54 protein-coding genes and 2 pseudogenes (2 of these 56 cut by a window edge) are annotated in these 56430 nt (G+C 72.4%); 29 read left to right on the forward strand and 27 right to left on the reverse strand.

Translation table 11 applies throughout. The features are described from left to right. The 8 genes in view from ABZ948_RS17265 to ABZ948_RS17300 are tightly spaced (at most 35 nt apart) and all read left to right on the forward strand, a layout consistent with a single transcriptional unit that may run on beyond the window. Positions 1-786: the 3' portion of a sugar ABC transporter substrate-binding protein gene (locus ABZ948_RS17265; RefSeq protein WP_359760359.1), read on the forward strand. Its footprint begins 288 nt before the window's first position; only the last 786 of its 1074 coding nucleotides appear in the window; its start codon lies off the left edge, out of view; its stop codon occupies positions 784-786. Next, complete coding sequence (locus tag ABZ948_RS17270; RefSeq protein ID WP_359760361.1) at positions 783-2273, forward strand: sugar ABC transporter ATP-binding protein; 1491 nt, start codon at positions 783-785, stop codon at positions 2271-2273. Before ABZ948_RS17265 ends, ABZ948_RS17270 begins: the two co-directional genes overlap by 4 nt. Further along, the gene (locus ABZ948_RS17275; RefSeq protein WP_359760363.1) at positions 2266-3291 is read left to right on the forward strand and encodes an ABC transporter permease; all 1026 of its coding nucleotides are present in this window, start codon (positions 2266-2268) and stop codon (positions 3289-3291) included. The genes ABZ948_RS17270 and ABZ948_RS17275 overlap by 8 nt, the downstream gene beginning before the upstream one ends. Positions 3292-3326: 35 nt before the next feature. After that, positions 3327-4670: an L-fuconate dehydratase gene (locus ABZ948_RS17280; RefSeq protein WP_359760365.1), complete on the forward strand. Its 1344-nt coding sequence runs from the start codon at positions 3327-3329 to the stop codon at positions 4668-4670. Beyond that, positions 4667-5422, forward strand: coding sequence for an SDR family NAD(P)-dependent oxidoreductase (locus ABZ948_RS17285; RefSeq protein ID WP_359760367.1), 756 nt, complete (start codon positions 4667-4669; stop codon positions 5420-5422). Before ABZ948_RS17280 ends, ABZ948_RS17285 begins: the two co-directional genes overlap by 4 nt. Next, the gene (locus ABZ948_RS17290; protein ID WP_359760369.1) at positions 5419-6417 is read left to right on the forward strand and encodes an aldo/keto reductase; all 999 of its coding nucleotides are present in this window, start codon (positions 5419-5421) and stop codon (positions 6415-6417) included. Before ABZ948_RS17285 ends, ABZ948_RS17290 begins: the two co-directional genes overlap by 4 nt. Continuing rightward, positions 6414-6731, forward strand: a complete 318-nt coding sequence (locus ABZ948_RS17295) for an L-rhamnose mutarotase (protein ID WP_359760371.1) — start codon at positions 6414-6416, stop codon at positions 6729-6731. The genes ABZ948_RS17290 and ABZ948_RS17295 overlap by 4 nt, the downstream gene beginning before the upstream one ends. Continuing rightward, complete coding sequence (locus ABZ948_RS17300; protein ID WP_359760373.1) at positions 6728-7561, forward strand: amidohydrolase family protein; 834 nt, start codon at positions 6728-6730, stop codon at positions 7559-7561. The genes ABZ948_RS17295 and ABZ948_RS17300 overlap by 4 nt, the downstream gene beginning before the upstream one ends. Here the strand turns inward: ABZ948_RS17300 and ABZ948_RS17305 are convergent. Continuing rightward, positions 7549-8970 (reverse strand): lipase maturation factor family protein, encoded by a 1422-nt coding sequence (locus ABZ948_RS17305; RefSeq protein ID WP_359760375.1) that lies wholly within the window; start codon positions 8968-8970, stop codon positions 7549-7551. The genes ABZ948_RS17300 and ABZ948_RS17305 overlap by 13 nt on opposite strands. Before the next feature lie 150 nt (positions 8971-9120). Between ABZ948_RS17305 and ABZ948_RS17310 the strand changes: the two genes are divergently transcribed. From ABZ948_RS17310 to ABZ948_RS17320, 3 genes are all read left to right on the forward strand, one after another. Then, positions 9121-10302 (forward strand): DUF6777 domain-containing protein, encoded by a 1182-nt coding sequence (locus ABZ948_RS17310; RefSeq protein ID WP_359760376.1) that lies wholly within the window; start codon positions 9121-9123, stop codon positions 10300-10302. A gap of 77 nt (positions 10303-10379) precedes the next feature. After that, positions 10380-12467 (forward strand): SpoIIE family protein phosphatase, encoded by a 2088-nt coding sequence (locus ABZ948_RS17315; RefSeq protein WP_359760378.1) that lies wholly within the window; start codon positions 10380-10382, stop codon positions 12465-12467. A gap of 22 nt (positions 12468-12489) precedes the next feature. Continuing rightward, positions 12490-13353: an Fpg/Nei family DNA glycosylase gene (locus ABZ948_RS17320; RefSeq protein ID WP_359760380.1), complete on the forward strand. Its 864-nt coding sequence runs from the start codon at positions 12490-12492 to the stop codon at positions 13351-13353. A 46-nt stretch (positions 13354-13399) separates the two neighbouring features. Here the strand turns inward: ABZ948_RS17320 and ABZ948_RS17325 are convergent, their stop codons facing one another. The 4 genes from ABZ948_RS17325 to ABZ948_RS17340 form a co-directional block, all read right to left on the reverse strand. Next, positions 13400-14581 carry a PP2C family protein-serine/threonine phosphatase gene (locus tag ABZ948_RS17325; RefSeq protein ID WP_359760382.1) on the reverse strand — a complete coding sequence of 394 codons (1182 nt, stop codon included), beginning with the start codon at positions 14579-14581 and terminating at the stop codon, positions 13400-13402. A 101-nt stretch (positions 14582-14682) separates the two neighbouring features. Further along, on the reverse strand, positions 14683-15336 hold the full coding sequence (locus ABZ948_RS17330; protein WP_359760383.1) for a zf-HC2 domain-containing protein: 654 nt from the start codon (positions 15334-15336) through the stop codon (positions 14683-14685). Between the two features lie 151 nt (positions 15337-15487). Then, positions 15488-16000: a hypothetical protein gene (locus ABZ948_RS17335; protein ID WP_359760385.1), complete on the reverse strand. Its 513-nt coding sequence runs from the start codon at positions 15998-16000 to the stop codon at positions 15488-15490. A 151-nt stretch (positions 16001-16151) separates the two neighbouring features. Next, positions 16152-16697 carry a sigma-70 family RNA polymerase sigma factor gene (locus ABZ948_RS17340; RefSeq protein WP_031120108.1) on the reverse strand — a complete coding sequence of 182 codons (546 nt, stop codon included), beginning with the start codon at positions 16695-16697 and terminating at the stop codon, positions 16152-16154. A 222-nt stretch (positions 16698-16919) separates the two neighbouring features. Here ABZ948_RS17340 and ABZ948_RS17345 point away from each other — a divergent pair, with 222 nt between their 5' ends. Next, the gene (locus ABZ948_RS17345) at positions 16920-18074 is read left to right on the forward strand and encodes a CapA family protein (RefSeq protein ID WP_359760388.1); all 1155 of its coding nucleotides are present in this window, start codon (positions 16920-16922) and stop codon (positions 18072-18074) included. A gap of 4 nt (positions 18075-18078) precedes the next feature. Here the strand turns inward: ABZ948_RS17345 and ABZ948_RS17350 are convergent, their stop codons facing one another. Both ABZ948_RS17350 and ABZ948_RS17355 read right to left on the reverse strand, forming a co-directional pair. Then, positions 18079-19506, reverse strand: a complete 1428-nt coding sequence (locus ABZ948_RS17350) for an amino acid permease (RefSeq protein ID WP_359760390.1) — start codon at positions 19504-19506, stop codon at positions 18079-18081. A gap of 98 nt (positions 19507-19604) precedes the next feature. Further along, positions 19605-20042, reverse strand: a complete 438-nt coding sequence (locus ABZ948_RS17355) for a pyridoxamine 5'-phosphate oxidase family protein (RefSeq protein WP_359760392.1) — start codon at positions 20040-20042, stop codon at positions 19605-19607. Positions 20043-20131: 89 nt separating this feature from the next. Here ABZ948_RS17355 and ABZ948_RS17360 point away from each other — a divergent pair. Then, positions 20132-20976: pseudogene (locus tag ABZ948_RS17360) on the forward strand (IS5 family transposase). A 24-nt stretch (positions 20977-21000) separates the two neighbouring features. On the opposite strand, the gene ABZ948_RS17365 reads toward ABZ948_RS17360, so the two are convergent. Next, positions 21001-21462 (reverse strand): universal stress protein, encoded by a 462-nt coding sequence (locus tag ABZ948_RS17365; protein ID WP_359760394.1) that lies wholly within the window; start codon positions 21460-21462, stop codon positions 21001-21003. 380 nt (positions 21463-21842) lie between these two features. On the opposite strand from ABZ948_RS17365, the gene ABZ948_RS17370 reads away from it, so the two are divergent. Beyond that, positions 21843-22667 (forward strand): polysaccharide deacetylase family protein, encoded by an 825-nt coding sequence (locus tag ABZ948_RS17370; protein ID WP_359760396.1) that lies wholly within the window; start codon positions 21843-21845, stop codon positions 22665-22667. 64 nt (positions 22668-22731) lie between these two features. On the opposite strand, the gene ABZ948_RS17375 is transcribed toward ABZ948_RS17370, so the two are convergent. Further along, entirely contained in the window at positions 22732-23400 is a 669-nt protein-coding gene (locus ABZ948_RS17375) for a class F sortase (RefSeq protein ID WP_359760398.1), read from the reverse strand. 351 nt (positions 23401-23751) lie between these two features. Between ABZ948_RS17375 and ABZ948_RS17380 the strand changes: the two genes are divergently transcribed. Continuing rightward, a complete protein-coding gene (locus ABZ948_RS17380; protein WP_359760400.1) occupies positions 23752-24240 on the forward strand; it encodes a hypothetical protein in 489 nt (162 codons plus the stop codon). Between the two features lie 107 nt (positions 24241-24347). Here ABZ948_RS17380 and ABZ948_RS17385 read toward each other — a convergent pair whose 3' ends face one another. The 3 genes from ABZ948_RS17385 to ABZ948_RS17395 all read right to left on the reverse strand — a co-directional run bounded on the left by ABZ948_RS17385 (position 24348) and on the right by ABZ948_RS17395 (position 26024). Continuing rightward, positions 24348-24881 carry a hypothetical protein gene (locus ABZ948_RS17385; protein ID WP_359760402.1) on the reverse strand — a complete coding sequence of 178 codons (534 nt, stop codon included), beginning with the start codon at positions 24879-24881 and terminating at the stop codon, positions 24348-24350. A gap of 224 nt (positions 24882-25105) precedes the next feature. Then, positions 25106-25870, reverse strand: a complete 765-nt coding sequence (locus ABZ948_RS17390; protein WP_359760404.1) for a bestrophin-like domain — start codon at positions 25868-25870, stop codon at positions 25106-25108. Positions 25871-25895: 25 nt separating this feature from the next. After that, positions 25896-26024: a hypothetical protein gene (locus ABZ948_RS17395; RefSeq protein ID WP_037764767.1), complete on the reverse strand. Its 129-nt coding sequence runs from the start codon at positions 26022-26024 to the stop codon at positions 25896-25898. 754 nt (positions 26025-26778) lie between these two features. On the opposite strand from ABZ948_RS17395, the gene ABZ948_RS17400 reads away from it, so the two are divergent. The 4 genes from ABZ948_RS17400 (at position 26779) to ABZ948_RS17415 (ending at position 31624) form a co-directional block, all read left to right on the forward strand. Continuing rightward, complete coding sequence (locus ABZ948_RS17400; protein ID WP_359760406.1) at positions 26779-27759, forward strand: SCO0930 family lipoprotein; 981 nt, start codon at positions 26779-26781, stop codon at positions 27757-27759. A gap of 333 nt (positions 27760-28092) precedes the next feature. Continuing rightward, a complete protein-coding gene (locus ABZ948_RS17405) occupies positions 28093-28905 on the forward strand; it encodes an SAM-dependent methyltransferase (protein ID WP_359760407.1) in 813 nt (270 codons plus the stop codon). Then, a complete protein-coding gene (locus ABZ948_RS17410) occupies positions 28902-31046 on the forward strand; it encodes a putative bifunctional diguanylate cyclase/phosphodiesterase (protein ID WP_359760409.1) in 2145 nt (714 codons plus the stop codon). Before ABZ948_RS17405 ends, ABZ948_RS17410 begins: the two co-directional genes overlap by 4 nt. Positions 31047-31153: 107 nt before the next feature. Next, a complete protein-coding gene (locus tag ABZ948_RS17415; RefSeq protein ID WP_359760411.1) occupies positions 31154-31624 on the forward strand; it encodes an ester cyclase in 471 nt (156 codons plus the stop codon). Positions 31625-31640: 16 nt separating this feature from the next. Here the strand turns inward: ABZ948_RS17415 and ABZ948_RS17420 are convergent, their stop codons facing one another. Both ABZ948_RS17420 and ABZ948_RS17425 read right to left on the reverse strand, forming a co-directional pair. After that, positions 31641-31961 carry a hypothetical protein gene (locus ABZ948_RS17420; RefSeq protein ID WP_359760413.1) on the reverse strand — a complete coding sequence of 107 codons (321 nt, stop codon included), beginning with the start codon at positions 31959-31961 and terminating at the stop codon, positions 31641-31643. 64 nt (positions 31962-32025) lie between these two features. Then, a complete protein-coding gene (locus tag ABZ948_RS17425; RefSeq protein ID WP_359760415.1) occupies positions 32026-32910 on the reverse strand; it encodes a LysR family transcriptional regulator in 885 nt (294 codons plus the stop codon). A gap of 119 nt (positions 32911-33029) precedes the next feature. Between ABZ948_RS17425 and ABZ948_RS17430 the strand changes: the two genes are divergently transcribed. The 5 genes from ABZ948_RS17430 to ABZ948_RS17450 all read left to right on the forward strand — a co-directional run bounded on the left by ABZ948_RS17430 (position 33030) and on the right by ABZ948_RS17450 (position 38169). Beyond that, positions 33030-33698: a succinate dehydrogenase gene (locus tag ABZ948_RS17430; RefSeq protein WP_359760417.1), complete on the forward strand. Its 669-nt coding sequence runs from the start codon at positions 33030-33032 to the stop codon at positions 33696-33698. A 1-nt stretch (position 33699) separates the two neighbouring features. Continuing rightward, positions 33700-35649, forward strand: a complete 1950-nt coding sequence (locus ABZ948_RS17435; RefSeq protein WP_359760419.1) for a fumarate reductase/succinate dehydrogenase flavoprotein subunit — start codon at positions 33700-33702, stop codon at positions 35647-35649. Further along, entirely contained in the window at positions 35646-36395 is a 750-nt protein-coding gene (locus tag ABZ948_RS17440; protein ID WP_356526553.1) for a succinate dehydrogenase/fumarate reductase iron-sulfur subunit, read from the forward strand. The genes ABZ948_RS17435 and ABZ948_RS17440 overlap by 4 nt, the downstream gene beginning before the upstream one ends. 191 nt (positions 36396-36586) lie before the next feature. Next, positions 36587-37354: a GNAT family N-acetyltransferase gene (locus tag ABZ948_RS17445; RefSeq protein ID WP_359760421.1), complete on the forward strand. Its 768-nt coding sequence runs from the start codon at positions 36587-36589 to the stop codon at positions 37352-37354. Further along, positions 37354-38169: a lysophospholipid acyltransferase family protein gene (locus ABZ948_RS17450; protein ID WP_359760423.1), complete on the forward strand. Its 816-nt coding sequence runs from the start codon at positions 37354-37356 to the stop codon at positions 38167-38169. The genes ABZ948_RS17445 and ABZ948_RS17450 overlap by 1 nt, the downstream gene beginning before the upstream one ends. A 7-nt stretch (positions 38170-38176) precedes the next feature. Here ABZ948_RS17450 and ABZ948_RS17455 read toward each other — a convergent pair. The 6 genes and pseudogenes from ABZ948_RS17455 to ABZ948_RS17480 all read right to left on the reverse strand — a co-directional run bounded on the left by ABZ948_RS17455 (position 38177) and on the right by ABZ948_RS17480 (position 45529). Further along, a pseudogene (locus ABZ948_RS17455) lies at positions 38177-40524 on the reverse strand (ATP-binding cassette domain-containing protein). 11 nt (positions 40525-40535) lie between these two features. Continuing rightward, complete coding sequence (locus ABZ948_RS17460) at positions 40536-41534, reverse strand: LLM class flavin-dependent oxidoreductase (RefSeq protein ID WP_359760425.1); 999 nt, start codon at positions 41532-41534, stop codon at positions 40536-40538. Positions 41535-41583: 49 nt separating this feature from the next. After that, positions 41584-41754, reverse strand: a complete 171-nt coding sequence (gene rpmF, locus ABZ948_RS17465) for a 50S ribosomal protein L32 (RefSeq protein ID WP_359760427.1) — start codon at positions 41752-41754, stop codon at positions 41584-41586. Positions 41755-41867: 113 nt separating this feature from the next. Further along, on the reverse strand, positions 41868-43463 hold the full coding sequence (locus tag ABZ948_RS17470; protein WP_359760429.1) for a sodium/solute symporter: 1596 nt from the start codon (positions 43461-43463) through the stop codon (positions 41868-41870). Beyond that, on the reverse strand, positions 43457-43858 hold the full coding sequence (locus tag ABZ948_RS17475; RefSeq protein WP_435857522.1) for a DUF485 domain-containing protein: 402 nt from the start codon (positions 43856-43858) through the stop codon (positions 43457-43459). The genes ABZ948_RS17470 and ABZ948_RS17475 overlap by 7 nt, the downstream gene beginning before the upstream one ends. Positions 43859-44329: 471 nt before the next feature. After that, positions 44330-45529, reverse strand: coding sequence for a right-handed parallel beta-helix repeat-containing protein (locus tag ABZ948_RS17480; protein ID WP_359760433.1), 1200 nt, complete (start codon positions 45527-45529; stop codon positions 44330-44332). 103 nt (positions 45530-45632) lie between these two features. Here ABZ948_RS17480 and ABZ948_RS17485 point away from each other — a divergent pair, with 103 nt between their 5' ends. Next, a complete protein-coding gene (locus tag ABZ948_RS17485; protein ID WP_359760435.1) occupies positions 45633-46127 on the forward strand; it encodes a phosphatase domain-containing protein in 495 nt (164 codons plus the stop codon). Positions 46128-46216: 89 nt separating this feature from the next. Next, positions 46217-46465, forward strand: a complete 249-nt coding sequence (locus ABZ948_RS17490; protein WP_359760437.1) for a hypothetical protein — start codon at positions 46217-46219, stop codon at positions 46463-46465. A gap of 13 nt (positions 46466-46478) precedes the next feature. On the opposite strand, the gene ABZ948_RS17495 is transcribed toward ABZ948_RS17490, so the two are convergent. The 7 genes from ABZ948_RS17495 to ABZ948_RS17525 all read right to left on the reverse strand — a co-directional run bounded on the left by ABZ948_RS17495 (position 46479) and on the right by ABZ948_RS17525 (position 53593). Next, positions 46479-46694, reverse strand: a complete 216-nt coding sequence (locus ABZ948_RS17495) for a dodecin (protein WP_031120079.1) — start codon at positions 46692-46694, stop codon at positions 46479-46481. A 113-nt stretch (positions 46695-46807) separates the two neighbouring features. Next, positions 46808-47770, reverse strand: a complete 963-nt coding sequence (gene egtD, locus ABZ948_RS17500) for an L-histidine N(alpha)-methyltransferase (RefSeq protein ID WP_359760439.1) — start codon at positions 47768-47770, stop codon at positions 46808-46810. Continuing rightward, positions 47767-48546, reverse strand: coding sequence for an ergothioneine biosynthesis protein EgtC (egtC, locus tag ABZ948_RS17505; protein WP_359760441.1), 780 nt, complete (start codon positions 48544-48546; stop codon positions 47767-47769). The genes egtD and egtC overlap by 4 nt, the downstream gene beginning before the upstream one ends. Next, a complete protein-coding gene (gene egtB, locus ABZ948_RS17510) occupies positions 48546-49901 on the reverse strand; it encodes an ergothioneine biosynthesis protein EgtB (protein ID WP_359760443.1) in 1356 nt (451 codons plus the stop codon). The genes egtC and egtB overlap by 1 nt, the downstream gene beginning before the upstream one ends. After that, on the reverse strand, positions 49898-51211 hold the full coding sequence (gene egtA, locus ABZ948_RS17515; protein WP_359760444.1) for an ergothioneine biosynthesis glutamate--cysteine ligase EgtA: 1314 nt from the start codon (positions 51209-51211) through the stop codon (positions 49898-49900). The genes egtB and egtA overlap by 4 nt, the downstream gene beginning before the upstream one ends. 433 nt (positions 51212-51644) lie before the next feature. Further along, a complete protein-coding gene (locus ABZ948_RS17520) occupies positions 51645-52091 on the reverse strand; it encodes a type II toxin-antitoxin system PemK/MazF family toxin (RefSeq protein ID WP_359760446.1) in 447 nt (148 codons plus the stop codon). Between the two features lie 77 nt (positions 52092-52168). Beyond that, complete coding sequence (locus ABZ948_RS17525) at positions 52169-53593, reverse strand: amidase (RefSeq protein WP_359760448.1); 1425 nt, start codon at positions 53591-53593, stop codon at positions 52169-52171. 248 nt (positions 53594-53841) lie between these two features. On the opposite strand from ABZ948_RS17525, the gene ABZ948_RS17530 reads away from it, so the two are divergent. The 3 genes from ABZ948_RS17530 to ABZ948_RS17540 all read left to right on the forward strand — a co-directional run. Continuing rightward, the gene (locus tag ABZ948_RS17530) at positions 53842-55230 is read left to right on the forward strand and encodes a glycoside hydrolase family 43 protein (RefSeq protein ID WP_359760450.1); all 1389 of its coding nucleotides are present in this window, start codon (positions 53842-53844) and stop codon (positions 55228-55230) included. Between the two features lie 423 nt (positions 55231-55653). Continuing rightward, positions 55654-56022: a hypothetical protein gene (locus ABZ948_RS17535; protein WP_359760452.1), complete on the forward strand. Its 369-nt coding sequence runs from the start codon at positions 55654-55656 to the stop codon at positions 56020-56022. Positions 56023-56167: 145 nt separating this feature from the next. Continuing rightward, positions 56168-56430, forward strand: partial view of an FdhF/YdeP family oxidoreductase gene (locus ABZ948_RS17540; RefSeq protein WP_359760454.1) — the 5' portion only. It continues 2074 nt past the right edge of the window; the window shows 263 of its 2337 coding nt (coding positions 1-263); its start codon is at positions 56168-56170; the stop codon falls past the right edge of the window.

Genomic DNA, 56430 nt, shown 5'->3' on the forward strand with positions numbered 1-56430 from the left:
GACATCAACAACCAGCTCAACCAGGGCGTCGAGGGCCTGGTCGTCGCCCCGCTGGACAGCGCCGCCATCGAGGCGGGTCTCGACCAGGCCGAGCGCAAGGGCGTGCCGGTGGTCGCCGTGGACGTGGCGCCCGACAAGGGCAAGGTGGCCATGGTCGTCCGGGCGAACAACGTGGCCTACGGCGAGAAGGCCTGCCAGTACCTCGGCGAGCACATCACCTCGGGCAAGGTCGTGCAGATCATGGGCGACCTCGCCTCGGTCAACGGCCGGGACCGCTCCGAGGCGTTCCGCGCCTGCGTGAAGAAGAACTTCCCGAAGCTGAAGGTCCTGGAGATCCCCGCCAAGTGGGAGTCCGACACCGCGGCCTCGAAACTGGACACGCTCCTCAACGCCAACCCCGACATCAAGGGCATCTACCTGCAGGCGGGCGGCGTCTACCTGGCGCCCACCCTCCAGACACTCAAGTCCAAGGGCATGCTGAAGAAGGCCGGACAGCCGGGCCACATCACGATCGTCTCCAACGACGGCATCCCGCAGGAGTTCGACGCGATCCGCAAGGGCGAGATCGACGCGACCGTCTCCCAGCCCGCCGACGCCTACGCCAAGTACGGCATGTACTACATCAAGGCGGCGATGCAGGGGAAGACGTTCAAGCCCGGCCCGACCGACCACGACTCCACGATCGTCAAGCTGCCCAGCGGCATCCTGGAGGACCAGCTGCCCGCGCCGCTGGTGACCAAGGACAACGTCGACGACCCCAAGCTCTGGGGCAACACGGTCGAATGAGTACCGCACTGGTTGAAGCGCGGGGCATCGTCAAGCGATACGGCCCCACCACCGCTCTCGCCGACGGGCGGCTCACCGTCCTGCCGGGCGAGTCCCACGCCCTCGTCGGCCGCAACGGCGCCGGCAAGTCGACGCTGGTCAGGATCCTCACCGGACTCCAGGCACCCGACGAGGGCACCGTCCGCTTCGACGGCGACCCCGCGCCCCCGCTCACCGACCGCGACGCCTGGCGCCGCAAGGTCGCCTGCGTCTACCAGCACCCCACGGTCGTCCCCGAACTGACCGTCGCCGAGAACCTGTTCATCAACCGGCAGCCTCTTCAACGGGGCTTCATCAGCTGGCGCCGGCTGAAGGCGGAGGCCGCCGCGCTCCTCGACACCTGGGACGTGCGCGTCGACCCCGACGCCCGCACCGCCGAACTCAAGGTCGAGGACCGGCAGATGGTGGAGATCGCCCGGGCCCTGAGCTTCGGTGCCCGCTTCATCGTCCTGGACGAACCCACCGCCCAGCTCGACAACCGCGAGATCGAGCGCCTGTTCACCCGCATGCGGGCGCTGCAGGACTCCGGCGTCACCTTCCTGTTCATCTCCCACCACCTCCAGGAGGTCTACGAGGTCTGCCAGACCGTCACGGTCCTGCGCGACGCCCGCTGGATCACCACCGCCCCGGTCGCCGACCTGCCGCGCCAGGCCCTGGTGGAGGCCATGGCCGGGGAGACCGTCGCCGAACAGGCCGAGCGGCGACGGACCGCCGAGGCGGCGGGCCCCGTCCTCCTCGACGTCCGGGGACTCGGCTCGACGGCGTACGAGAACGTCGACCTCACCGTCCGCAGGGGAGAGGTCGTCGGACTCGCCGGATCCAGCGCCAGCGGCAAGATCGAGCTGGCCGAGACGTTCACCGGACTGCACACCCCGACGAGCGGGACGGCCCTGCTCGACGGCGCGCCGCTGCCCTTCGGCGACGTCCGCGAGGCCCTCGCGGCCGGTGTCGGCTTCGTGCCCCGCGACCGGCACGAACAGGGCCTGGTCTTCGGCATGTCCATCGGCGACAACGCCACGCTGAGCGTCCTGGAACGCCTCGGCCGCTTCGGTTTCGTCGGCGCCGACCGCAAGCGCACGGTGGCCACCGCCCTCATCGAACGGCTCGACATCCACACCGAGGGCCCCGAGCAGCCCGTCTCCGACCTGTCCGGCGGCAACGCGCAGAAGGTCGTCATGGCCCGCGCCCTCGCCTCCGACCCGCGGCTGCTGGTCCTCGTCAACCCGACCGCGGGCGTCGACGTGAAGTCCAAGGAGTCCCTGCTCGCCCGCGTCGACAGCGCCCGCGAGGACGGCACCGCCGTGCTCGTCGTCTCCGACGAACTCGACGACCTCAGGCGCTGCGACCGGGTCCTCGTCCTCTTCCACGGCCGGGTCGTCGCCGAACACCGGGCGGGCTGGCGCGACCACGGGCTCATCGCCTCCATCGAAGGAGTGGACCATGGCTGACACCAAGGCCCCGCCGGTGAAGCCGGTTCGCGTGCCCGACACCGGGGCGGCGAGGACCGTACTGGTGCGCCGGGCCCGCGAACTCGCCCTCGTACCGGCCCTGTTGCTGCTTCTGGTGCTCGGCGCGTTCGTCAACGACTCGTTCCTCACCGAGCGCAACCTGATCTCCATCCTCGGCGCCTCCGCCGCCCTCGCGATGGTCGTGCTCGCCGAGTCGCTCGTCCTGATCACCGGCAAGTTCGACCTGTCCCTCGAATCGGTCGTCGGCATCGCGCCCGCCGTCGGCGCGCTGCTCGTGCTGCCCGCCGCCCAGTCCGGCTGGGGCACCGAACTCCCCGCCGCCCTGGCCCTCCTGGCCGTCCTGGTCGCAGGCGCCGCCGTCGGCGCCTTCAACGGCGTCCTCGTCGTGAAGTTCAAGCTCAACGCGTTCATCGTGACGCTCGCGATGCTGATCGTGCTGCGCGGCCTGCTGGTCGGAGCGACCAAGGGCAAGACGCTGTTCGGCATGCCCGACAGCTTCTACTCCCTGGCGACCACCACCTTCCTCACCGTGCCGCTGTCGGTGTGGCTGGCCGCGCTGGCCTTCGCCGTCGCCGGGCTGGTCCTGAAGTACCACCGGGTCGGGCGCGCCCTGTACGCCATCGGCGGCAACGCCGACGCGGCCCGGGCGGCGGGCATCCGCGTGGAGCGGGTCATGCTCGGCGTGTTCGTCGTCGCGGGCGTCCTCGCAGCGGTCGGCGGCATCATGCAGACCGGCTACGTCGGCGCGATCAGCGCCAACCAGGGCCAGAACATGATCTTCACGGTGTTCGCGGCCGCCGTGATCGGCGGCATCGCCCTCGACGGCGGCAAGGGCACCATGTTCGGCGCCCTGACCGGTGTACTCCTCCTGGGTGTCGTGCAGAACCTGCTCACCCTCGCGCAGGTGCCGTCGTTCTGGATCCAGGCCATCTACGGCGGGATCATCCTGGTCGCCCTCATGATCGCCCGGGTGACGACCGGGCGCGCCCAGGACTGACCCCGCCCCTCGCTCCGACCGACGAAAGGCCCCCCGTGTCCCCGACGCCCGCCCGCATCACCGCGGTCGACACCCACGACATCCGCTTCCCCACCTCGCGCGAGCTCGACGGCTCCGACGCGATGAACCCCGACCCCGACTACTCGGCGGCCTACGTCGTCCTGCGCACGGACGCGGCCGACGGGCACGAGGGGCACGGGTTCGCCTTCACCATCGGGCGGGGCAACGAGGTCCAGGTCGCCGCGATCGACGCGCTGCGCGGACACCTGGTCGGCCGCGACGTGGCCGACCTGTGCGCCGACCCCGCCACCCTCAACCGCGACCTGATCGGCGACAGCCAGCTGCGCTGGCTCGGGCCCGAGAAGGGCGTGATGCACATGGCGATCGGCGCCGTCGTCAACGCCGTGTGGGACCTGGCCGCCAAGCGCGCCGGCCTGCCGCTGTGGCGGCTGCTCGCCGAGGCCGAGCCCGAGTGGCTCGTGCGTCAGATCGACTTCCGCTACCTCACCGACGCCCTCACCCCCGAGGAGGCCCTGGCCCTGCTGCGCCGGGGCCGGCAGGGCGCCGAGGAGCGCACGGCCCGGCTCCTGGAACGCGGCTACCCCGCCTACACCACCTCGCCCGGCTGGCTCGGCTACGACGACGAGAAACTCACCCGGCTCGCCGCCGAGGCCGTCGCCGACGGCTTCACGCAGATCAAGCTCAAGGTGGGCGCCGACCTCGACGACGACATCCGCCGCTGCCGCGTGGCCCGCTCGGTGATCGGCCCGGACATCCGCATGGCCGTCGACGCCAACCAGCGCTGGGACGTGGCCGAGGCGGTCCGCTGGACCAAGGCCCTCGCCGAGTTCGACCCGTACTGGATCGAGGAACCCACCAGCCCCGACGACATCCTCGGCCACGCGGCGATCCGCCGGGCCGTCGCCCCCGTGAAGGTCGCCACCGGCGAGCATGTCCACAACCGGATCGTCTTCAAGCAGCTCCTCCAGGCCGGCGCGCTCGACGTCGTCCAGATCGACGCGGCCCGCGTCGGCGGCGTCCCCGAGAACCTCGCGATCCTGCTGCTCGCGGCCAAGTTCGGCGTGCCGGTCTGCCCGCACGCGGGCGGCGTCGGCCTGTGCGAACTCGTCCAGCACCTGTCGATGTTCGACTACGTGGCCCTGACCGGCACCACCGAGGACCGCGTCATCGAATACGTCGACCATCTGCACGACCACTTCCTCGACCCGGTGGTGATCCGGCAGGGTCACTACACGGCACCCACCGCGCCGGGCTTCTCGGCCGCCATGCGGCCCGAGTCGCTGGCGCGCTACACGTACCCGGGCGGCGACTTCTGGGCCGCCGACCTCGACGCGACGAAGAAGGGGCACGCTGCATGAGCGACTTCGAGGGTCTCAGGGCCCTGGTGACGGGCGGTGCCTCCGGCATCGGCCGGGCCACCGCGGACCTCCTGGCCGAGCGCGGCGCCCAGGTCGCCGTCCTCGACCTGGACCCGTCGCCGGTCGACAAACCACTCCTGGGCCACCGCGCGGACGTCACCGACGACACGTCCGTACGCGCGGCCGTCGCGACCGCGGTCGCCGACCTCGGCGGCCTCGACGTCCTGGTCAACAACGCGGGCATCGGCGCCCAGGGCACCGTCGAGGACAACCCCGACGACGAGTGGCACCGCGTCTGGGACGTCAACGTCGTCGGCATGGTCCGCACCACCCGCGCCTGCCTGCCCCACCTGCGCGCCTCCGAGCACGCGGCGATCGTCAACACCTGCTCCATCGCCGCCACCGCGGGCCTGCCGCAGCGCGCCCTGTACAGCGCCACCAAGGGGGCCGTGTACTCCCTGACCCTCGCCATGGCCGCCGACCACGTCCGCGAGGGCATCCGCGTCAACTGCGTCAACCCCGGCACGGTCGACACCCCGTGGGTCGGCCGCCTCCTGGACGCCGTCCCCGACCCGGCCGCCGAACGCGCCGCCCTGCAGGCCCGCCAGCCCACCGGCCGGCTGGTCTCCCCGGCCGAGGTCGCGGGCGCCATCGCCTACCTGGCGAGCCCCCTGTCCGGCGCCACCACGGGCACCTCGCTCGCCGTCGACGGCGGCATGCAGGGCCTGCGGCTGCGCCCGGTGGCCCGGTGAACCGGCTCGGCCGCGGCGGCGTCCAGGTCAGCGCCCTGTCCTTCGGCGCCGCCGCGATCGGCAACCTGTACACCGAGGTCGGCGAGGAGCAGGCCCGCGACGCCGTCGAGGCCGCCTGGCAGCGGGGCATCCGCTACTTCGACACCGCCCCGCACTACGGCCTCGGCCTGTCCGAACGACGCCTCGGCGCCGCCCTGCGCGACCACCCCCGCGACCGGTACACCGTCTCCACCAAGGTCGGCCGCCGCCTCGAACCCGCCCACGGCACCGGCGACGACCTCGCCCACGGATTCGCCGTGCCCGCCACCCACCGGCGGGTGTGGGACTTCAGCGCCGACGGCATCCGCCGCACCCTGGAGTCCAGCCTGGAACGCCTCGGCCTGGACCGGGTGGACATCGTGTACCTCCACGACCCGGACGAGCACGCCGAAGCGGCCTTCCGCGAGGGCTACCCGGCCCTGGAGAAGCTCCGCTCGGAGGGCGTGGTCGGCGCGATCGGCGCCGGCATGAACCAGTCGGAGATGCTCACCCGCTTCGTCCGCGACACCGACGTCGACGTGGTGCTGTGCGCCGGCCGCTACACCCTGCTCGACCAGAGCGCCCTCACCGACCTGCTGCCCGCGGCCCACGAGCGCGGCACGTCCGTCGTCATCGGCGGCGCCTTCAACTCCGGCCTGCTGGCCAACCCCGAGCCGGGCGCCCGCTACAACTACGGCATCGCCCCCTCCGGGCTGGTCCAGCGGGCCCTGCGGCTGAAGTCCGTCGCCGACCGACACGGCACCACCCTGCGCGCCGCCGCCCTGGCCTTCTGCGCCGCCCACCCGGCCGTCGCGAGCGTCCTCGTCGGAGCACGCTCCGCGCACGAGGTCCGCGACTGCGCCCACCAGTTCGCCGCCCGGGTGCCGGACGCCTTCTGGCAGGACCTGCGCGCCAAGGGACTGCTGCCCGCCGACGCCCCCGTCCCCGCCGAGACCTCCCCGAAGGAGCTCTCATGAGAGTCGCCCTGCACACCAAGGTCCGCCCCGACCGCATCGCCGCGTACGAGGCCGCCCACCGCGAGGTCCCCGGGGAACTCACCGACGCCATCCGCGCCGCCGGCGCCACCTCCTGGACGATCTGGCGCAGCGGGACCGACCTCTTCCATGTCCTGGAGTGCGAGGACTACGCCCGTCTCCTCGCCGAGCTGGAGAAACTGCCGGTGAACGTCGCCTGGCAGGCCCGCATGGCCGAGCTGCTCGACGTCGTGCACGACTACTCGGACGAGGGCGCGGACGCCGGCCTGCCCGTCGTCTGGGAGCTGCCGGCATGACCGTGACAGACGCCCACCACCACGTGTGGGACCTGTCCGTCCGGGACCAGGACTGGATCACCGGGCCCGAACTCGCGCCGCTGCGGCGTGACTTCACCCTGAAAGACCTCGAACCCGAGGCCCGGGCCGCCGGAGTGGGCCGCACGGTCCTCGTCCAGACGATCACCGTGCCCGAGGAGACCCCCGAGTTCCTGGCCCTGGCCGCCGAGCACGACCTCGTCGCGGGCGTCGTCGGCTGGACCGACCTCACCCGCCCCGACGTCGCCGACGAACTCGCCCGGCTGCGGGAACTCCCCGGCGGGCGGTACCTGAAGGGCATCCGCCACCAGGTCCAGGGCGAACCCGACCCCGAGTGGCTGCTCCGCCCGGACGTACGCCGGGGACTGACCGCCGTCGCCGACGCCGGGCTCGTCTACGACCTGGTGGTGCTCCCGCACCAGCTGCCCGCCTGCGTCCGGGCCGCCGCCGCCCTGCCCGGCCTCACCTTCGTCCTCGACCACCTCGGCAAACCGCCCATCGCCTCCGGCGCCCTCGAACCCTGGGCGTCCCGCCTGCGCGCCCTCGCCGCACTGCCCAACACGGTCGGCAAGCTCTCCGGCCTGGCCACCGAGGCCGACCACGCCTCCTGGACCGTCGAGGACCTGCGCCCGTACGCCGACGTGGCGCTTCAGGCCTTCGGGCCCGGCCGCCTCATGTACGGCTCGGACTGGCCGGTGTCCACCCTGGCGACGACGTACGGCGCCATGCTGGACGCCACACGCCGGCTGACCGACCCGCACGACCACACCCAGATCCTCGAGACCACCGCCGGCCGCGTCTACGACCTCTGAGCGACCTCCGACAGCCGCGTCGGCGGCAGGTACTCCCGTACGTACGTCCGTTCCCAACACGCGCCCGTCTCCCGCAGCTCCCGCCACGTCGTGTAGCGGTAGCGGAACAGGCGGGCGCGCACGTACCGCGGCGGCTCGTCCGGCGGGAACGGCGAGCGCCGCAGCAGCTTCAGCGTGTCCCGGTCGTTCTCCAGCAACCGCTCCACCAGCGCCCCGAACCAGGACCCGGCGTACGCGGGGGAGAGGGCCGCGAACCACATCAGCCAGTCGAGCCGCAGGTGGTAGGGCGCGAACTGGCGCGGCCAGCGCCGGGGATCGCCCGGCTTGCCCTTGAACTCGTACTCCCGCCAGTCCGAGTCCTCCCGCGGCACGTCGTCCGACGTGCCCTCGACCACCACCTCGTACCGCACGCGGCTCACACTGCCGAACGCCCCGTAGGTGTTGACCAGGTGCAGCGGGTCGAACGAGCGGTTCATCACCTGGCGGCGGGAGAGCATGTTGCGCACCGGCTGGTAGCTCAGACCCACCAGCAGCGCGGCCACCGCGAGCACCACGACGACGTACCAGAGCGGGGCGTCCGGCACGTCCGGCGCATCGATGGGGAACCGCACCGCCGACAGCGCCAGCACGATCGTGATCCAGTTCAGCCAGGAGAAGTTGCCCGACAGCACCAGCCACAGCTGCGTGACGATCATCAGCGACGCGGCGGCCGTCGCCACCGGCTGCGGGGTGAACAGCAGGAACGGCACCACGAGTTGCGTGACGTGGTTCGCGGCCACCTCGACGCGGTGCAGGGGCCGGGGGAGATTGTGGAAGAACCAGCTCAGCGGGCCCGGCATCGGCTGGGTCTCGTGATGGTGGTCCAGGCAGGTCAGCTTCCGCCAGCACTCGTCGCCGCGCATCTTGATCAGCCCCGCGCCGAACTCCACCCGGAACAGGATCCACCGCAGCAGGAACAGCACCACGAGCGGCGGCGCCACCTCGTCGTTGCCGAGGAACACGGCGAGGAAGCCGACCTCCAGCAGCAGCGACTCCCAGCCGAACGAGTACCAGGTCTGGCCGACGTTGACGATCGACAGGTACAGCACCCACGGCACCAGCCACAGCAGCATGCCGCCCCACAGCGGCAGCAGCGAGTCCAGCCCGGCCAGCAGGGCCGCCGACACCGCGCAGCCCGCCCAGGCGCAGAGCGCGAAGAAGCGGTCCGAGTAGTGCAGCTGGAACAGGCTCGGCGCCCGTTTGAACGGCACCCGCTCGACGAACCGCGGCACCGGCAGCATGCCGCGCCGCCCGATCAGCGCGCGGAACTGGAGCGCCGCCGTCAGGAACGCCACCAGGTACACGGCGGCCAGCGCCCGCTGGAAGACCAGCCGGGTCAGCCAGTAGTCGGACGCGGTGAACCAGTCCACGGCCGTGCGCTCCTTCCCCTGCGACGCCGGACCCCGGGGTCACGCTCCGTGTACCACCGCTCCGGTTGCGTGACCCGAGTGAGCGAAGCAAACAATAGTGACGGATTGCCTGAGATGCCTGAAGGGTGACGAGGCGGGCGGGAGGACGAGGTGCGGACACCGACGGGGGCCTTCGTCACATCCTGCGCGCTCACGGCGGCGCTCCTCCTCACGGGCTGCGGCGACGGCGACGGCGACCGCGCCGACGACGTCGGAACCGGCGGAGCACTCGTCCTCCTGCCGGCCGCGGACCGGGGGCCGGACCCCTTCACCGACTCCACGGCCACCACGACGGCTACCCAGCACCCCGCCCCGCGAACGCCGCGGACGGCGGACGCGGCCGTCCGGGTCTCCGCCGCGCCGGGCGGACTGCGCGCACTCTCCGGCGCGACACCCGGGCTGTACGCGGGCACCGAGCAGACCGGCAGCTGCGACATCGGCCGGCAGATCGGCCACCTCACCCGCGACCGGGCCAGGGCGCGCGCCTTCGCCGGGGTCGCGGGCGTCGCCCCGGCGGCCCTCGGCGACTACGTGCGGGCCCTGACCCCGGTCGTGCTGCGCGCCGACACCCGCGTCACCGGCCACGGCTACCGCGCCGGACGGGCCGGCGGCTACCAGTCGGTCCTCCAGGCGGGCACCGCGGTCCTGGTAGACGACCGGGGCGTGCCGCGCGTGCGCTGCGCCTGCGGCAACCCGCTGCTCCCGCCCGCGGCGATGCGCGGCACGCCGGTCACCAAGGGCACTCCCTGGCCCGGCTACCGCCCCGGCGAGGTGATCGTCGTGACCCGCGCACCACGGGCGATCACCGACTTCACGATCGTCGACGTCGCCGCCCGCCTCTGGATCGAGCGGCGTGCCGGACACGACGTGCGGCACGACCGCGTCCTGCCCCCGCCGGTGTGGGCGACGACAACCCCCGAGGCGTCCGCGCCCGCGTCCGTCGCCCCGGGCGGGCCGGACGCCCTGCCGCGTGAGCCGGGCGGGTCCCGGCGCGGGGGCCTGACCGGCGACTCCGCCGCCCTCCCGGCGGACGAGACCGACCCGCCCCCGGACGAACCGGCCCCGGAGGATCCCGGCGACCCGGACCCCGAGGATCCCGGCGATCCGGACCCCGAGGATCCCGGCGATCCGGACCCCGAGGATCCCGGAGACCCGGATCCCGAGGATCCCGGCGAGGTCGGCCCGGAAGCCGTGCCGGACAGCCCCGATCTGCCCGACGGCGGCGGACTGATTCCCGATGAACCGGCCACCGACCGCATCTTCGGCAGCCCCACGGACGTCTTCAGTAACTGAGGGCCGCCCGGGACGGGTGGCTCGTACACTCGGCACATCCGGTCGAAGAATCGGACGAATCCTGGCAAGGTGGGCCCATGGCTGATCGGGGAGCGAGCGCCCTGTCCCTCCCGGACGACTGGCCCGCCCACCCGGATCCGATCCTCGCGCTCAACCGGATGGGCAGCTTCGACTGGGATCTGGACACCGGCCTGATGCAGATGGACGCGCAGGCCCACGAGGTCTTCGACGTGCTCCCGGACGAGTACGACGACCACCCCGAGACCCTCTCCCGGCGCGTCCCGCCCGGCGAGGCCCGACGCCTGGACACCGCCGTCTCCCAGGCCCTGAAGGACGGCAGCGAGAACTACGGCGCCTACTTCCGCATCCGCCGCCGCGACGGCACCCTGCGCTGGACCCACACCCAGGGCTACATCCGGCGCGACGAGACCGGCCGGCCCCGCCGCATCATCGGCATCGTGCGGGACGCCACCCAGGAACTCGTGGAGAGGGACGCCCACCGCGACCAGGCCGCCCAGGACGAGGCCCGCCGCGAGCAGACCAGCGTCGTCGAACTCACCACGGCCGCCCTCGCCCACGCCCGGACCGTCCAGGACGTCATCGACGTCCTCAAGGACACCCACGGCCTCACCCACCTGGGCGCCACCAGCCTCGTCATGGGTTTGGTCGAGGCCGGCCGCATCCGCCTGGTCGCCGAGGGCCCTGCGGACAGCTTCGTGCCCGGCACCCGCGTCACCCGCATCGACGAGCCCTACCCGATGAGCGAGGCCGTGCGGACCCTCGGCCCGTGCTTCATCGAGTCGCCCGAGGAGTTCGCCGAGCGCTACCCGATCCTGTGGCCGCACATCACCGACCTGAACATCACCTCGGCCGCCTATCTGCCGCTCATCGTCCAGGCCCGGCCGATCGGCGCGATGGGCCTGCTCTACAGCGACCGGCGCGGCTTCACCTCCGAGGAGCGCAACATCCTCGTCGCCCTCGGCAGCAGCATCGCGCAGAGCCTGCAGCGGGCCATGTTCTACGAGCAGGAGATGGACCTCGCGCAGGGCCTCCAGCAGGCCATGCTGCCCCGGACCATCCCCAGCGTGCCCGGCGCCGACGTCGCCGTCCGATACCGCGCCGCCACCATCGGCGGCTCCGTCGGCCGGGACATCGGCGGCGACTGGTACGACCTGATCCCGCTGCCCGGCGGCCGGGTCGGCGCCGTCATCGGAGACGTCCAGGGCCACGACACCCACGCGGCCGCCGTCATGGGCCAGCTGCGCATCGTGCTGCGCGCCTACGCCGCCGAGGGGCACCCCCCGGCCACCGTCATGGCCCGTGCCTCCGTCTTCCTGCACGAACTCGACACCGACCGCTCCGCCACCTGCCTCTACGCCGAGGCCGACCTGTCCACGGGCGTGCTCCAGATGGTCCGGGCCGGCCACATCGATCCGCTCGTGCGGCGCCCCGACGGCTCCTGCCGCCGCGTCCCCGTCGCGGGCGGCCTGCCGCTCGGCCTGTCCGCCGAGTTCGGCCGCCTCGACTACCCGGTGGGCACCATGGAGCTCGACCCCGGCGACACCCTGCTGCTGTGCACCGACGGCCTCGTGGAGCAGCCCGGCGCCGACCTCGACGACGGCATGCGCACCCTCACCGCGCTCGTCGACACCGGCCCCGACGACGTGCGGGACCTCGCCGACCGGCTCATCGACGTGGCCGCCGAGCGCGGCGGCGACGACGACGTGGCGCTGCTCCTGCTGCGCCGGCGCGGCCCGGACGGCCCGCAGTCCGGCCGCCGGCTCCAGCGGCACGTGGCCCCCGGTGACCCGGTGGCCCTGGCCGAGGCCCGGCACATGATCCGCACCGCGGTCGCCGCCTGGGGAGCCGGGGACCGCGCCGACGAGATCGAACTGGTCGCCGACGAGCTGATCACCAACGCCCTGATGCACACCGAGGGCTCCGCGATCGTCACCCTGCGGGCCCTCACCGGCTCCGAGGTCCGGCTGCGCGTCGAGGTCGAGGACTCCTCCAGCGCCCTGCCGCGCCGCCGCGAGGCGGGCGACTCGGGCGTCTCGGGGAGGGGCCTGCTGCTGGTCGAGCTGCTCACCGACGTATGGGGCGTGGAGGCCCGGGGCGGGGGCAAGGCCGTGTGGTGCGAGTTCGTGGTGCCGGACCACGACTGACCGCACGTGGCACTCTGGACCCATGCCGGAACTCCCCGAGGTCGAGGCGCTCAAGGACTTCCTCACCGAGCACCTCGTCGGCCACGAGATCGTACGGGTGCTGCCCGTGGCGATCAGCGTCCTGAAGACGTACGACCCGCCGCTGTCCGCGCTGGAGGGCCGCGAGGTCACCGCCGTGCGCCGGTACGGCAAGTTCCTCGACATCGGGACCGCGGACGGGCCGCACCTCGTGACGCACCTGGCCCGCGCGGGCTGGCTGCACTGGAAGGACCGCCTCCCCGACGGCCCGCCCCGCCCCGGCAAAGGCCCCCTCGCCCTGCGCGTGGCCCTGGAGACCGGCGCCGGCTTCGACCTGACGGAGGCCGGCACGCAGAAGCGGCTCGCGGTGTACGTCGTCGGGGATCCGCAGGAGGTGCCGGGCGTGTCCCGGCTCGGCCCGGACCCGCTCGCCGACGACTTCGACGAGGCGCGCCTCGCCGGGCTGCTGTCCGGTGAACGGCGGCAGCTCAAGGGCGCGTTGCGCGACCAGAGCCTGATCGCGGGCGTGGGCAACGCCTACAGCGACGAGATTCTGCACGCCGCGAGGATGTCGCCCTTCAAGCTGGCCGCGTCCCTGACCGAGGCGGAGACCGGGCGGCTGTACACGGCTCTGCGCGACACGCTCACCGAGGCGGTCGAGCGCTCCCGGGGCGTGGCGGCCGGGCGGCTGAAGGCCGAGAAGAAGAGCGGCCTGCGCGTCCACGGCCGCACCGGCGAGCCCTGCCCGGTGTGCGGTGACACCATCCGCGAGGTGTCCTTCAGCGACTCCTCGCTCCAGTACTGCCCGACCTGCCAGACGGGCGGGAAACCGCTGGCGGACCGCAGGATGTCCCGCCTGCTGAAGTGACCCGGGCCCGCGTCACCGGGCCGGCTGCATCACCGGGTCGGTGGCGTCACCGGGCCGGTGGCGTCCACTCGAACATCAGGATGGTCGCGTCGTCCCGCAGCCGGCTGGTGGGCGAGTCCAGGATGGAGTGGATGAGCCGGCGCAGCGTCTCGGGCGCCAGCTCGCCCGCCGCCATCGCCCGGATGATGTAGTCGGCGAACTGTTCAAGACCGAACTCGCCGCCGTCGCTGCCGCGGGCCTCGGTCACCCCGTCGGTGTACATCAGCACCCGGTCGCCGGGCTTCAGTGCGATCTCGTGCGTCTGCCGCTGCCGCCCGGCGAGCAGGGACGGCAGCCCCATCGGCGGATCCGGCTCGCGCCGCATGGCGTCCACGTGCAGCCGCTGCTCGCGGATGAGCAGCGGCGGGGGATGCCCGCAGTTGCACCACCGCAGCATCCCGGAGGCCAGGTCCAGCTGGGCCAGGACGCCCGTGCAGAACTGGTCGGGGAGCCAGCGCGCCAGCGCGTCGTCGACGCACTCCACCAGCTCGGGCAGGTCCGCCCCGGTCCGCCGGGCGTTGCGGCAGGCGGCCAGCGACACGGCCGTGGTGAGCCCGGAGGCCAGGTCGTGCCCCATGGCGTCGAGGACCGCGGCGTGCAGCGTCGTCTCCGTCAGGGAGTGGTCGAAGGCGTCGCCGCCGATCTCGTAGGCGGGCTCCAGCACGGCCGTGGACACCACGTGCGCGGTGCCGATCGTGCGGGGCGGCAGGAAGGCCCGCAGCATCTCGGCGGGCAGCCGCATCGGTTCGGTGCGCGTCCGCCGGACGAAGGAGTCCTTGTACGCCCGCTTCGACGTGATCATCATGGCGAGCAGGGTGGCGAGGGCCCGGCCGCGGCGCAGCACGGCCGGTGTCAGCGCCGGGGAGAGCACGGAGAGCACCCCGAGCCGTTCCGCGCCGTCCAGGAGGGGGAACCAGGCCGTCATGCCGCCCGACTCCGACTCCTCCACGCGCAGCGACTGGGTGCGGTAGGTCCAGCCGGCGAGCGAGTCGTCCACCGACAGGGGCGAGGCCACGTCGGTGAGCGGTACGAGCCGACGCTGCTGGATGTCGGCCAGGTACACCACCGAGTGCTGGATGCCCACGGCCTTGGTGCAGCGGGCCACCGCAGCGGCCAGGTCCAGCGCCGAGCTCTCCGGATCGGCGAGGAACTCCTCCAGACGACCGTCACCGGTCTCCGCCGTCGTCACCTCGTCTCCCCTCGCCGCGCAGCCCGGGTGTGTCGTCCAGCAGTCTCACACCGGGACGCCCGGGCTGCCCGGCGACAGAGGCGGACGGACGACACACCCTCCTAGGGCGACGGGAGCTTCACCAGGACCTCGCCGGCCGACGAGCGGATCTCGTAGCGGGCGATCTCGTCCGGGTGCATGGACGAGCTGGCCATCATCGTGTTCGGGTGGGCGTCGTGACCGGGCCCGTGCCAGCTGGTCGCGGTCTCCTCGGTGCCGTCGTGGCCGATGATCACCAGGTGGCAGGCTCGGGGCCCGGCCGCGTCCTTGACCTGCAGCTCGACCTGGCTGCCCGAGGCCTCGTCCTCCGTCCTGACCTGCGCCCACACCCCCGTGCGCGCGTCGGTCGCGGCGACCGTCATGGCCTCCTCGCCGCTGCCCCGGGCCATCATCGCGACCCCGGGCACCGACACCGCGAGCGCCACCGAGGCCGCCAGGGCGAACAGCATGCGTCTGCGCCCGGCCCGGCGCCGGGTGGCCACCTCGGCCAGCAGCCGGTCCAGCATGCGCGGACCGGGCTGCGCCATCGGGTGCACGAGCCGCGGCGTCGCCCGCCGGTACAGCATCAACTGCCGTGTCGTCGGGCCGAATTCCGTCACCTCTGCAGCGCACCGAGGGCACTCCATGAGGTGGTCCTCGAAGCGGAATGCCTCCGCCTCGTCCAGCACGCCGAGCGCGTAGGCGCCGACGTCGCGATGCCTTTCCAGGGACCTCATGCCGAATCCTCGTGCCGTTGGGTGCGGGTGGGGTTACTCCTTGCTCCCACCGGTACGGACCAGGCAGCGGAATCACTCAAGCCGGTGACACAATCGCAACCAAAGGATTCGGAGCCCTCCGGCCCCCGGATTGGTCCGGTGCCGCGGAAATCTAAAAAAGATGGATCGCGAGGTGCCCGAGCGGCAGTCCGAGCTGCCAGGCGGGCGTCCACACCTTCGGCCCCTCGTCCTCCCCGACCACCGGAGCGCCGCCCGGCACGGCGTTCAGGTCGGGCGCGAGCAGCTCCGTCTCCTGCAGCCAGCGCCAGGCCTCCTCCGCCAGCTCCAGGTCGGGTGCCGGCCCGCCCGACTCCGCGGCCGCCGCCGCGACCTCGGCCAGCCGTTCGCGCACCCACTCCTGCCACGGCTGGTCGTACGCGGTCAGCGACAGCCAGGTCTCCAGCTGGGTGACGACCCGGATGCCCGACAGCTCCCCGTCGGTGTCGGAGAGGAAGATCGTCAGCGCCAGGGCGTCACGCCCGGCGCGGAACTCGAAGGACGTCGGCGGCATCAGATCGCCGGTCCGCAGCAGCTCGTCGGCGATGTACTCGGCGTACAACCACGCCATGGGGACGGTCAGTTCACCGCCGGCGCCGTCCGTGCTCTCCTGCCCTCTGTGCAGCATCCCTTCCTGCCTTCCTCCGGTACGTGCGCGTTGCCCGACACCGGGCTCCGGGGTGATGTCGGCCCCATCCGGAACACGGATGAGAACAGCCGATTACTCAACCGGGGTCCTCAGCAAGGCGCTTTACGGAGGTTTGACTCGGCCATTGGTTTCAGCGCAGGTCGGCGGCGTATCCCGGAAGCACCCGGCGCAGGGCGCGCAGCGCGTAGTACGCGCGGGACTTCACGGTACCGGGCGGGATGCCGAGGGTCGCCGCGGCTTCCGCCACACTCGCCCCCTGGAAGTACACGAGCACCAGGACTTCACGGTGCTCCGGAGTGAGTGTCTTCACAGCCCGGCGGACGTCGAGCGTCGCCGCGGCCCGCTCGGCGTGGTCGGAGATGACCCGCGCGTTCTCCAGCACCGCGTCGCCGACCTCGGCGGGACGGGCCTGCCGGGCCCGCCGGGCGTCGATCGCGAGCCGTCGCCCGACGGTCATCAGCCAGGGGCGTACGGAGTCGAAGTCGTCGGCGCGCAGGGCCTCGGGGTGCTGCCAGGCGCGCACCAGCGTTTCCTGGACCAGGTCCTCCGCGCGCTGCCGGTCGCCGTCACAGAGCCGGAGCAGCAGCGCGAAGAGGGGCCGGCCGTGCTCCCGCTGCAGTGCGGCGAGCTCGTGCTCGGCGGTCGTTCCGTTCATGAGAGTGGATCCGGCCGTCATGGCCGTATGCCACCGCAGGGCGTGGCTGTGGCACAGGCCACGTACCCGGCTGTGCGGCGGACGGTCGATCGCGTCGACGAACGGTTCGACGAACGGTCGGGGCGCTCCACCGGGCGGGTGCCGGTCGGGCTGATGAGCGTGTCGGAGCCGCGTGGGGCGGCGCGTGCCTTCTTTCCTGTTTGTGTGTAAATACGACTACAACGCCCACAGTGGGGTGAATGGATGATCGCACGCAGTCGACAGGTGGCCCTGGCCCTGACCGTCGCCCTCGCCGCAGGCGCCGCCTGCCAGGCCCGTGACCACGAACCACCCGGCCCCGGGCGCCCGGCGCCGTCCCTCGCCGAGCCCCGAGGCTTCACCCTGGTCGCCTCCGGCGACGTCCTCCCGCACGACACGGTCATCGACCGGGCCCGCTTCGACGCAGGCGGCACCGGCTACGACTTCCGGCCGATGCTCGCCGGGATCCGCTCCGTCGTCGAACGCGCCGACGTGGCCCTGTGCCACATGGAGACCGTCTACGGCGCGAACGGCCACTACACCGGCTACCCCACCTTCAAGTCCCCGCCCGAGGTGGCCCCGGCCCTCGCCGCCACCGGCTACGACGGCTGCTCCACCGCCTCCAACCACACCCTGGACGACGGCGCCGACGGCATCCGCCGCACCCTCGACGCCCTCGACCGGGCGGGCGTCCGGCACGCCGGCTCGGCCCGCAGCGAGGAGGAGGCCCGCACCGTGACGGTCCTCCAGGCGGGCCCGGCGAAGATCGCGCACCTCGCCTACACCTACGACACCAACGGCATCCCGCTCCCCGACGGACAGCCCTGGGCCGTCAACCTCATCGACGAGGGCAGGATCCTCACGGACGCCCGGGCCGCGCGGAAGGCGGGCGCGGACGTGGTCGTCGTGTCCATGCACTGGGGCACCGAGTGGCAGGACGCCCCCGACGACCGGCAGCTGACCCTGGCCCGGAACCTCACCGCCGCCCGCAGCGAGGGGCGTCCCGACATCGACCTGATCCTCGGCACCCACGCGCACGTCCCGCAGGCCTACGAGAAGGTCAACGGCACCTGGGTGATCTACGGCATGGGTGACCAGATCGCCGGCCTGATGACCAACCACCAGGGCGCCAAGGACCCGCGCGGCAACCAGTCCACCCTCGGCCGCTTCACCTTCACCCCGCCCGCACGGCCGGGCGGCCGCTGGGAGGTGACGAAGGCGGAGTTCGTCCCGCAGCTGTTCGACGTCGACGCCGGCCGGGTCGTCAACCTCAACCGGGCCCTCGCCCAGGGCGCCGGTGTCCAGGCCGTGCGCGACCGCATCCGGGACGTCGTCCTCAGCCGGGGCGCGGCCGAGGACGGACTGGTGATGGGGGAGTAGGGCCCTACGGACCGTCCGGGCGGCGCTTCGCCAGCTCCGAGCGCCGGTAGGAGTAGGCGAAGTAGAAGACCAGCCCCAGCGCGAACCAGACGGCGAACCGCGCCCACGTCTGCCACTGCAGGAAGGTGATCAGCCAGATCGAGAACACGATCCCCACCGCCGGCACCACGGGCATCCACGGCGTGCGGAAGGTGCGCGGCAGGTCCGGCTGCCGGTAGCGCAGCACGATCACCGCCGCGCACACCACCACGAACGCCAGCAGGATGCCGATGTTGGTCAGCTCGGCCGCTTCGCCGATCGGCAGGAACCCGGCGATGGCGGCCGACGCGACACCGGCGATCCAGGTGACCCGCGTGGGCACGTGCCGCGTCGGGTGCGTCTTCGCGAACCACTTCGGCAGCAGCCCGTCCCGGGACATGGCGAACCAGACACGGGTGACGCCCAGCATGAACGTGAACATGACCGTGAGGATGCCGATGATCGCGCCGACCGCGATGACGTCGGCCAGGCCGCTCAGCCCCACCGACTTGAACGCCGTGGAGAAGCCGCTCTCCTTGTCGATGTCCTTGTAGTCCTGCATGCCCGTGAGCACCAGGCAGGCCGCCACGTACAGCACCATCGAGATGACGAGCGAGTAGATGATCGCCTTCGGCATGTGCCGCTGCGCGTCCTTGGACTCCTCGGCCGCCGTCGACATCGCGTCGTAGCCGAAGACCGCGAAGAACACCGTCGCCGCGCCCGTGAACGCCCCGCCGACCCCGTAGGGGAAGAAGGGGTTGTAGTTCGCCGTGTCGATGTGGAACACGCCCACCGCGATCACCAGCAGCACCACCAGGACCTTCAGGATCACCACGACCGTCTCGAAGCGGGCCGCGTTCTTGATGCCGAGGTTCAGCAGGTAGGCGATGAGCAGGCACAGCAGCGCCGCGAACAGGTCCACCCGGTGCCCGTCGCCGGTGCCGGGCGCGCCCAGCATCCAGTTCGGCAGGTCGGCGCCCATCTCGCCGACCAGGAAGCTGAAGTAGCCGGAGATGCCGATCGCGACCACCGCCACGATCGCCGTGTACTCCAGCAGCAGGTCCCAGCCGATGAACCAGCCCGCGAGCTCCCCGAGCACGGCGTAGCCGTAGGTGTAGGCCGAACCGGCCTTCGGGATGAGCCCGGCGAACTCGGCGTACGACAGGGCGGCCGCGGCGCTCGCGACGCCCGCGATGAGGAAGGACACCAGCACGGCGGGACCCGCCGTACCGTTGGCCACGGTTCCCGCGAGCGTGAAGATGCCCGCGCCGATGATGCCGCCCACCCCGATCGCGGTCAGCTGCCACAGCCCCAGCGACCGTTCGAGCCGGGTGCCCCTGCCGACTTCCGTCTCCTCGATCTGCTCGATGGGTTTGCGGCGGAGAATCCCTTCACCCATCCGGAGTCCGGCCATACGCCTCACCTCTTCGCCATCGGCAAACGGCTGACGGCGGATCATGATGGCTCAGCGGCCCCCCGCGACGGAAGACACCGCGCAAGGCCCTTGCCGCCTCACGGGGACACGGCGTAGCTCAGGTCGTGCGCGACGAGGGACACGGGCTTCAGCCGCAGCCACACCGTTCCCCGCTGCGTGGGATCGTCGTACAGGTAGTGCACGAAGCGCTCGTCCCAGCGCTCCTCGTCCGCGCCCAGATAGCGGACGAGCTTGCGCCGTCCCCGCTCGACGTCGAACGGCAGCAGCTCGGCCCGGCCCCGCGCGATCACCTGCCGGACCAGCCCGGTCGCCAGGTCGCACTCGTCCACGACCAGCGCGACCTCGGGATCGGCCCGCACCCGGTCGAAGAGGCGGGCCCAGGGCCCGGTCAGCACCCAGAAGGCGCCGCCCTCCCAGAGGAACCAGACGGGGCGGACCGTCGGCCCGTTCGTGGCGAGGCGCGCGGTCAGGGGCCGGCGCAGGAAGGCGTCCAGGTCGAACGGGTGCGATGTCACCACCGCATGATCGGGCCCTCACCGGTCACCTGTACACCGACCGGAGACCTAGGCAGTTTCGTTTGGATCAGCCGGTCGTTGGCCCGGGTGTGCCGTTGACTGACGCGCAGTGGGCGCGAATCGAGCCGTTACTCCCGGACCGCACTCCGAAGCGGGGTGGCCGGTGGCGGGATCACCGGGAAGTGATCGACGCGATCGCCTTCAAGTTCCAGACCGGAACTCAGTGGGTCCACCTGCCGGAGAAGTACGGCAACTGGCGGGGCGTCTACAACCGGCTGCGGATGTGGGCCGTCGACGGCACCTGGGAGCGGGTGTTCACCGCGCTGATGGCCCAGGCCGACGCGGACGAGGACCTCAACTGGGCTGTCTCGGTGGACTCCACGATCGTGCGTGCCCACCAGCACGCGGCCGGAGCCCGCAAAAAGGGGCCCCTGCAGACGAACCCAGCGACCACGCCATCGGCCGCTCCCGCGGCGGACTGACCACGAAGATCCACCTCGCTGCCGACGGCCACTGCCGGCCCCTGGCGTTCGTTCTCACCGCAGGCCAGGCCGGCGACGCACCTGCTTTCACCGACGTCATGGCCCGCTTACGCGTTCCTCGTCGGCGAGGACGGCCCCGCACCAGGCCGGACCTGGTCCTGGCCGATAAGGCGTACTCCTCCCGGGCTATCCGCGCACACCTGCGCAAGCGCGGCATCCGGGCGGTGATCCCCGTACCGGCGGACCAGCGCAGCCACCGGCTGCGTCGCAGCAGTCGGGGCGGCAGACCACCGGCCTTCGACCGCGAGACCTACAAACAGCGCAACACCGTCGAGCGGTGCATCAACCGCCTCAAGCAGTGGCGCGGCATCGCCACCCGCTACGAGAAGACCGCCACCATCTACCTGGCCGGACTCCACATCGCAGGCATCTTCCTCTGGTCTGCCCGATGATCCAAACGAAACCGCCTAGGTCCGCTACGGCACCACCGTCACCGGCCAGCGCCCCGCCTTCACCAGCCGTACCGCCACCGAGCCGACGATGCGGTGGCCCGCCTGTTCCGAGGCGCCCACGACCACCGCGTCCGCCTTGAGTTCGTCGGCCGCCTTCACCAGGCCGTTGTACGGGTCGCCGCGGAACGTGTGGAACTCCCAGCGGACCTCGAATATCCCCTTGAGCCGCTCCGCCGCGTCCCGGATCTGCGCCACCAGGTCCTCGGCGATCTCGTCGGTCGTCTCGCCGACCGGCGCCCCGAGCGCCGCCCCGGCCGCCAGCACGGGCTGCACGTACACCACGGCGAGCAGCGCGTGCTGCCGCCGGGCCAGCCCGCCGGCGTAGGCCGCGGCCCGAAGGGAGGAGTCGGAGCCGTCCACCCCGACCACGATCACCTTCGGCCCGTCCGTGCCCCGTTCGAACTGCGGGGAGTGCTGTTCCGTCACGCCGCGAGGCTATCGGAGGCGACGGCTCCGGCAGCAGGGCGGGAGCCCGAGACGGTCGGGGAACCCCGTGGAGGGTGCCAACCCGCCTACCGCGACGGCGTCATGGAGTTCATGGTGGTCAAGTCGCCCGGAAAAGGGCACCCGGCACGCGGACGGCGGCCCGTCGCCACGGGAAGGGCCGCCGTCGCTGGCGGCGCTCGGCCTCGCCGGAGGGGACGGGACCGAGCCCGCCGACCCCCTCGCGGGCCTGGCCGGGCAGGGCCCGCCCGGCCCCGGTGCGGCCGTCCCTGACCCGCCTGCGTGGGCCGAACGGGTGAAATCGTGCCGCCGCACCGGTGTTGCTCAGGTGCGTCGGCCCTCCGCCGGGCGACTGATGAGTCATGAAGAAGGATCAGTTGCTCACCCGACGCGCGGCGTTGCTCGCGGGCGCCGGCGCCGTGGGAGCGGCCGCCACGGCCGGGGTGCTCACGGCGGTCACCGGGGACGCCCCCGCCCGTTCCGGCCCGGCCGCGGGCGCCCAGGCCCGCCGCCCCTCCGCGTACCGCCTCCAGCCGCTGACCGGCTACGGCCCGCCCCGCGCCGCCCCCCGCCGGACCCTGGTACGCCGCGAACCGCTGCTGCGCGTCTCCGGCCGCGGCCGCGCCATGGTGCTGACCTTCGACGACGGCCCCGACCCCCGCTACACCCCGGACATCCTGGACACCCTGGCCGAGTACGACGTCCGTGCCATGTTCTTCGTGTGCGGCGAGAAGGCCGCCGACAGCAGGGAACTGCTGGCCCGGATGGCCGACGAGGGCCATGTCGTCGGCAACCACACCTGGTCCCACCCCCTGCTCACCCGCCTCACCCGCCGGCAGATCCGCAGGGAGATGGAACGCACCAGCGACGTCGTCGAGGACGCCTGCGGGGAGCGCCCCGAGTGGTTCCGCGCGCCCTACGGCGCCTGGAACCGCGCCACGTTCCAGATCGGCGCCGAACTCGGCATGGAACCCCTCGCCTGGACGGTGGACACCCTCGACTGGACCACTCCGGGCACCCGGTCGATCGTGAAGCGGGTCGAGAACGGCGCCGCCCCCGGCGTCGTGGTGCTCTCGCACGACGCCGGGGGCGACCGCTCGCAGAGCGTGCGGGCCCTGCGGCGCTACCTTCCCGGACTGCTGGACTCCGGCTACCGCGTCACCGTGCCCCGGCGGCACTACGCCTAGGAGGGGCCCTCGGGTTCTCGCCCTGCCGGCCGGGGCAGGGCGAGAACCGCCCGAGGCGCGGCGCTCAGCGCACCTCGACCAGGCGGGCGAAGGCCACGACGTTGCCCGCGTAGCCGTCCTGCTTGGAGAATCCGCCGCCGCAGGTGATGACCCGCAGTTCGGCCGCTCCCTTGGACGCGTAGACACGGTCGCCGGGGAAGTTGTCCTTCTCGAACACCTCGACCCCGTAGATCTCGAACACGGCGGTCTTGCCGTCCTGCCGGGCGACCTCGACGCGGTTGCCCTTCTTCAGCGCCCCCAGCCCGTAGAACACGGCGGGCCCCTGCTGGTTGTCGACATGGCCGACGACGACCGCCGTGCCCTTCTCGCCGGGCGTGACGGCGCCGGTGAACCAGCCGGCCAGGTTCGGGTCCTCCGGCGGCGGCGCACCCACCCAGCCGTCCGCGTCCAGGCCCACGGGGATGATCGGCGCGTCGACCTGGATCGCCGGGATCCGGACCCGGTCCGGAAGGGCGTAGGGCAGGGGCCGTACGGTCCCGGCGAAGGTGGCGGAGGGCACCCGGCTGTCCGCCGCGGCGGCCGTGGCCGGCTGCGGCGGGCCCTCGTCGAACTCCCCCGAACCATTCCGGATGAGCGCGAGGCCGGTCAGCAGAACCAGCGCTATCACGCCCCAGGGGGCGCGCTTCTTCCGCCGCGCCTCCTCCTCCGCCTCGGCCAGCTCGGACGCAGACATTCGCCTTCCCCTCTCGACCCGGCCGTCGCCGTGTCATTCGCGCATATCAGAACGCTAAGTGCCGTGCGCGAAAGCGGCGACGGGGCGGGCGCGAACGGGTGGCCCGGGGCCGTGCGGGGCGGCCCGGGACCCTGAGGTGCGCCATCCGAGTTGCCGCCGTGAGGAAATTTCCGACCTCGCGTGACCTGCGGTGATGTCCGAATCTGCGGTTTTCCCGCGGGGCCCTCTCTCACCAGGACGGACCATTCCCGAAATGCGGGTGCGGACAAGGCAACTGACTGTCTTTCTGGGAGGCGCTTTCTCGCCGATCGACCGGGGACGGGACCCGGGGCGTCTTCCGCGGAGGTTCACATGCCTAACACTCGTGCCCTGGCGGTCGCCGGTGCGGCGGTCGCCGCCCTCGGCCTCTCCGCCCCCGCGGCCGTCGCGTGGGACACACCCAGCAACATCGTCGCCCTGCCGAGCGTCATCGCCCGTGGCGGCCAGCTGACCATCACGGTCGACGGCTGCCGCCACGGTGGCACGGCGACCTCCACCGCGTTCACGATGCCGGCGCAGCTCACGCCCGTCTCCGGCGCCAAGGAGACGGCGAGGGGCACCGCCACCATCAGGAACAACGCCCGCCCGGGGCCGTACGACATCACGGTCACGTGCAACGGCAAGAGTCTGACCAAGCCGCAGGCCTTCACCGTCATCGGCGGTGTCCGCGGCGGTCTCGGCGGCAGCAGCACCACCGGCGCGACCCCGACCGACATGGCCATCGGCGGCGGACTCGTGGCCGCGGCGGTCCTCGGCGGTGGCGTGTTCTGGATGCGCCGCCGGGCCGAACGGCGCATCTGACGCTCCCCGGCCTTCTTACGAGCGGTCGTCTCGCACGTGAACGGTGTGCGCCCCGGGTCTCCCTCACACGGGGAACCCGGGGCGAACACCTGCGGGCGGTGCGTCAGTCAGCCGGCGTCCTCGTCGGTGCGGCGGCGCGAGAAGTGGTAGGCGGCGCCGAGCGAGCCGGCGATGAGCGCGGCGCCGAGGCCGATCTCCCCGAGGTCGAAGCCGGCGAGAGTGCCGCCCTCACCGGCATGCACACCCTTCGGGTGCCGGTGGTGGTGCGTCGGATGCGGCGTGGGGTGGTGGGTCGGCCGGCCGCCGGCGATGGTCAGCCGCGCGGTGCCGCTCGACTCGTCACAGACGAACTCCACGTCGTAGACGGCACCGGGCTTGGCGTCCCAGTCGACCACGGCCGACGCCGACGACTTCCCCCGCGGGATGGTGACCACGTCGAAGACCGCCGAGGAGACGGCCGCCTCGCCCCGGCACGCCTCGTTGCGCTCCACCCGCAGCGTGACCCGGCCGCCCGCCGCGACGGTGGAGGGCTCGACGGCGAAGCCGAAGTCGGTCCGGATCGCCGCGTCGGCGGCGGGCACGCAGGAGGTGAGGGCGCCGGCGCCCAGCAGTACGGCCGAAGCGACGCATATCGCGCGCATGATGGATCCTCCGGGTCCCCGAGGAGCAGCCGCGGACCTGTTCCGCTCACGTCACACATGCACCTCGATGCCCGAAACGCTAGGAACGCGTCCGGGGTGGCGCGATCGGAGTAGCGCAAACGGGGGACGGCTGTGGTCCGCGCGGGGGACCGCCGGTTCCGCGCCGGGGGACGGCGACGATGTGCCGCACGCCCCCCGGGCCCGGATCCGCGGTGGGGGCGCCGTCAGTCGTCGACGCCCGGGAAGAGGTTCAGGAACGGGTCCGCCGACGCCGTCACGCCCCGGCTGTAGGGCGAGTCGAAGTCCCAGATGAGGAACAGCAGGAAGGCGATCAGCGCCGAGAACAGCCCGGCGAGGACCAGTTCGCGTGTCGTTCTGCGGATCTGCAGCGCGAAGATCATCCCGATGGTGACGACGGCCCCGGCGATCAGCCCGAACCACACCACGCCCGGCATGGTCTCCCCGGTCGACTCCGCCCGGGCGATCCGCGCCTGGCTCGCCGCGGTCACCTGGTCGAGGAGCGGCTGGTAGGCCTGGGCCTGGAAGTCCGTCTTCGGTTCGTAGTCGGTGACGTCCGCGCGGACCCGCTCGAAGAGCTCGCCGCCGCGCTCGGTGACCTGGCCCGTGTCGGCCATGGTGTCCCACTCGGTGGTGACCACGTGGCTGACGTAGGCGTGGATGTCGTCCCGGATGCGGTCGCGCTCCTCGGCCGGGTAGACCCGGACCCGCTCCGAGATCTCGTGCAGTGCGGTCGCCTCGGCCTGGACGTGGTCCTGGGCGGCGCTGCGCCCCTCCCAGACACCGGCGATCGCCAGGCCCAGGACGATGGCGTACACCACGCCGATCCACATCGTCATGTACTCGATGACGTCAGGGGTCTCGCTGGGGTCCTCGTCCTCGGGCGCCCTGCGGTGCCGTACGAGGGTGATGACGACCACCACGGCGCAGGCGGCCAGCATCGCGAGGGTGAGAACAAGCCATTCCGGCAAGAGATGCCTCCAGAGCTTCCAGGGATCAGCGCGCCCGCAGCGCGGCGACGGCGACCACCGCGGGCACCGTGACGAGCAGGACGAAGGTGAGCGGCGACAGCGTGTTGTTCGACGGCCGCGGCCGTGGCGCGGCCCGGTAGCGCGGGTAGTGCACGGGCTTCGCGGACGGACGCGGGGTGGGACTGGCCGACGGTTTCGGCGCCGGTGCCGGTGGAGGGGGCGGGGGAGGCGTGGGCCTCGGGGTCGGCCGGGGTGCGGGCACCGCTGGGCGTGGAGCGGGCGGAGGCGGTGGCTCCGGTTCGGCGGTGGGCGGTGGTTTCGGGGGCGGGGGCTTGGGTGAGGGCGGTGGCGGGTCCGGGCTCGGCGTCGGCGTCGGGCTCGGGGTGGGGGTCGGTTTCGGCGGAGGGGGCTTCGGTGTGGGCGTCGGGGTGGGGGTCGGTGTGGGTGTCGGGCACGGCGGCTTGGTCGGCCACGTCTTGCTCCCGGCGACCGCCACCGCCTTGATGCCGTCCGGCCCCGTCGAGGCGTACGCGCAGGAGTCGGCCATCGCCACCGAGGCCGGTGCGCCGACGAGCGCCCAGGTCAGCGTCGCCACCGCCAAGGCCCGTGCGGCGAGGGCGGGTTGGGTCGAAAGGGGTCCATACACGACGAAGATCATGAGCCCTGTGCCGCCCGGGCGGGCCGCAGCGCAAGGGGATTGCCTCGAAAGAGGGATATTCGGGGGGAGTCGGTTTGATCCGCGGTCACGCGTGGGGCTGTCGGTCCGCACGGGCGTGCGGCGCCTGTCGCAGGTTCCGGAAAGAAATTTGGCCGGACGTTGAACACACACGCCGCCCCCATGCGTACTCATGACCGTGCGGCGGCGCAGCAGGGCGCTGCAACACCCTTGGGAATATGGGGAGTTGACGATGAAGACCTCCTGGCGGAGCGCCTCACTCGTGGCGAGCGCCGCGGCGGTCCTGGCGCTGACGACGGCGTGCGGTCAGGACAGCCCACCGGCGGCCAGCCAGAACGTGGGCGCCACGGCCGCGCCCGGCGACTACGGAAGCATCGGCTCGGGCGCCAGCGGCGGCGTGGGCGGCACCGCCAGCAGCCAGCCGGCCGCGCCGAGCCCCACCGGCCTGTCCAACCCCGCGGGCAAGCTGTCCGTCTCCACCGCCGAGATCGGCAAGGTGGTCACCGACAGCCTCGGCCTCACCCTGTACCGGTTCGACCAGGACACCGAGCAGCCGCCCAAGTCGAACTGCGACGGCGACTGCGCCAAGACCTGGCCGCCCGTCCCCGCGGACGACGCCGAGGCCGGCGAGGGCATCGACAAGGCGCTGCTCGGCTCGGTCACCCGGTCCGACGGCACCAAGCAGCTCACCGTGGGCGGCTGGCCGGCCTACCGCTACGCCAAGGACGTCAACGCCGGTGACGTCAAGGGCCAAGGCGTCGGCGGCAAGTGGTACGCGCTCGCCCCCGACGGCAAGAAGGTGCAGGAGGGTGCGGGCGACGCGGGCGGTGCCGCCGAGGCCGAGGAACTCGGGCTGTCCACCCGCAACGACCCCAAGCTCGGCGAGATCGTCGTCGACAAGAACGGCATGACGGTCTACCGGTTCAAGAAGGACAAGGCGTGGCCCAAGCCCGTCTCCAACTGCACCGGAGCCTGCCTGGAGAAGTGGCCGATCGTGGAGCCCGTCGACTTCGCCGACACCAAGGGCATCCAGGAGAAGGGCTACATGATCTTCGACCGGACCGACGGCAAGGGCAAGCAGCAGACGATCAACTGCTCGCCGATCTACACCTTCGCCGGTGACAAGGCTCCCGGTGACACCAACGGCCAGGGCGTCGGCGGCACCTGGTACGCCGTGCGGCCCGACGGCAAGCTGGTCGGCGCGTCGGAATAACAGAGCGACCTCCCCAGGGTTCATCTCGTCACCCGGCGGCGTCGACCCGGTCCGCCCCCTCCGTGCCCCCACGGAGGGGGCGGACCGTTTTGCCGTGCTTCACCTGAACTCATCGAATTCTTGACACTCTTCCCCTTCCGGACCGGAACTCTCCGGAATGCCTCGGGCACTGTTCGTCATATGTTCGAAGGGCATGCGGACGGGTATCAATTCGGCACGTGCCGCAGGCAGTGACCGGGAACGGACGGTCAATTTCCGTTTCGGGTCGCTCCATTGGCGGGCGATCAGTAGCCTCTGCTCGAACACCGGATCGCCTACGCCTTGGAGAGATAGATGGAGCGTCCCGCCTGGGCCCCACGGAGCATCGACATCTCGGTGCCCAGCGTTTCCCGGATGTACGACTACTACCTGGGCGGATCGCACAACTTCGAGGTCGACCGGGAAGCGGCCCGCAGGGCCATGGAGTTCATGCCGGGACTCCCCAAGATCATGCAGGCGAACCGGGCGTTCATGCGCCGCGCCGTGCGCTACGCGGCCGACCAGGGCATCACCCAGTTCCTGGACATCGGCTCCGGCATCCCCACCTTCGGCAACGTCCACGAGGTCGCCCAGGCCGCCCGCCCCGGCGCGCGCGTGGTCTACGTCGACCACGACCCGGTGGCCGTGGCGCACAGCCAGGCGGTGCTGGAGGGCAACGAGGACGCGGCCATCGTCGCCGCGGACCTGCGCAAGCCCCAGGAGATCCTGCGCAGCCCCGAGGTGGAGCGGCTGATCGACCTGAATCAGCCAGTGGCGCTGCTCCTCGTTGCCATACTGCACTTCGTGGAAGACGAGGACGACCCGTACGGGGCGGTGACCGAACTGCGCGAGGCGCTCGCGCCCGGCAGTCTGCTCGTGCTCACCCACGCCTCCTACGAGGGGATCCCGCTGCCACCGGAGCGGGCTGGAGGCGCGGTGGACGTGTACGAGGACATCCGCAACCCGCTGATCATGCGCTCGCGCGAGGAGATCGCGCGGTTCTTCGAGGGGTACGACATGGTGGAACCCGGACTGGTGGCGATGCCGCGCTGGCGGCCCGACACCGCACCGGAGGACGAGGATCCGTACGCGTTCTCCGGTTTCGCGGGCGTGGGGCGTACGGCGTGACCGCGGAACCGGACGGGCCGGAGGACAGACTCCGCCGGTTCGCGACGATCTGGAGCCGGGCGGTCTTCCCGGTCACCTCGACGTCGTCGACCCGCCCGGAGTTCGAGGCGCACCTGCTGCCGCTGGCCCGGCGGTTGAGCCGGGCACTGCTGGCCCGGACCTTCGACGCCGACGAGGGCAAGGCCGTCGGCGCCGCCCTCGTGGACGCGCACTGCACCGACCCCGAGGCACTCAGCCGCACGCTGGACTGCGTGGACGCCTACCTCGTCCTGTACTGCGGGAACGACGGCGACCGGGAGGACCTGCGGGCCCGGTGCGCGCGCCTGCAGCACGCGATGGCCGCCGGCTTCGCACGGGCGCTGCGCGAGCGGACCCTGGCCGAGCAGGAGGCCATCGCGCAGGCCGCGCTCCAGGCGCAGGGCGTGGTCGCCCAGGCCCTGCACGCGAGCGAGGCCCGTTTCCGCGCGGTGTTCGAGGGTGCGGCCATAGGCATCGGCATGGCCGACCTGGACGGCAACATCCTCCAGGTCAACGGGGCGCTGCTGCGCATGTTCGGAGTCTCCGAGCAGACGATGCGCAGCCGCAAGGTCAGGGAGTGGACCCACCCCGACGACGCCCCCCAGACGTGGCGGCTCTACGACGAACTCGTGCGCGGCGACCGGGAGCACTACCACCTGGAGAAGGCGTTCTACCGCCCTGACGGAACGGTCCTGTGGACCAACCTGACGGTCTCCCTGCTCCGTGACGCCGACGGCAACCCGCAGTACCAGCTGGCCCTCATGGAGGACACCACCGAGCGGCGGCTGCTCAACCTGCGCCTGCGCTACGAGGCCACGCACGACGCCCTCACCGGCCTGCCGAACCGCACCTTCTTCTTCGAGCGCCTGGAGAAGGCACTGGGCGCGGGCGAGGGGCAGCGGTTCGGGCTGTGCTACCTGGACCTGGACGGCTTCAAGACCGTCAACGACAGCCTCGGCCACGCGGCCGGCGACCGGCTGCTCGTGGAGGTCGCCGACCGGCTCCAGTCCTGCGCCACCGCGCCCGGCGAGATGGTGGCCCGGCTCGGCGGCGACGAGTTCGTGGCCCTGACCACCGGCCCCGACACCCAGCGTGAGGTCGACGAACTCGCCGCCCGCATCATGAACGCGCTGCTCGCGCCGATCAGCGTCGACGGCCGGGAGCTGACCGTGCGCGGCAGCATCGGCATCGTCGAGGGCCCGGCCGGGGAGCGCAGCCCCGCCGAGGTGCTGCGCAGCGCCGACATCACCATGTACCGGGCCAAGTCGGCGGGCGGCAACCGCTTCGAGCTGGCCGACCCGGAGGCGGACGCCCGCGCCATCACCCGCCACGGCCTCACCACCGCGCTGCCGACGGCGCTGGAGCGGGGCGAGTTCTTCATCGAGTACCAGCCGCTGGTGCACCTCGGCGACGGCAGTGTCCGGGGAGCCGAGGCCCTGGTGCGCTGGCTGCACCCGCAGCACGGCGTGCTCGGCCCGGACCGGTTCATCCCGCTCGCCGAGCACACCGGGCTGATCGTGCCGCTGGGCCGCTGGGTCCTGGAGCAGTCGGTGCGCCAGGCCCGCGAGTGGCGGGAACTGCAGGGCGGTGCGGAGGCGGTGGGTCCGCTGCGGATCAACGTCAACCTCTCGCCCTGCCAGCTGACGCACCCGGGCCTGGTCCAGGACACCGTCGACATCCTGGAACGCACGGGCATCGAGCCGGACGCCCTGTGCCTGGAGGTCACGGAGTCGGCGCTGATCGGCGCGGACGACGACCTGCTGAAGCCGCTGCGCCGACTGGCGGAGATGGGCGTCGACATCGCCCTGGACGACTTCGGCACGGGTTACTCCAACCTCGCCAACCTGCGTCGCCTGCCGGTGAGCATCCTGAAGCTGGACCGCTCCTTCACGCAGAGCATGCAGCAGTTCCCGGCCGACCCCGTCGACCTCAAGATCGTCGAGGGGATCGTCTCGCTGGCCCACAGCCTGGACCTCGCGGTGACCGTGGAGGGCGTGGAGACCGGGGCACAGGCCGAGCAGCTGCGGATACTGGGGTGCGACACGGCACAGGGCTGGTACTACGCCCGCCCCGGCCCGCCGGAGCGGCTGCACGAGCTGGCGCTGGTGGACGCGACGGGCTGAGCGGACGGGCGGCGGTCCCGGTGGCCGGCCCCGGTGGTCGGCCCCGGGACCGCTTCCTACGATCGAGGAAGAGGACCCGACCGGGCCCCGGCCGAGGGAGCACGGGTATGGACACCACCGAGATGCGCCGCCTCTTCGAGGCCCACCGGGAGGCGGAGGCGGCCCGGGACATCGACGGCATCCTCGCCACGTTCGTCCCGGACTGCTTCCTCGAGACCAAGGCGCTCGGACTGCGCAGCGAGGGCGGGGACGCGGTCCGCGCCGCCTACGGGCAGCAGTACTTCACCGCGTTCCCCGACCTCAGCCCCGAGGACGAGGGCATCGCCCACGGCGACGACGTCATCACCGTGTGGGGGACGCTGCGCGGCACGAGCCGGGGGGAGTGGCTGGGCGTCCCGCCCGGCGGAGGCGCCTTCGAGGTGCCCTTCGCCAACGTCGTGCCCTTCCGGGACGGCCTGATGGCGGGCGAGGCGATCTACTTCGACCTGGCCACCCTGTGCGAACAGGCCGGCATCCCCCTGGAGCGGATCCGGTCGGCCGCCGCCGCACGCCGCGCGGGAGCGGCCAGGACCGGGTGACGGGCGGGAGCCGCTGTCACCGCGCCGCGCGGAGCGCCGCCCCCGCGGAGGCGACGTCCAGGTCCACGGTGACCTCCGCGCCCTCCCAGTGGCCGCGTTCGCTGAGCGCGAGGCCGATCAGCGCCAGCTCGGCGGCGGCGTCACGCAGCGCGTACTGCTCCGGCGTCTCCGCGCCGGGCGCGCCGTCCTCCGTGCGCTCCCAGGCGGCCACCGCCGCCTCGGCCAGTTCCCGCGGCACCCGCACCGCGACCCGGCCGGTCTGCCGGTCGACGCAGGCCCCGATGGCCGCCAGCACCTTCGTGTCGTCCCGGTAGCGGACGTACTGCTCATCACCCACGGGTCGAGGGTAGGCGCGGACGGCTGCCGGCCGCAGTCGATATCCGCAGGCGCCCGGCGGTGGCTCACCGCTCCAGCAGCATCCGCTGCAACTCCCTCGCCGCCCGCGGCGGTGCCACATCGCTGCGGTGGGCCAGGGCGATCGTGCGGTGCAGACCGGGCCGCGCCAGGGGAGTCACCCGCAGTCCGCGGCCCGACCGCGCGGCCACCATCCGCGGGACCACGGCGACGCCCAGTCCCGACCGTACGAAGCCCAGCACCGCGTCCATCTCGCCGCCCTCCACCGCGAAGTCCGGCTCGAACCCCTCCGCCCGGCACGCCGCCACGGTGAGTTCGCGCAGGTCGTAGCCGTGCCGGAACATCACGAGACGCTCGCCCTCCAGATCGGCGACGCGCACGGTCCGCCGTCCGTGCCCGGGCCTCGGCGCGTCCGGGGAGGAGACGACGACCAGGTCCTCGCGCAGCAGCTCCACCGTCGTCAGGGCGGGGGAGGGCGTCGGCAGCGGCAGCACCACCAGCGCCAGATCGAGCGCGCCCCGGGCCAGTTCGCGCACCAGGTCGTGGGACCCGCCCTCCTCGATCAGCAGCCGGACCCCGGGGTAGCGGTCGTGGAAGGCGCGCAGCACGTCCGGCAGCAGACCCGTGCACAGACTCGGCGTCGCCCCCAGCCGCACCCGTCCCCGCCGCAGCTGCACCAGCTCCAGCACCTCGTGCCGGGCCGTGTCCGCGTCGGCCAGGATGCGCCGGGCCAGGGGCAGCAGCGCCTCCCCGGCGTCCGTGAGCGTGATGTTGCCGCGCGCCCGCAGGAACAGGTCGGCACCCAACTCCCGCTCCAGCGCCTTGATCTGCTGCGACAGCGACGGCTGCGCGACATGGACCAGATCGGCGGCCCGGGTGAAGTGCCGGGTCTCGGCGACGGCCACGAAGTACTGGAGCTGCTGGAACTGCATGCTCACACGATAGCCGTCGCCTATGGAATCAAGCCGGACCATGTCTTGGACCGATCGGCCGTCGGTCCGTAGCGTGCTGTGCCATGGCTCTGGCAACGCGGACGGACCGACGGCCGTCCATGGCACGCACCGTGTGGGACTCCACCGTCGGCAAGAAGACCGTGATGGCGGTCAGCGGGCTGATCATGCTGCTGTACCTGGTCGTCCACATGATCGGGAACCTGAAGATCTTCTTCGGGGCGGGCGAGTTCAACCACTACGCCCACTGGCTGCGCACCGTCGGCGAGCCGTTCATGCACTACGAGTGGACGCTCTGGCTGGTCCGCGTGGTGCTCGTGGCCGCCGTGGTCGCCCACGCCGTGTCGGCGTTCCAGCTCAGCCGCCGCGACATCAGGGCACGGCCCAGCAAGTACGTGCACAAGAGGCCACGGGCCTCCTACGCCACCCGCACCATGCGCTGGGGCGGGATCATCCTCGGGCTGTTCATCGTCTGGCACATCCTCGACCTGACGACGGGCACCGTGCACCCCGGCTTCCAGCCGGGCCACCCGTACCAGAACGTCGTGGACACCTTCTCCACCTGGTACGGCAACGTCATCTACATCGTCGCGATGCTCGCCCTCGGCCTGCACATCCGGCACGGGTTCTGGAGCGCCGCCCAGACCCTCGGCGTCGGCAGCCGACGGCGCGACCGCGCCCTGAAGACCGTTGCGAACGTCCTCGCGCTGCTGCTCACGGCCGGTTTCATCGCCGTGCCCGTGGGCGTCATGACCGGAGTGGTGAGCTGACATGACCTCTTTCGCGGACTACACGACCGGTGAGCCGGTCGTCGACACCAAGGCACCGTCCGGGCCGGTCCACGAGCGCTGGGACAAGCGCCGCTTCGAGGCCAAGCTGGTCAACCCCGCCAACCGGCGCAAGCACACCGTGATCGTCGTCGGCACCGGCCTCGCCGGCGGCTCCGCCGGTGCCACGCTCGCCGAACAGGGCTACCACGTCGTCCAGTTCTGCTACCAGGACTCCCCGCGCCGCGCCCACTCCATCGCCGCGCAGGGCGGCATCAACGCGGCGAAGAACTACCGCAACGACGGCGACTCGATCCACCGGCTGTTCTACGACACCGTCAAGGGCGGCGACTTCCGCGCCCGCGAGTCCAACGTGCACCGCCTCGCGCAGATCTCCGTCGAGATCATCGACCAGTGCGTGGCCCAGGGCGTGCCGTTCGCCCGCGAGTACGGCGGCCTGCTCGACACCCGGTCGTTCGGCGGCGTGCAGGTGTCGCGCACCTTCTACGCTCGCGGCCAGACGGGACAGCAGCTCCTCCTCGGCGCCTACCAGGCCCTCAGCCGGCAGATCGCCGCCGGGAACATCGAGATGCACCCGCGGACCGAGATGCTCGACCTGATCGTCGTCGACGGCCGGGCGCGCGGCATCGTCGCCCGGGACCTCGTCACGGGCAAGATCGACACGTACTTCGCGGACGCCGTCGTGCTCGCCTCCGGCGGCTACGGCAACGTCTTCTATCTGTCGACGAACGCCATGAACTCCAACGCCACCGCCATCTGGCGGGCGCACCGGCGCGGCGCGTACTTCGCCAACCCCTGCTTCACGCAGATCCACCCCACCTGCATCCCGCGCACCGGCGACCACCAGTCCAAGCTGACGCTGATGAGCGAGTCGCTGCGCAACGACGGCCGGATCTGGGTGCCGAAGGCGAAGGGCGACACCCGGCCCCCGAACGAGATCCCCGAGGACGAGCGCGACTACTACCTGGAGCGCATCTACCCCTCCTTCGGCAACCTCGTGCCGCGCGACATCGCCTCCCGGGCCGCGAAGAACGTCTGCGACGAGGGCCGGGGCGTCGGCCCCGGCGGCCAGGGCGTGTACCTGGACTTCGCCGACGCGATCCGGCGGATGGGCCGGGGGGCCGTCGAGGCCAAGTACGGCAACCTCTTCGACATGTACCAGCGGATCACCGACGAGGATCCGTACGAGGTGCCGATGCGGATCTACCCGGCCGTGCACTACACGATGGGCGGCCTGTGGGTCGACTACGACCTCCAGACCACCGTCCCCGGCCTGTTCGCCGTCGGCGAGGCCAACTTCTCCGACCACGGCGCCAACCGGCTCGGCGCGTCCGCGCTGATGCAGGGCCTCGCCGACGGCTACTTCGTCCTCCCGGCCACCATCAACGACTACCTGGCGCGTCACCCGCACCACGAGGCGGTGACCGACGGACACCCCGTCGTCCAGGAGGTGCTGGCCGAGACGCAGGACCGGCTCAACCTGCTGCTGTCCGTCGACGGCGACCGCACCCCCGACTCCTTCCACCGCGAGCTCGGCGAACTCATGTGGGAGTTCTGCGGCATGGCCCGCACCGACTCGGGGCTGCGCAAGGCGCTGGAGCGCATCCCGCAGATCCGCGAGGAGTTCTGGCGGCGCATCAAGGTGCCCGGCACCGGCGAGGAGTTCAACCAGTCGCTGGAGAAGGCCAACCGCATCGTCGACTACCTGGAGCTGGCCGAGCTGATGTGCCTCGACGCGCTGCACCGCTCCGAGTCCTGCGGCGGCCACTTCCGCGAGGAGTCGCAGACGCCGGACGGCGAGGCCGCCCGCAAGGACGACGAGTTCGGCTACGCGGCCGCCTGGGAGTTCACCGGCACGGGCGAGGCTCCCGTCCTGCACAAGGAAGACCTGGTCTTCGAGTACGTCCACCCCACCCAGCGGAGCTACGCATGAAGCTCACCCTGCGCGTCTGGCGGCAGAAGAACGCCGACGCCGACGGCACGATGTCCACGTACGAGGTGGACGGGATCTCCGAGGACATGTCCTTCCTGGAGATGCTCGACACGCTCAACGAGGAGCTCATCCTCAAGGGCGAGGACCCGGTCGCCTTCGACCACGACTGCCGCGAGGGCATCTGCGGCGCCTGCTCGCTGGTGATCAACGGCGACGCGCACGGGCCGGAGCGGACGACCACGTGTCAGCTGCACATGCGGTCCTTCAAGGACGGCGACACGATCGACGTGGAGCCGTGGCGGGCGTCCGCCTTCCCGGTGATCAAGGACCTGGTCGTGGACCGGTCGGCCTTCGACCGGATCATCCAGGCCGGCGGCTACATCACCGCGCCGACGGGCGCGGCGCCGGAGGCCCACGCCACGCCGGTGCCGAAGCCCGACGCCGACTTCGCGTTCGAGCACGCCGAGTGCATCGGGTGCGGGGCGTGTGTGGCGGCCTGCCCGAACGGGGCGGCGATGCTGTTCACGTCCGCCAAGATCAACCACCTGAACGTGCTGCCGCAGGGGGCGCCCGAGCGGGAGACGCGGGTGCTGGACATGGTGGAGCAGATGGACGAGGAGGGGTTCGGGGGGTGCACGCTGACGGGGGAGTGTGCCACCGCGTGCCCGAAGGGCATCCCGCTCATGTCCATCACCAGCATGAACAAGGAGTGGTTGCGGGCTACTCGGCGGGTGGGTAAGCGGTAGTCGACCGGGTGCGGGTGCGTGGGGGGCTGGTCGCGCAGTTCCCCGCGCCCCTTTGGGGCGCGTTGCACTTCTGGCATTCAGCATTCTGGCATCCGCCCTCCTGGCACTCGTCACGCGGTGGTCAGGCGGCATGGGCACAACAGGTGGCGGCGGCACCGCTCGTCGCCACCGGCCCGTGACCAGGAGAAGCCATGACCGGCGTACTGACCGTCGACCGCCCCGCCCAGCCCACGGCCCCCACCCGCTACACCGTCACCCTCGCCCGGAACGAGGAGGACGTGCGTGCCGCCCAGCGACTGCGGCACGACGTCTTCGCCGGGGAGATGGGCGCCCTGCTGACCGGCTCCCAGCCCGGCCTGGACGTCGACCCGTTCGACGCGTACTGCGACCACCTGCTCGTGCGCGAGGAGACGACCGGCCAGGTCGTCGGCACCTACCGGCTGCTGCCGCCGGAGCGCGCGGCGGTCGCCGGGCGGCTGTACTCCGAGGGCGAGTTCGACCTGAGCTCCCTCGCCGGGATCCGGCCGGAACTCGTCGAGGTCGGCCGCTCCTGCGTGCACCCCGAGCACCGCGACGGCGCGGTCATCAGCCTCATCTGGGCCGGCATCGCCCGCTACATGGCCGACCGCGGCCATGAGTGGCTCGCCGGCTGCTGCTCCGTCCCCCTCGCCGACGGCGGCACCCTCGCCTCCGCCACCTGGGACCGGGTGAGCGCCAAGCACCTCTCGCCCGAGGAGTACCGCGTCCGGCCCCTGCTGCCGTGGGTCCCGGGCCCCGCCCCCGCCGCCCGCGTCGAACTGCCCGCCCTGCTCCGCGGCTACCTGCGCCTCGGCGCCTGGGTGTGCGGCGAACCGGCCCACGACCCGGACTTCGGCGTCGCCGACCTGTACGTGCTGCTGCCGATGAGCCGGGTCAACCCGCGCTACCTGCGGCACTTCCTCTCCCTCGTGCCGGCTTGATGAGCGCCTGGCTGCCCACCGCGCCCTGCACGCCCCGGGCCTGTGTCGACGCGCCGGCCGCGGTGCCCGCCTGGGCCGTGCCGCGTGCCCTGCTGCGGCTCACGGGAGTCGTGCTGGTGCTCCTTGCCGGGATCGCGCTGTCGCCGTTCGGCGCCCGGATACCGGCGTCCCTGGTGCGGCGGTGGTGCCGGTGGATCGTGCGCGCGGCCGGCGTCCGGGTCCGCGTCACCGGCGCCGCCGCCCCCACCGGAGGACTCCTGCTGGTCGCCAACCACATCTCCTGGCTGGACGTCCCGCTGCTCGCCGCCGTGCGTCCCGCCCGCATGCTGGCCAAGACCGAGGTACGGCGGTGGCCCGTCGCCGGGCCGCTGGCCGCGCGCGGCGGGACCCTGTTCATCGAACGGGACCGGCTGCGGGCCCTGCCGGACACCGTCGCCCGGATCGCCGGGGCCCTGCGCGAGGGCGCCGCGGTCGCCGCCTTCCCCGAGGGCAGCACCTGGTGCGGCCGCGCCCAGGGCACCTTCCGCCGCGCCGTCTTCCAGGCCGCCCTGGACGCCGGCGTGCCGGTCCAGCCGGTGCGCATCGGCTACCGGCTCGCCGGCGGAGGGCCCACCACGGCCCCCGCGTACGTCGGCGACGACACGCTGCTCGCCTCCCTGTGGCGGGTGGCGACGGCCAGCGGCCTCGTCGCGGAGGTCGAGGTACGGGACGCGATCCCACCGGGCGGCCACCCCGACCGCCGCTCCCTGGCCCGCGCCGCGCAGGCGCCGGAGACGGCCGCGCCGGCCTGGACGCACAGGGTGCTCGTGGCGTAGGGCGGGCTCAGCGGGTCCCGGACAGCGTGCGCGCGAGATAGGGCGCCGTCCGGCTCTCCGCAGAGCGCGCCACCTCCGCCGGGCGGCCCGCCGCCACGATCCGGCCGCCCGCGTCGCCGCCGCCGGGGCCGAGGTCGATCACCCAGTCGGCGCCCGCGACGACGGCCATGTCGTGCTCGACGACGATGACGGTGTGCCCGGCGTCGACGAGGCCGTGCAACTGGCGCATCAGGACGTCGACGTCGGCCGGATGGAGGCCGGTCGTCGGCTCGTCGAGGAGGTAGAGCGTGTGGCCGCGCCGGCCGCGCTGGAGCTCGCTCGCCAGCTTGATGCGCTGCGCCTCGCCGCCGGACAGTTCCGTCGCCGGCTGGCCGAGGCGCAGATAGCCCAGGCCCACGTCGAGCAGGGTGGCGAGGCTGCGGGCGACGGCCGGGGTGTCGGCGAAGAACTCCGCCGCGCTCTCCACCGTCAGGTCCAGCACCTGCGCGATGTTCCGCCCCCGGTACGTCACCTCCAGCGTGCCGGGGTTGTACCGGGCTCCGCCGCAGTCCGGGCAGGGCGCGTACGTGCTGGGCAGGAACAGCAGCTCCACGCTGACGAACCCCTCGCCCTGGCAGGTCTCGCACCGCCCTCCGGCCACGTTGAAGGAGAACCGGCCGACGCCGAAGCCCCGGGCGCGAGCCCCGTCGGTCGCCGCGAACACCTTGCGCACGACGTCGAACAGGCCGGTGTAGGTGGCGAGGTTCGAGCGCGGCGTGCGGCCGATGGGCCTCTGGTCGACGGAGACCAGCCGGCCCACCCCCGCCGTGTCCTGGGTGATCTCACCGATCAGCGTGGACTTGCCGGAGCCGGAGACGCCGGTGACCGCGGTGAACGCGCCGAGCGGGAACGCGGCGGTCACGCCCCGCAGGTTGTGCCGGGTGACCGGGCCCGTCCTCAGCCATCCGCTCGGCTCGCGGAGCTCCCGGGCGGGGGCGGGGGAGCGGTCGAACAGGTAGCGGGCCGTGGCGGACTCCTCGACGGCGGCCAGGCCGTCCACCGGGCCGCTGTGCAGCACCCGCCCGCCGTGCTCGCCCGCCCGCGGGCCGACGTCCACCAGCCAGTCGGCGCCGCGGACGACGTCCAGGTGGTGTTCCACCACGAACACCGAGTTCCCTGCCGTCTTCAGCCGCTCCAGCACCGTGAGCAGCGCCTCGGTGTCCGCCGGGTGGAGTCCGGCCGACGGCTCGTCGAGGACGTAGACGACCCCGAACAGGCCGGAGCGCAGCTGGGTGGCGAGGCGCAGGCGCTGCAGTTCGCCCGCGGAGAGGGTGGGGGTGGCCGGTCGAGGCTGAGGTAGCCGAGGCCCAGTTCCATGACGGGGGCGATCCGGGAGGTGAGGTCGTCGGTCAGGACCCGGGCGGTCTGCGACCTCGCGTCGAGGGACGCGGCCAGCTCCGCCAGCGGCAGCGCGGCCAGCTCGGCGATGGTCCGCCCGCCGAACGTCACCGCGAGCGCCTCGGGACGCAGCCGGCTGCCGCCGCACGCCGGGCAGGGCGCGCTGGTGAGGAACCGCTCGGCCTTCGCCCGCAGGGTCGCGCTCTTGGAGTCCGAGAAGGTCTTCATCACGTACCGGCGGGCGCTCATGTACGTGCCCTGGTACGGCCGTTGGATGCGGTCGGCGTCCCGGACCGGATGCACGGTGACCACCGGCTGCTCGTCCGTGAACAGGATCCACTCGCGCTGTGCGGCGGGCAGCTCCCGCCACGGCCGGTCCACGTCGTAGCCGAGCGCGTCGAGGACGTCCCGCAGGTTCTTGCCCTGCCAGGCGCCCGGCCAGGCGGCGATCGCGCCCTCGCGGATCGACAGCGACGGGTCGGGGACCAGTGACTCCTCGGTCGTGCGGTGCACCTGCCCGAGTCCGTGGCACTGCGGGCAGGCACCGGCCGCCGTGTTGGGCGAGAAGGCGTCGGAGTCGAGCCGCTGGGCGCCGGGCGGGTAGGTGCCGGCCCGGGAGAACAGCATGCGCAGGGAGTTGGAGAGGTTGGTGACGGTGCCGACGGAGGAGCGCGAGGTGGGCGCCGCGCGGCGCTGCTGGAGCGAGACGGCGGGCGGCAGACCGGTGATCTCCCCGACCTTCGGCGCGCCGACCTGGTGGATCAGGCGGCGCGCGTACGGCGCGACCGACTCGAAGTAGCGGCGTTGCGCCTCCGCGTAGATCGTGCCGAACGCCAGCGACGACTTCCCCGAGCCGGAGACGCCGGTGAACACGGCCAGCACGTCCCGGGGGATGTCGACGTCCACGCCCCGCAGGTTGTGCTCGCGGGCTCCTCTGACGCGGACGTACGGGTCGTGGGGGCTGTGGGGGTCGTGCATGGGAAACGACTCTAACCGGAGGTGATCGCCGCCAGCCGCCGGTGGGAGTCGATCAGCGCCTCGCGGTCGTGGGTGCTGGTGGTGACCAGGACCTCCTGCGCCCCCGTCTCCTTCAGCACCGTCTCCAGCTCGTCCGCGACCTGCTCCTCGGTGCCGGCGATGTGCCCGGTGAGCCCGGACTCGTAGAAGCCGCGCTCCTTCGGGGTCAGGGTGAGCGCCTCGACGCGCTCGGCGGGCGGCAGGGGCGGGAAGGTGCCGTGCGTGCGGGAGTACGCCATGGACCAGGCCTCGGGGACCAGCAGGCGCCGGGCCTCTTCGGGGGTGGCCGCCACGGCGACCGTGCCGGAGATGACGACGTACGGTTCGGGCGCCCAGGAGGAGGGCCGGAAGTGCTCGCGGTAGTGGTCGATGCCGCGGCGCATCTTCTCCCGGTTCCTGAGGTCGCCGATGACCATGGGCAGGCCGGCGCGGGCCGCGATGCCGGCGCCCTCGCCCATGGCCAGGACGAACGGCGGCACGCTCAGGCCCTCGGCGGGCCGGGCGTGCACGCCGGTGGGGGAGGTGCCGCGGAACCAGCCGAGCAGCTCCCGCAGCTGGGCCTCGAAGTCCTCGGCGTCGCCCTTGTCGCGGCCCAGGGCCCTGCGCACGCCGTCCGTGAAGCCGACGGAGCGGCCGAGGCCCATGTCGATGCGGCCGGGGAACAGCGACTCCAGCACCCCGAACTGCTCCGCCACGACCAGCGGCCGGTGATTGGGCAGCATCACGCCGCCGGTGCCGACCCGGATCGTCCGGGTCGCGGCGGCGACGGCGGCCGCGAGCACGGTCGGCGCGGAACCGGCGACCCCGGGCACCCCGTGGTGCTCCGAGACCCACAGCCGGTGGTAGCCGAGCCCCTCCAGCTCCTGCGCGAGCGACACGGTGTCGCGCAGCGCCTCGGGGTGCGTGTGGCCCTCGCGAGTGCGGGAGCGGTCGAGGACGGAGAAGCGGGTCGAGGCGATCAGGGAGCTCACACGGGGTTCAACACCTGAGGCGCAGCGGCATTCCCGGCTGCGGTGTCGCCTATCCCTCGGGGCGCAGCAGGCCGCGTTCGTAGGCCTTGACCAGGTTCTGCGGGACGAGGTGGCGGACGCCGTCGATCGTGACCGGCACCAGGGCCGGCGTGGCGGCCTTCCACTGGGCGCGGCGGTGACGGGTGTTGCTGCGGGACATCTTCCGCTTCGGGACGGCCATGGGATTCCTCCTCGGTGCACAACCACGGACGGGCACCGAGGACGCTACATGAAAATGGATCCCATTAACAATCGGCGTCCACGGTGCCTGACCGGCCGTTCCGCAGGAGTGCCTCAGTCGTCGGCGCCCACGAGCATCCGCACCTCGAACTCCTCGTGCGTGCCCGCCTCTTCGCCCGGCCCCTTGTCCAGCACAGTGCCGAGCCAGCCCAGGAAGAAGCCGACGGGGATGGAGACGATGCCCGGGTTCTGCAGCGGGAACCAGGCGAAGTCGGCCTCGGGGTAGAACGAGGCGGGGGCGGAGGAGACGACGGGGGAGAACACGGCCAGCAGGACGGAGCAGAGCAGGCCGCCGTAGAGGCTGAGCAGGGCGCCTTTCGCCGAGAAGCGCCGCCAGAAGAGGGTGTAGATGATCGTCGGCAGGATCGCGGACGCCGCGATGGCGAAGGCGAGGAAGGCGAGCGTCGCGGTGTTCGCGCCCCAGGCGACGAGGGCGAGCAGGATCCCGAGGATGCCGATGACCGCCCCGGACAGCCGAGCGACCGTCAGCTCCTCCGTCTCGCTGGCCCGGCCCTTGCGGATCACCTCGCTGTACAGGTCGTGCGCCAGGGACGAGGCCGCCGCCAGGGTGAGGCCGACCGCCACCGCGAGCAGCGTCAGATACGCCAGGCAGGTCAGCAGCGCCGTGAGGACACTGCCGCCGAGCTCGTGCGCGAGCAGCAGGACGGAGGCGTTGCCCGTGCGGTCCGTGTCCACGATGGTGTCCCGGCCCAGCAGCGCGGTGGCGCCGAGGCCGAGGATGCCGGCCCCGAAGCAGACCGCGCCGACCAGCCCGATGGCCCACAGCACCGAGGAGCGCAGCACACCGCTGCTGCGCGGGGCCAGCAGCCGCATCAGCACGTGCGGGAGGGCGGCGAGACCGAGGACGATGGCCAGTTCGAGGCTGAGGAAGTCCAGCTTGTTGCTGACGGTGCCGCCGTAGCGCAGCCCGGGTTCGAGGAAGGTCACACCGGTACCGCTGCGATCGGCCGCCCGCTCCAGGAGGGCGTTGGGGTTCCAGTCGAAGTGGTGCAGCACCCAGCCCGCGGTGAACAGCACGCCCACGATCAGCATCACGGCCTTGATGATCTGGATGACCGTCGCTCCGGGCATCCCGCCGAGGGACGCGTACAGGATCACGAAGGTGCCGATCACGACCACGCACAGGGTGCGGGTGGTACCGCTCGGCACCCCGGTGAACTGCGTCAGGAGGGCCACGCTGCCCACCAGTTGGGCCACCAGGTAGAGCGTCGCGATGGCCAGGATGCACACGGCCAGGGCGACCCGCACCGGCCGCTGCTGCCGGGGCAGGCGCAGCGCCACCGTGTCGCCGAGCGTGAACTTCCCCGTGCGGTGCAGGGGTTCGGCGATCAGCAGCAGCACCATCATCCAGGCGACGGTGGTGCCCCCGAGGTACATCAGCCCGTCGTACCCGGTCAGGGCGACCAGCCCGGTGCTGCCCAGCAGGGTGGCGGCGGACAGGTAGTCGCCGCACATGGCGAGGCCGTTGCGCAGCGGGGACATCGCGCGGTTGCCGAGGTAGAACTCGCTGATCTCGTCGCGCTGAGGGGCCGTCAGCAGGGCCGTGAACAGGGTGATCACGACGACGGTCAGGAACAGCACGAACGTCAGCTGCAGGCTGCTGTCGTCGATGGCGGCGGCGGTCACCACGTGCGGAACCCCCTCGTGCCGTGCCGGAGAGGCTGCCCGGGCTGCCCGGCCCCCTGGGGCGGGACGGCGGAGCGGGCGCGGCGGTTCTCGTTCTCGTGCAGCCGCGACCGCAGGCCGCGGGCGAGCGGATCGACCCGGGTGCGCATGTGCCGCACGTAGCACCATGCGGTCACGCCCATGACGGCGAACTGCCCGAGGCCGAGGGCGAGACCGATCGTGAGGTGGCCGAACAGCGGCTGGTTCATCACCGCGGGGACGAAACTCGACAGCAGCACATACAGCAGGAATCCGCCGACGGACAAGATCGTCGCCCGAGTGCCGAACCGGCGCTGCGCGCGACGCAGCGAGTGAAATTCGGGATGGTCGGATATACGAGACGGCGGAGTATGTTCGATGTGCGGGAGCGGGAATGTGGGAGTGTCATCGCGTTGCGGTGGAAATTCGGGCACAGGCGCACCTTCTTCGCTGCTTCGTGCCCCGCACTCGACCCCGTCGAGTCAGTGGTGTGTCCGGTTTTCGGGCAGGGTGGAGGGGTGCCGGACGCGCTGAGGGGGTGCGGGCTCTGTGGGGGGCTCGTGAAACCGAAAAACATCCTGTTCGGAATCACGCGGACGGCCTCGGGGTTCTGTGTGGAGATCCCCGACCAGCCCGGCCACGGGTGGTGGCGAGGCTGAAAGCGGAGTATGTCAGTGCCGTGCTTGAGCCATCAACTGTGAGGGTGAATTGACTTCTGTCCATGGCGCGTTCACACCTCCGGCGGCGCGCCGAAGGTGCTGCGACGGGCCTGTGGGAATGGGCCTGCCGGAGAATAGTCCGGACCATTTCTCCGGCCAGGCTGTCTCAAACGTGTCGCCCTGAGGGCCGGATCAGAAACGCGCCCCGATCGCCGTGCCGGAGCGTGGCACGAGGAACTCCGGCGCCTTCGGCAGTGAGCCGTCCGCCGCCCGGGGACCGGTGAGCGGACCCGGGTCGGTGCTCCGCACCGAGGCGGCGTCCCAGGTGCCGCCGATGTTCCAGGAGTTGCCGCTGGCGACGGTCTTCGCGCCGACGGCCGCCGCGCGCTGGTCGGCGACGGACAGATTGCCGGTGAGCCGGGCGGTCCCGCCCGAGACGTCGGCGTCGAAGCCCGTACCGCCGTTGCCGTGGGTGGAGTTGCGGCTCAGGGTGAGGCCGCCCGGGTTGCCGTTGTCGGTGAGGCCGTGCTTCGCGTTCTTGAAGGAGACGCTGTTGCGCACGGTGTGGGCCACCGCGGGGGCCGGACTGCCGCCGCCGAGCTTGAAGCCGTTGCCGTCACCCGCGAAGTCGGGGAAGTTCCAGCGGTTGAAGCCGTTGCCGTACGCCACGGTGTTCTCGATGGTCACCGGGGAGGCGAACTTCCAGGCGTCGAAGCCGTCGTCGACGTTGTTCCACAGCCGGGCGCCGCGCACCACGTTGCCCGTGCCGCTGCCCTCCTTGATGGCCAGGCCGTCGGCGCTCTCGCTGTTCTTGCGCGGGTCGCGGTTGCCGTGACTGTCCAGGTCCACGATCAGGTTGTCGCTCGAAGCGCCCTGGAGCTGGAAGCCGGACTCGTAGTTGTCGTGCGTGCGCAGGCGCGCGAAGACGTTGCCGTCGCAGCCGTCGCAGTACACCCCGTAGGGGCCGTTGACGATCTCCAGGTCCGAGATCCGCCAGTACGACGCCTCCATGTGGAGCGCCCCGCGCTCGGCGCGCGGGATGCTGCCGCCGACCGGGGTGTGACTGGCGGGCAGCTTCTCGCCGTCCACGACCACGCGCTCGCCCGGGTGGGCCGAGAGGGTGATGGGCTGCGAGGCGGTCCCCGAGGTGGCGATGGTGATGTTGTCGGTGAGGGCGTACGTCCCGCCGCGCACGGTGATGGTGTCGCCGGGCCGGGCCAGGTCCACCGCTCGCTGGATGGTCTTCAGCGGCCGGGCGAGCGTGCCGGGGGCGGCGTCGTCGCCGTTCGGCGCCACGACCAGGGTCGTCCCCGCGGCGGCCGCCGGCCCCGTCAGTGCCAGGGCCAGCGCGGCCCCCGCCATCGCCGCCGACCAGATCCGTGCGTTGCGCATACGGCCTCCTGCCTCTGTCTGCCTGCGTGTCGCACAGGAGTGGCCGCCGGGGAGACGAAGGTTGCCGGGGCGCGGCCCGCTGCCGGGCTCTAGGGTGGGCAGCGTGAGTGACGACCGTGGCAAGGCCCCGCTGGCCGTGTTCGATCTGGACAACACCCTCGCCGACACCGCGCACCGGCAGCGGTTCCTGGAGCGCAGGCCGAAGGACTGGGACGGGTTCTTCTCGGCGGCGCCGCAGGACGGGCCGCTCGCGGAGGGCATCGCGCTGGTGCGGGAGAGCGCGCGGGAGTGCGAGATCGTCTACCTCACCGGGCGCCCCGAGCGCTGCCGGCGGGACACGCTCGACTGGCTGGAGGCCCAGGGCCTGCCCGAGGGGCGCGTGTACATGCGGCGGGACGCCGACCGCCGGCCCGCCCGCTTCACCAAGCTGGAGATCCTGAAGCGCCTCGCCCGCACGCGCGAAGTCCGTGTCCTCGTGGACGACGACGAACTGGTCTGCGAGGACGCCCGGCGCGCGGGCTTCACCGTCGTACGGGCCGACTGGGCCGTACGGTCCGCCGAGATGAAGGCGGCCCAGGAGCGCGAAGGACGGACCTGAGACGCCGGGTTGGCGGAGTGTTCACCTCCGCCGGGCATCCCCGAGCCACCAGCGCCGGCGCACACGTGCGCGTACACACGGGGGATGCCATGAAGGGACGTCACAAGGGCGCGCTCGCGGGAGCGGCCCTGCTCGGTTCCGCACTGCTGCTCACCGGCTGTGCCGACCCCGACCGCAGCGAGATCGTCACCTGGACCGACGAACACGGCCGGGCCTGCACCGGCGTGGCGGTGGTCGACTCCGAGGACGGCGACCGCGAGGTCACCGGCATCGACTGCGACTACCCGCCGGAGGGCACGCGGCCGGGCCGCGCCACCTCCCGGCCGCTGCCGCGGTGAGCCACGGGGGCCGCTACTCGGACTCCTCCAGGCGGAAGCCCACCTTGAGCCCCACCTGCCAGTGCGCGATCTCCCCGTTCTCGAGCTGACCGCGCACCTGCGTCACCTCGAACCAGTCCAGGTTGCGCAGGGTCTGCGAGGCCCGGCCGATGCCGTTGCGGATGGCCTGGTCGACGCCCTCGGGCGAGGTGCCGACGATCTCCGTGACCCGGTAGGTGTGGTTCGACATGCCGCTGCTCCTGTTCTGGCGAGTGTGTCGCGCGTCACTCCACCGTGCCCCACGCGGCGGCGAAGCGCGAGACGTCACCTCCCGCCCCGCCGCCCACGAGGGGCCCGCCGGGGTCAGCGCGCCACGCTCAGCGACAGCGCGAACCGGCCCGCGCCGTCCGTCCACCAGTGGGCCAGGTCCAGGCCCGCCGCGAACAGTTCGGCGCGCACCCCCTCCTGCCGGAACTTCGCCGACACCTCCGTGCGCAGCTCCTCTCCCGCCGCGAAGTCGACCGCCAGATCGAGCGCCGGCACCTTCACCGTCTGCGCCGTACGGGAACGCAGCCGCATCTCGATCCACTCGTGCTCGGCGTCCCACAGGGCCACGTGGTCGAACGCGCCGGGCTCGAAGTCGGCGCCGAGCTCACGGTTGATCACGGTCAGCACGTTCTTGTTGAACGCGGCCGTCACCCCGGCGGCGTCGTCGTAGGCCCGGACCAGCACCCCCTCGTTCTTGACGAGGTCGGTGCCCAGCAGCAGCGCGTCGCCCGGGGCGAGCAGGGCCCGTACGGAGGCCAGGAACGCGGCGCGCTCGGCGGGCAGCAGGTTGCCGATCGTGCCGCCGAGGAACGCCACCAGCCGGGGGCCCGGCGTGTCCGGCAGGGTCAGCTCCGCGGTGAAGTCGGCGATCAGCGCGTGCACGTCGAGCCCGGGCCGCTCGGCGGCGAGGGCCTGCCCGGCCTGGGTGAGGGCGCTCCCGCTGACGTCGACGGGGACGTAGGTGTGCACGGCGGTGAGGGCGTCGAGGAGGTGCCGCGTCTTCTCGGAGGAGCCGGAGCCGAGCTCCACCAGGGTGCGGGCGCCGGTGGCGGCGGCGATCTCGCCGGAGCGGGCGACGAGGATCTCGCGCTCGGCACGCGTGGGGTAGTACTCCGGCAACTCGGTGATCCGCTCGAACAGTTCGCTGCCGTGGGCGTCGTAGAACCACTTCGGCGGCAGGGTCTTGGGCGTGTGGGTCAGGCCCCGGTGGACGTCGGCGCGCAGGGCGGCCTCCGTGGCGTCCTCGGGCAGGGTGCGGGTCAGGTGGAACGGGCTCACGTACGGGGCTCCTTGGGAGATGCGTCCGGGAGGTCCTTGAGCGGCGTGAGCAGCACGTCCGTGCGGCTCGCCGCGAGCAGGGTGCGGTCGGGGACCTCCTGCCAGTGCGGATCGTCGTCGTAGGGCTCGGAGGCCACGACGGTGCCGCCGCCGGGCCGGGTGAGGTACCAGAGGGTGTCGCCCCAGGCGGTCGCGGTGATCGTGTCGCCGTTGGTGAGGAGGAAGTTGAGCCGGGAACCGGGAGCCGCCGCGGCGACCTCCAGGACCGTGTCGGCCAGCGCCTGGCCTTCCTCGTCGCCCCCGCGCAGCCGGGCCAGCACCAGTGCCCAGACGAGCGCCGAGTCGTTGCGGGCCTCCAGCGACAGCAGGTCCTCGTGCGGCAGCGTCCGGGACACGGCGGCCAGGGAGCCGGGCCAGCCCTTGACCGCGCCGTTGTGGCTGAACAGCCAGGTCCCCGCGGCGAACGGCGCCACCGCGGCCTCGGCGTCCGCGCCCGACAGGGTCGCGTCCCGCACCGCGGCGAGCAGCGCGGTGGTCCGTACGACCCGGGCGAGGTCGGCGAACGACAGGTCCGCCCAGATGGGCCCGGCCCGTCGGTAGCGGGCCGGCACCGGATCGCCCTCCGCGTACCAGCCGACGCCGAAACCGTCCGCGTTGACCGTCCCGTACCGCTGGTGGCGGGGCGCCCACGACTGCCGGTACAGGCCGTGCGGGGGCTCCACCAGGAACCGGCCGAGCGGCTCCCCGGGCCCCACGTACGCCACATGACGGCACATCAGACGTCCTCCGAGCGGGCCGTGCGGAACCCGGAGAAGATCTGCCGCCGGATCGGGTAGTCCCAGTTGCGGAACGTGCCCCGGCAGGCCACCGCGTCCACCGCGAAGGAACCACCGCGCAGCACCTTGTGCTCGGGGCCGAAGAACACCTCCGAGTACTCCTTGTACGGGAACGCCCGGAACCCCGGGTACGGCAGGAAGTCGCTCGCCGTCCACTCCCACACGTCGCCGATCAGCTGCCGGACGCCGAGCGGGGACTCACCGGCCGGGTAGCTCCCGGCGGGCGCCGGACGCAGGTGCCGCTGACCGAGGTTGGCGTGCTCGGGGCCCGGGTCCTCGTCGCCCCACGGGTAGCGCCGCGAACGGTCGCCGGCCGGGTCGTGGCGCGCGGCCTTCTCCCACTCGGCCTCGGTCGGCAGCCGGCGGCCGTCCCACCGGGCGTAGGCGTCGGCCTCGTACCAGCACACGTGCAGGACGGGCTCGTCCGGCGGGACGACCTCGGTGACTCCGAAGCGGCGCCTGAGCCACTGCTTCCCGTCGCGCCGCCAGTACAGCGGGGCGGTGATGCCGTGCTTGCGGATGTGCGCCCAGCCCTCCGGCGCCCACCAGCGCGGGTTCTCGTAGCCGCCGTCCTCGATGAACGCCTGGTAGGCGGCGTTGGTCACCGGCGTGGTGTCGATGGAGAAGGCCGGCACCTCGCGCCGGTGCGCGGGGCGTTCGTTGTCCAGCGCCCACGGCTCGGTGGAGGTGCCCATCGTGAACGGACCGCCCGGGATGAGCACCTCGGACCGCCCCGTGAACAGCGGCACGGGCTCCGGGTCGGGGGCGGTCAGGGCCTGCGGTCCCTTGCGCAGCTGATGGGTGATCAGCATCGTCTCGTCGTGCTGCTGTTCGTGCTGCGCGATCATGCCGAAGGCGAACCCCGCCTCCGTCAGCCGCGTGCCGTGGAACGCGGCCTTCTCCAGCACGTCCAGCGCCCGGCCGCGCACGTCGGAGGCGTACCGGCGGGCCTCGGCGGGCGACAGCAGGGGCAGCTTCGGCCGCTCGGCCCGCGGGTGCTCGAAGGCGTCGTAGAGGCTGTCGATCTCGGGCCGTATCGCCTCCTGCCCGGCGACGGCCCGCAGCAGCCACTGCTCCTCCTGGTTGCCGATGTGCGCCAGGTCCCACACCAGCGGCGACATCAGCGGCGAGTGCTGCGCGGTCAGGTCGGGTTCCTCGACGCAGCTTGTCAGCAGGGTGGTGCGCTCGCGCGCGACGACCAGCGAGGCGACCGCCCGCTCACGGAGCGCCTCGGGGTCGTGGTGCGCCTCGGCGTCCACGGTCCCGGTGTCGGCGGCGGGCTCGGTGTGGGTCATGGGCGGAAGTCCTTCCCGTGGGCGCGACCGTCCGTGCCGCGCTGTCGGTCGAGCAGGTCGTCGGCGGGGCAGCGGCCCAGGACGACATAGCGGTCCAGGTAGGCGGTGACGGCGTCCGTGACCTCGGGCGCGGCGCCGAGCCGGGGCAGGGCGTCCAGCGCGGTGGTGAAGCACGTGACGGCCACCTCGCGCAGTTCGGCGTCGGCCAGGCCGCGCCGGGCCGCGTCGAGCCACAGCGGGTTGTGCGGCGCGGGCATCCCCAGGGTGCGTTCGGCCAGCGGCTTCACGGCCCGGTAGGCGGTCTCCGCGGCCTCCGGGTCGTCGAACAGCGCGGCCGTCACGGCCAGCGGCACGATCCAGCCGTCGTCGCCCGGCTGCGCGTCGATCATGCGCAGTTCGAGATGACCACGCGGCCTGACCGGCGGGAACAGCGTCGTGACGTGGTAGTCGAGGTCCTCCCGCGTAGGCGGCCTCGGCACGCCCGTGCGGATCCACTCCCGGAAGGTCAGCCCCTGCGGGACGTCCCAGGGCGCGCCGTCCCGCCGTACGCACATCACGGGGGAGTCCAGCACGTGCCCGGCCCAGGCGGCGCGCGGCTCGGCGTCCAGCGGCGGCCCGCCCGCCCGGCCGGTGCCGATCCGCGTCCACAGCAGCTGCCGGGTGGACATCCAGCCGGTGGGCCGGTGGCCGGCGAGCGGGGAGTTGGCGAACGCGGCCACCAGGACCGGACCCAGATGATAGGCCAGCCACCAGCGCCGCACGTGGCCGAGGGGCCCTGGCTCCTCGTGGCCGGCGTCCAGGCACACCTGCACGGAGGCGGAGGTGCACATCATGGCGCGGCCGGCGGGACCCGTGCGGTCCAGGCAGGCCTCCATGGCGTCGTAGCGCGGTTCGCGCAGGAACCGGCGGGGTTCGTGCCAGGGATCCTGGCCGATGCCGACGAGGGCGAGGGCGTCCTCGCGCAGGACCGCGCGGACGGCGTCGAGGTCGGCGGAGACGGTGCGGACGAGCTCCGTCAGCGAGGCGGCGGGGGGCGAGCTCAGCTCCAGCTGGCCGCCGGGCTCCACGGTGAGCGCCGACCTCAGGGGCAGGGTCCGCAGTGCGGCGTAGGCCGCCGCGAGTCGTTCGGGTGCGACGGGGAGCTGCGGTGCGCGCAGCTCGTGGACGAGCCATTCCACCTCGACCCCGAGGCGGCGCGGCGGGCCGGTCTTGAAGCAGATGCCGCGGACGAGGGCCTCGACGTCTGCCTCGGACAGTGCGGCGTGTGGCTGGGTACAGCCGCCCGCCGCTGCAGTGGGCGAATCAGGCATATAGGGATCCTCCTGAGATTCCACCATGCCACCGGTCCGGGCACTCCGGCGGCCCGAACCGTCTTCACCCGTCCCACCCAAGCCTCTCCTGTCGCTCGGCACAAGGGTGCGAACCGGGGCGTTCCGGGTCGGTCATCCCGGCGGGCCGGGCGTTTCCCGGCGCTTTCCCCGGTGTTTTCCGGCCGCGCGAAAACCTTGTTGCGCCGGGACGCGGCGTCACCCAGGATGCCTGCGTGAGCACGACAAGAAGGTCTGCGCGGCAGGTGCTCGCGGCGCGTACGGGGGTCGCGCCGTGAGCGCACGCCTGCGCGGACCGGCACCGGTGTCCTCCGTCCGGGTGACGCGGATGCCGGCCGGTGATGCCGGGGTCGCCGCCCGTGGCCGCCGTCGGCGGGCAGCGCCATCGCGTGGCTGCCCCGGGGGGCGTGATCCCTCAGGTCCAGCCGTAGCGCTCCCGCAGGCGGTGTCTGACCAGGTTGAAGCGCATGCGGTCCAGGGCGCAGGCCTCCCGGCGCATGCCGTCCTCGTGCAGGCGCAGGACCCGGTCGACGTCGACCCACGACTCCCGGCCGGACCGGTCCCACGGCCCGCTGCCGATCGGCACCCACTCCCGGTCGCCGACGTGCCGCTTGCTGGACAGCTGCACGGCCAGGAAGGTGCCGCCGGCCTCGCGCGCGACCACGAGCACCGGGCGGTCCTTGCCCCGGCCGTCGTTCTCCTCGAAGGGCACCCACGTCCAGACGATCTCGCCCGGGTCGGGGTCGCCGTCGTGCGCGGGTGAGTACTCGGTGCGCACCCGGCCCACCTCGCGCGGGTCGGCCTGGACGGTGGCGGACGGGCCGTGGCGGCCGGGGACGTTCTCGTCGGTAAACGCGGTCACGGGGGCACCCTAAGGGCTGCCCCCGTGACCGCGTCCGCAGGGTCGCTTGTCGACCATAGGCACCTTCCGGGACGGCCTCAGGCGGCCGCGGAACGTGTCGTGACCGCCGGCGCCGGCCACTTCTCGTGCCAGCGCAGGTCCGCCTCCAGCTGCGCGGCCACCTGTACCAGGAGCGGTTCGCTGTTCGCCGGCCCGAGCAGTTGCGCCCCGACCGGCAGACCGTCCGGCGTGAAACCGGCGGGCACGTTGACGCCGGGCCAGCCGAGCACGTTCCACGGCCAGGCGTACGGGCAGGCCGCGATCATCGCCCGGTCGGTGGCGAACCCGCTGAGTTCGAGCAGGGCGCCGATGCGGGGCGGGGGAGCGGCGGTCGTCGGGGCGAGGACGACGTCGTACGAGGCGAAGAACCCGCCGATACGGCGGTGCAGCACGGCCTCCGCCCGCCGGGCCGCCCGCAGCGGTGCCCCGCCCAGCAGCCGGCCCAGCCGGGCCGCGTCCCGGGTGCGCCGGTCCAGCAGCGCCGGGAAGGGCGCCTCGCCCACCCGCTCGGCGATCCCGGCCGTCGCGCGCGGCACGAACGTCAGCCCGATCTGTCCGTAGGGCGGGTCGGCCTCCTCGACCCAGTGCCCCGACGCGGCGAGTCGCTCGGCGAGTTCGACGACCCGGACGCGGACCTCCGGCAGCAGGCGCGCGGGCACCGCCGTGAACGGCGGCTTGAGGGAGAGGGCGATGCGCAGCCGCCCGGGGTCGCGGCCGACGGCGCCGGAGACGTCGAGGGCCGGCGGCCGGTGCGGGTCCTGCGCGTGGTTGCCGCTCGCCGCGTCCAGCAGCAGGGCCGCGTCGGCGACCGTGCGGGCCAGGGTGCCGTTGACGGTGATGCCCTGGAAGGACTCGCCGCGCGGCCAGGTGGAGATGCGGCCGCGCTGCGGTTTGATGCCGATCAGATGGGTCCACGCGGCCGGGATCCGCACCGATCCCGCCCCGTCCGAGCCGAGCGCGGCGGGCACGAGACCGGCGGCGACGGCCGCGGCCGAGCCGCCCGAGGAACCGCCGGGCGTGTGATCGGTGCTCCACGGATTGCGGGTCGCGCCGAAGGCGGGCCCCTCGGTGAAGGGCCACTGCCCGAACTCGCAGGTGTTGGTCTTGCCGACGATCACGGCCCCGGCCGCGCGCAGCCGCCGTACCGCCTCGCCGTCCTCGGCGACCGGCGGGAACTCCCCGCAGCAGCCGAAGGCTGTCGGCTCGCCGGCCACGTCCATGTCGTCCTTCACCGCCACGGGCACGCCGAGCAGCGGCCTGCGACCGCCCGCGGCCAGCTCCCGGTCGGCCGCCTCGGCCTCGGCGAGCGCCGCCTCCGTCCGCACGATCCGGAAGGCGTTGATGCCGCCTTGTGCCGTCTCGATCCGCGCCAGCGTCCGCTCGACCAGCGCCCGGGACGTCACGTCCCCGGCGGCCAGCGCACGGGCGGTCTCCGCGAGGCCTGCGGCACGGTCGAGCGTCATGCGGACACCTCCGGAAGCGGCTCCAGCTCCTCTACCGAACGGTAACGTCCGGTGGCCGGCGGGGGAACGCCGACGGCGGAAGTGGAAATTCACCCACAGGCCACATCCTCCTCACTGGGCTCATCCGCTGCTGTTCAAACCATTGACGGTCCCTCGCCTCCCCCTTACTTTCTGAGCCCCACTTCCTGATCGGTTTGCCGAACCTTGTTCGGTATATCGACTCCCGGTTGCTCAAGGGAGAGCCGCCCGTGACCCCACACCCCGCCGCCCCGTCCCGCCGCACCCTGCTGCGCGCCCTGGCCGCCCTGCCCGCCTCGGCCGTGCTGCTGGCCGAGACACCGGGACTGCTCGGCAGCGCCCTGGCCGCCGCACCCCCGAACGGCTCCGCCACCCGCTACACGATCGTCCCGTTCCTCAACAGCGACGACGGCACGGTCAACGTCTACCAGTCGGACGACGCCACCGACTTCCGCCTGCTGCGCGCCTCCGCGTACACACCGCCCGCCGGCCGGATCCGCGACGCGAGCGTCATCAGACACACCGACGGCTACTACTACGTCACCTACACCACGCGCACCTGGCAGGACACCACCACGACCATCGGCTTCGCCCGCAGCTCCGACCGCGTCAACTGGACGTTCCTCTACGACTACACCGTCCCCGTGGCCAACCTGTCCCGCGCCTGGGCGCCCGAGTGGTTCGTCGACAGCGACGGCAGCGTCTGCATCATCGTGTCCTGCTCCACCACGAACGACCAGTGGATCTTCACGCCGTATCTGCTGCGGGCCACGAACTCGGCGCTCACGGCGTGGAGTTCACCGGTGCCGCTCTCCGGCATCGGCGCCAACCACATCGACACGTTCATCGTGAAGATCGGCTCGACGTACCACGCGTTCCCGAAGAACGAGACGACGAAGTACATCGAGTACGCCACCGCCTCGAACCTCACCGGCCCGTACACGATCCGCCGGACGGGCGACTGGGCCGGCTGGGGCAGCTACCGCGAGGGCCCGGCGCTGGTGCCGCTCGACAACGGCGGCTGGCGGATGTTCTTCGACGGCTACGGCGACGGGAACTACTACTACAGCGACAGCTACGACACCTTCGCCACCTGGTCGGCGCCGGCCGCGCTGCCCGGGATCTCCGGCACGGCACGGCACTTCACGGTGGTCAAGGAGACGGTGACGGGCGGACCCGGTCTGGCGCGGAACACCACCCGCTCCTTCCGGTCGGCGAACTACTCCACCCGTTACTGGCAGCAGCAGTCCTCGCTCCTCAACCTGCCCGTCGTCAGCGGCTCCAGCACCACCGCCGAGAAGCAGGCCGCCACCTTCACGGTCGTCGCCGGCCTGGCCGACGGCAGCGGCTACTCCTTCCGCGACGCGGCCGGCAACTACCTGCGGCACTGGGACTTCCGCGCCCGCTTCGACCCGAACGACGGCACGAGCACGTTCGCCAGGGACGCCACGTTCGTCCTCCGGGCCGGAACCGCGTCGGGCTCCGTCCGCTTCGAGTCGTACAACTACCCGGGGTACTACCTGCGCCACTACTCCTACCAGCTGCGCGTGGAGCGCTCGAACGGAACGGACCTGTTCCGCCAGGACAGTTCGTTCGTGCCGGTGACGGCCTGGGCCTGAGGGAGAGGGGTCGGTGGCCCGTACGAGAGGCCCCGTCAGCGTCCTCGCCTTTGCCCCTGTGTGACGGTGTCGCTCGTCAGGCGGATCATGTTCCAGGAGAGCGGTTCCAGTTCGGCGTGCAGGGCGCAGTCGGTGACGCGCAGGTCGATCCGCACCGGCAGGGTGTCCGACTGGCCAGACGACCCGGCCGCTCTTGCCCGCCCGCGGCGGACGGGCCGCCGAAGGTTGCCTTCGATGTCGGACCGCCGGGGCGGGCCCCGGCACGTCCCGGCTTGTTCCGTACCACCGCCGGCCGGTCGACCGAATGGCCGAGTGAGCGGGGCCGGCGGGCCGTGAAGTCCGGCTGTTCGGCCGAGGCGGGGGCGTGTGCCGGCGGGAGAGATTGGGTGCCGCCGGCCCACCTCTCTCCCTCAGGAGCACCTCATGGAACGCAAGCACGTCATCACCACCGGCGCCGCGCTGGCGGCGGTGGCCGTCGGCGGCGCGGCCCTCACGTACGCGATGAGCGGCACGGAGTCGACCACCAGGCTCGACGAGTCCACCACCGTGACCGTGGACGGCCACACGGCGCTCAGCGGGAAGGTGGTCACAGGCCGCACCTCGTCGAAGTACAGCCCGCTGCCGTGGATCGGCGGTGACACGGAGATCGTGAAGTGCCCCGACCTCAAGGCGGTGGCGGGCGCGAAGGTGACGTGCGCCGCGAAGGACGGCGACGGCCAGAACGTCTCCGTCCCGGTCACCGTCGTCAAGGCCGGGGCCTCGAGCGTCACCTGGACGTTCGAGCGTCCCTGACGCAAGCCGCGGTCTTCGTTCTCTTGACACGGCGCCGCTCCGAGGCTTCCCTTTCCATGTTGCGTATCACGATACCGTTGTGTGATGCGCAACCTGGGGTCATGGCCTGACTCCGGTCTCCCTACACCCCGGAGCAGCGCTACAGATGACTCGCAAGCCACCTGCCGAGGATCCCGGTGACGCCCGTCTGCGGGTCTGCCCGCCGAAGGAGTACGCCGCCGGCCTCCCCGCGGTCACCTCCTCGCTCCGGCACGCGGGCGAACAGATGGGGGCCCGCCGCAGCCTGCTCACTCTGCTGCGGGTCAACCAGAAGGAGGGCTTCGACTGCCCCGGCTGCGCCTGGCCCGAACCGGAACACCGGCACACGGCGGAGTTCTGCGAGAACGGGGCCAAGGCCGTGGCCGAGGA

Origin of the sequence: Streptomyces olindensis, assembly GCF_040645895.1 — a bacterium.
Lineage (GTDB): Bacteria > Actinomycetota > Actinomycetes > Streptomycetales > Streptomycetaceae > Streptomyces > Streptomyces olindensis.

Excerpts from the sequence above, each read along its gene's own strand:
- ABZ948_RS17480 (WP_359760433.1), bottom strand. The coding sequence starts at position 45,529 with ATGCGCAACGCACGGATCTGGTCGGCGGCGATGGCGGGGGCCGCGCTG.
- ABZ948_RS17345 (WP_359760388.1), top strand. The coding sequence starts at position 16,920 with ATGATCGCACGCAGTCGACAGGTGGCCCTGGCCCTGACCGTCGCCCTC.
- rpmF (WP_359760427.1), bottom strand. The coding sequence starts at position 41,754 with ATGGCCGTCCCGAAGCGGAAGATGTCCCGCAGCAACACCCGTCACCGC.
- ABZ948_RS17380 (WP_359760400.1), top strand. The coding sequence starts at position 23,752 with ATGCCTAACACTCGTGCCCTGGCGGTCGCCGGTGCGGCGGTCGCCGCC.
- ABZ948_RS17430 (WP_359760417.1), top strand. The coding sequence starts at position 33,030 with ATGGCACGCACCGTGTGGGACTCCACCGTCGGCAAGAAGACCGTGATG.
- ABZ948_RS17370 (WP_359760396.1), top strand. The coding sequence starts at position 21,843 with ATGAAGAAGGATCAGTTGCTCACCCGACGCGCGGCGTTGCTCGCGGGC.
- ABZ948_RS17320 (WP_359760380.1), top strand. The coding sequence starts at position 12,490 with ATGCCGGAACTCCCCGAGGTCGAGGCGCTCAAGGACTTCCTCACCGAG.
- ABZ948_RS17275 (WP_359760363.1), top strand. The coding sequence starts at position 2,266 with ATGGCTGACACCAAGGCCCCGCCGGTGAAGCCGGTTCGCGTGCCCGAC.
- ABZ948_RS17285 (WP_359760367.1), top strand. The coding sequence starts at position 4,667 with ATGAGCGACTTCGAGGGTCTCAGGGCCCTGGTGACGGGCGGTGCCTCC.
- ABZ948_RS17435 (WP_359760419.1), top strand. The coding sequence starts at position 33,700 with ATGACCTCTTTCGCGGACTACACGACCGGTGAGCCGGTCGTCGACACC.
- ABZ948_RS17525 (WP_359760448.1), bottom strand. The coding sequence starts at position 53,593 with ATGACGCTCGACCGTGCCGCAGGCCTCGCGGAGACCGCCCGTGCGCTG.
- ABZ948_RS17450 (WP_359760423.1), top strand. The coding sequence starts at position 37,354 with ATGAGCGCCTGGCTGCCCACCGCGCCCTGCACGCCCCGGGCCTGTGTC.
- egtB (WP_359760443.1), bottom strand. The coding sequence starts at position 49,901 with ATGACCCACACCGAGCCCGCCGCCGACACCGGGACCGTGGACGCCGAG.
- ABZ948_RS17295 (WP_359760371.1), top strand. The coding sequence starts at position 6,414 with ATGAGAGTCGCCCTGCACACCAAGGTCCGCCCCGACCGCATCGCCGCG.
- ABZ948_RS17330 (WP_359760383.1), bottom strand. The coding sequence starts at position 15,336 with ATGAGGTCCCTGGAAAGGCATCGCGACGTCGGCGCCTACGCGCTCGGC.
- ABZ948_RS17445 (WP_359760421.1), top strand. The coding sequence starts at position 36,587 with ATGACCGGCGTACTGACCGTCGACCGCCCCGCCCAGCCCACGGCCCCC.
- ABZ948_RS17300 (WP_359760373.1), top strand. The coding sequence starts at position 6,728 with ATGACCGTGACAGACGCCCACCACCACGTGTGGGACCTGTCCGTCCGG.
- egtC (WP_359760441.1), bottom strand. The coding sequence starts at position 48,546 with ATGTGCCGTCATGTGGCGTACGTGGGGCCCGGGGAGCCGCTCGGCCGG.
- ABZ948_RS17375 (WP_359760398.1), bottom strand. The coding sequence starts at position 23,400 with ATGTCTGCGTCCGAGCTGGCCGAGGCGGAGGAGGAGGCGCGGCGGAAG.
- ABZ948_RS17495 (WP_031120079.1), bottom strand. The coding sequence starts at position 46,694 with ATGTCGAACCACACCTACCGGGTCACGGAGATCGTCGGCACCTCGCCC.
- egtA (WP_359760444.1), bottom strand. The coding sequence starts at position 51,211 with ATGCCTGATTCGCCCACTGCAGCGGCGGGCGGCTGTACCCAGCCACAC.
- ABZ948_RS17405 (WP_359760407.1), top strand. The coding sequence starts at position 28,093 with ATGGAGCGTCCCGCCTGGGCCCCACGGAGCATCGACATCTCGGTGCCC.
- ABZ948_RS17340 (WP_031120108.1), bottom strand. The coding sequence starts at position 16,697 with ATGACGGCCGGATCCACTCTCATGAACGGAACGACCGCCGAGCACGAG.
- ABZ948_RS17440 (WP_356526553.1), top strand. The coding sequence starts at position 35,646 with ATGAAGCTCACCCTGCGCGTCTGGCGGCAGAAGAACGCCGACGCCGAC.
- ABZ948_RS17425 (WP_359760415.1), bottom strand. The coding sequence starts at position 32,910 with ATGCAGTTCCAGCAGCTCCAGTACTTCGTGGCCGTCGCCGAGACCCGG.
- ABZ948_RS17350 (WP_359760390.1), bottom strand. The coding sequence starts at position 19,506 with ATGGCCGGACTCCGGATGGGTGAAGGGATTCTCCGCCGCAAACCCATC.
- ABZ948_RS17535 (WP_359760452.1), top strand. The coding sequence starts at position 55,654 with ATGGAACGCAAGCACGTCATCACCACCGGCGCCGCGCTGGCGGCGGTG.
- ABZ948_RS17385 (WP_359760402.1), bottom strand. The coding sequence starts at position 24,881 with ATGCGCGCGATATGCGTCGCTTCGGCCGTACTGCTGGGCGCCGGCGCC.
- ABZ948_RS17315 (WP_359760378.1), top strand. The coding sequence starts at position 10,380 with ATGGCTGATCGGGGAGCGAGCGCCCTGTCCCTCCCGGACGACTGGCCC.
- ABZ948_RS17335 (WP_359760385.1), bottom strand. The coding sequence starts at position 16,000 with ATGCTGCACAGAGGGCAGGAGAGCACGGACGGCGCCGGCGGTGAACTG.
- ABZ948_RS17490 (WP_359760437.1), top strand. The coding sequence starts at position 46,217 with ATGAAGGGACGTCACAAGGGCGCGCTCGCGGGAGCGGCCCTGCTCGGT.
- ABZ948_RS17415 (WP_359760411.1), top strand. The coding sequence starts at position 31,154 with ATGGACACCACCGAGATGCGCCGCCTCTTCGAGGCCCACCGGGAGGCG.
- ABZ948_RS17270 (WP_359760361.1), top strand. The coding sequence starts at position 783 with ATGAGTACCGCACTGGTTGAAGCGCGGGGCATCGTCAAGCGATACGGC.
- ABZ948_RS17400 (WP_359760406.1), top strand. The coding sequence starts at position 26,779 with ATGAAGACCTCCTGGCGGAGCGCCTCACTCGTGGCGAGCGCCGCGGCG.